43 protein-coding genes and 6 pseudogenes (2 of these 49 running past the window's edge) are annotated in these 57,671 nt (G+C 58.4%); 20 read left to right on the forward strand and 29 right to left on the reverse strand.

All coding sequences use genetic code 11. From position 1 onward, the window contains the following. Window positions 1-302, forward strand: partial view of a zinc-dependent alcohol dehydrogenase family protein gene (locus tag C4J89_RS13275; RefSeq protein WP_124416022.1) — the 3' portion only. The gene continues 673 nt to the left of window position 1, outside the view; only the last 302 of its 975 coding nucleotides appear in the window; its start codon lies off the left edge, out of view; its stop codon occupies window positions 300-302. 42 nt (window positions 303-344) lie between these two features. Then, complete coding sequence (locus C4J89_RS13280) at window positions 345-638, forward strand: antibiotic biosynthesis monooxygenase (protein ID WP_124404142.1); 294 nt, start codon at window positions 345-347, stop codon at window positions 636-638. Between the two features lie 46 nt (window positions 639-684). On the opposite strand, the gene C4J89_RS13285 is transcribed toward C4J89_RS13280, so the two are convergent. Further along, window positions 685-2,544 (reverse strand): ABC transporter ATP-binding protein, encoded by a 1,860-nt coding sequence (locus tag C4J89_RS13285; protein ID WP_124414665.1) that lies wholly within the window; start codon window positions 2,542-2,544, stop codon window positions 685-687. A gap of 144 nt (window positions 2,545-2,688) precedes the next feature. Here C4J89_RS13285 and C4J89_RS27175 point away from each other — a divergent pair. The 3 genes and pseudogenes from C4J89_RS27175 to C4J89_RS13300 all read left to right on the forward strand — a co-directional run bounded on the left by C4J89_RS27175 (window position 2,689) and on the right by C4J89_RS13300 (window position 4,344). After that, window positions 2,689-2,965: pseudogene (locus C4J89_RS27175) on the forward strand (hypothetical protein). Between the two features lie 3 nt (window positions 2,966-2,968). Continuing rightward, window positions 2,969-3,166, forward strand: a pseudogene (locus C4J89_RS27455) (hypothetical protein); the annotation flags it as partial. 269 nt (window positions 3,167-3,435) lie between these two features. After that, window positions 3,436-4,344: a LysR family transcriptional regulator gene (locus C4J89_RS13300; protein ID WP_124414666.1), complete on the forward strand. Its 909-nt coding sequence runs from the start codon at window positions 3,436-3,438 to the stop codon at window positions 4,342-4,344. A gap of 38 nt (window positions 4,345-4,382) precedes the next feature. Here C4J89_RS13300 and C4J89_RS13305 read toward each other — a convergent pair whose 3' ends face one another. Both C4J89_RS13305 and C4J89_RS13310 read right to left on the reverse strand, forming a co-directional pair. Then, window positions 4,383-5,471: an alkene reductase gene (locus tag C4J89_RS13305; protein WP_124414667.1), complete on the reverse strand. Its 1,089-nt coding sequence runs from the start codon at window positions 5,469-5,471 to the stop codon at window positions 4,383-4,385. 34 nt (window positions 5,472-5,505) lie between these two features. Then, on the reverse strand, window positions 5,506-6,264 hold the full coding sequence (locus C4J89_RS13310) for an SDR family oxidoreductase (RefSeq protein WP_124414668.1): 759 nt from the start codon (window positions 6,262-6,264) through the stop codon (window positions 5,506-5,508). Between the two features lie 101 nt (window positions 6,265-6,365). Here C4J89_RS13310 and C4J89_RS13315 point away from each other — a divergent pair, with 101 nt between their 5' ends. Further along, entirely contained in the window at window positions 6,366-7,319 is a 954-nt protein-coding gene (locus C4J89_RS13315; RefSeq protein ID WP_124414669.1) for a LysR family transcriptional regulator, read from the forward strand. Between the two features lie 21 nt (window positions 7,320-7,340). Here the strand turns inward: C4J89_RS13315 and C4J89_RS13320 are convergent, their stop codons facing one another. From C4J89_RS13320 to C4J89_RS13380, 12 genes are all read right to left on the reverse strand, one after another. Next, window positions 7,341-7,907 (reverse strand): thioredoxin domain-containing protein, encoded by a 567-nt coding sequence (locus C4J89_RS13320; protein ID WP_164487533.1) that lies wholly within the window; start codon window positions 7,905-7,907, stop codon window positions 7,341-7,343. A gap of 69 nt (window positions 7,908-7,976) precedes the next feature. Then, on the reverse strand, window positions 7,977-8,624 hold the full coding sequence (locus C4J89_RS13325) for a hypothetical protein (protein ID WP_124414670.1): 648 nt from the start codon (window positions 8,622-8,624) through the stop codon (window positions 7,977-7,979). Between the two features lie 97 nt (window positions 8,625-8,721). Next, complete coding sequence (locus C4J89_RS13330) at window positions 8,722-10,143, reverse strand: mechanosensitive ion channel family protein (RefSeq protein WP_256681800.1); 1,422 nt, start codon at window positions 10,141-10,143, stop codon at window positions 8,722-8,724. A gap of 60 nt (window positions 10,144-10,203) precedes the next feature. Further along, the gene (locus C4J89_RS13335) at window positions 10,204-11,052 is read right to left on the reverse strand and encodes an alpha/beta fold hydrolase (protein ID WP_164484538.1); all 849 of its coding nucleotides are present in this window, start codon (window positions 11,050-11,052) and stop codon (window positions 10,204-10,206) included. A 117-nt stretch (window positions 11,053-11,169) separates the two neighbouring features. Then, complete coding sequence (locus C4J89_RS13340; RefSeq protein ID WP_124362804.1) at window positions 11,170-12,186, reverse strand: alpha/beta hydrolase; 1,017 nt, start codon at window positions 12,184-12,186, stop codon at window positions 11,170-11,172. Between the two features lie 244 nt (window positions 12,187-12,430). Continuing rightward, window positions 12,431-13,183: an SDR family oxidoreductase gene (locus C4J89_RS13350; protein WP_124362805.1), complete on the reverse strand. Its 753-nt coding sequence runs from the start codon at window positions 13,181-13,183 to the stop codon at window positions 12,431-12,433. 53 nt (window positions 13,184-13,236) lie between these two features. Continuing rightward, a complete protein-coding gene (locus C4J89_RS13355; protein WP_124362806.1) occupies window positions 13,237-13,767 on the reverse strand; it encodes a DJ-1/PfpI family protein in 531 nt (176 codons plus the stop codon). Between the two features lie 885 nt (window positions 13,768-14,652). Then, window positions 14,653-16,266 (reverse strand): ABC transporter ATP-binding protein, encoded by a 1,614-nt coding sequence (locus C4J89_RS13360; RefSeq protein WP_124414671.1) that lies wholly within the window; start codon window positions 16,264-16,266, stop codon window positions 14,653-14,655. Continuing rightward, on the reverse strand, window positions 16,263-17,147 hold the full coding sequence (locus C4J89_RS13365; protein WP_124414672.1) for an ABC transporter permease: 885 nt from the start codon (window positions 17,145-17,147) through the stop codon (window positions 16,263-16,265). The genes C4J89_RS13360 and C4J89_RS13365 overlap by 4 nt, the downstream gene beginning before the upstream one ends. Before the next feature lie 3 nt (window positions 17,148-17,150). Then, window positions 17,151-18,101: an ABC transporter permease gene (locus tag C4J89_RS13370; protein ID WP_124362809.1), complete on the reverse strand. Its 951-nt coding sequence runs from the start codon at window positions 18,099-18,101 to the stop codon at window positions 17,151-17,153. Further along, window positions 18,098-19,711 carry an ABC transporter substrate-binding protein gene (locus C4J89_RS13375; RefSeq protein ID WP_124416024.1) on the reverse strand — a complete coding sequence of 538 codons (1,614 nt, stop codon included), beginning with the start codon at window positions 19,709-19,711 and terminating at the stop codon, window positions 18,098-18,100. Before C4J89_RS13375 ends, C4J89_RS13370 begins: the two co-directional genes overlap by 4 nt. 45 nt (window positions 19,712-19,756) lie before the next feature. Next, window positions 19,757-22,177, reverse strand: a complete 2,421-nt coding sequence (locus tag C4J89_RS13380) for a TonB-dependent siderophore receptor (protein WP_124414673.1) — start codon at window positions 22,175-22,177, stop codon at window positions 19,757-19,759. 247 nt (window positions 22,178-22,424) lie between these two features. On the opposite strand from C4J89_RS13380, the gene C4J89_RS13385 reads away from it, so the two are divergent. The 5 genes and pseudogenes from C4J89_RS13385 to C4J89_RS27470 form a co-directional block, all read left to right on the forward strand. Continuing rightward, window positions 22,425-24,233 carry an ABC transporter ATP-binding protein gene (locus C4J89_RS13385; protein WP_124416025.1) on the forward strand — a complete coding sequence of 603 codons (1,809 nt, stop codon included), beginning with the start codon at window positions 22,425-22,427 and terminating at the stop codon, window positions 24,231-24,233. Between the two features lie 277 nt (window positions 24,234-24,510). Next, window positions 24,511-25,608, forward strand: a complete 1,098-nt coding sequence (locus C4J89_RS13390; protein WP_124414674.1) for an ABC transporter substrate-binding protein — start codon at window positions 24,511-24,513, stop codon at window positions 25,606-25,608. Window positions 25,609-27,010: 1,402 nt separating this feature from the next. Next, window positions 27,011-27,904 (forward strand): annotated as a pseudogene (locus C4J89_RS27460) (sensor histidine kinase); the annotation flags it as partial. Window positions 27,905-28,198: 294 nt separating this feature from the next. Continuing rightward, a pseudogene (locus C4J89_RS27465) lies at window positions 28,199-28,487 on the forward strand (response regulator transcription factor); the annotation flags it as partial. A gap of 566 nt (window positions 28,488-29,053) precedes the next feature. Then, window positions 29,054-29,344 (forward strand): annotated as a pseudogene (locus C4J89_RS27470) (ATP-binding protein); the annotation flags it as partial. A 155-nt stretch (window positions 29,345-29,499) separates the two neighbouring features. Here the strand turns inward: C4J89_RS27470 and C4J89_RS13400 are convergent. The 5 genes from C4J89_RS13400 to C4J89_RS13420 form a co-directional block, all read right to left on the reverse strand. Further along, entirely contained in the window at window positions 29,500-30,960 is a 1,461-nt protein-coding gene (locus C4J89_RS13400) for an FAD/NAD(P)-binding protein (protein ID WP_124414676.1), read from the reverse strand. 27 nt (window positions 30,961-30,987) lie between these two features. After that, on the reverse strand, window positions 30,988-31,527 hold the full coding sequence (gene cysC, locus C4J89_RS13405) for an adenylyl-sulfate kinase (RefSeq protein WP_256681692.1): 540 nt from the start codon (window positions 31,525-31,527) through the stop codon (window positions 30,988-30,990). Window positions 31,528-31,647: 120 nt separating this feature from the next. Next, window positions 31,648-32,655: an NAD(P)-dependent alcohol dehydrogenase gene (locus tag C4J89_RS13410; protein WP_164487596.1), complete on the reverse strand. Its 1,008-nt coding sequence runs from the start codon at window positions 32,653-32,655 to the stop codon at window positions 31,648-31,650. Next, window positions 32,652-36,728 (reverse strand): SDR family oxidoreductase, encoded by a 4,077-nt coding sequence (locus tag C4J89_RS13415; protein ID WP_124414678.1) that lies wholly within the window; start codon window positions 36,726-36,728, stop codon window positions 32,652-32,654. The genes C4J89_RS13410 and C4J89_RS13415 overlap by 4 nt, the downstream gene beginning before the upstream one ends. A gap of 37 nt (window positions 36,729-36,765) precedes the next feature. Further along, complete coding sequence (locus C4J89_RS13420; protein ID WP_124414679.1) at window positions 36,766-37,701, reverse strand: DMT family transporter; 936 nt, start codon at window positions 37,699-37,701, stop codon at window positions 36,766-36,768. A 91-nt stretch (window positions 37,702-37,792) separates the two neighbouring features. Here C4J89_RS13420 and C4J89_RS13425 point away from each other — a divergent pair, with 91 nt between their 5' ends. Beyond that, entirely contained in the window at window positions 37,793-38,698 is a 906-nt protein-coding gene (locus C4J89_RS13425) for a LysR substrate-binding domain-containing protein (protein ID WP_124362818.1), read from the forward strand. Here C4J89_RS13425 and C4J89_RS13430 read toward each other — a convergent pair. The 9 genes from C4J89_RS13430 to C4J89_RS13470 all read right to left on the reverse strand — a co-directional run bounded on the left by C4J89_RS13430 (window position 38,681) and on the right by C4J89_RS13470 (window position 49,398). Continuing rightward, complete coding sequence (locus C4J89_RS13430; RefSeq protein ID WP_124414680.1) at window positions 38,681-39,841, reverse strand: aromatic ring-hydroxylating dioxygenase subunit alpha; 1,161 nt, start codon at window positions 39,839-39,841, stop codon at window positions 38,681-38,683. The two genes, C4J89_RS13425 and C4J89_RS13430, sit on opposite strands and share 18 nt — an antisense overlap. A 36-nt stretch (window positions 39,842-39,877) precedes the next feature. Beyond that, window positions 39,878-40,981: a mandelate racemase/muconate lactonizing enzyme family protein gene (locus tag C4J89_RS13435; protein ID WP_124414681.1), complete on the reverse strand. Its 1,104-nt coding sequence runs from the start codon at window positions 40,979-40,981 to the stop codon at window positions 39,878-39,880. Then, on the reverse strand, window positions 40,978-42,345 hold the full coding sequence (locus C4J89_RS13440) for an NAD(P)-dependent oxidoreductase (RefSeq protein ID WP_124414682.1): 1,368 nt from the start codon (window positions 42,343-42,345) through the stop codon (window positions 40,978-40,980). The genes C4J89_RS13435 and C4J89_RS13440 overlap by 4 nt, the downstream gene beginning before the upstream one ends. A 23-nt stretch (window positions 42,346-42,368) precedes the next feature. Then, on the reverse strand, window positions 42,369-43,298 hold the full coding sequence (locus tag C4J89_RS13445) for a 2-oxoglutarate and iron-dependent oxygenase domain-containing protein (protein ID WP_177413010.1): 930 nt from the start codon (window positions 43,296-43,298) through the stop codon (window positions 42,369-42,371). Between the two features lie 12 nt (window positions 43,299-43,310). After that, the gene (locus tag C4J89_RS13450; RefSeq protein WP_124414683.1) at window positions 43,311-44,000 is read right to left on the reverse strand and encodes a class I SAM-dependent methyltransferase; all 690 of its coding nucleotides are present in this window, start codon (window positions 43,998-44,000) and stop codon (window positions 43,311-43,313) included. 233 nt (window positions 44,001-44,233) lie between these two features. Continuing rightward, window positions 44,234-45,379, reverse strand: coding sequence for an MFS transporter (locus tag C4J89_RS13455; protein WP_124414684.1), 1,146 nt, complete (start codon window positions 45,377-45,379; stop codon window positions 44,234-44,236). Window positions 45,380-45,519: 140 nt separating this feature from the next. After that, a complete protein-coding gene (locus tag C4J89_RS13460) occupies window positions 45,520-46,755 on the reverse strand; it encodes an aromatic ring-hydroxylating dioxygenase subunit alpha (protein ID WP_124414685.1) in 1,236 nt (411 codons plus the stop codon). A 193-nt stretch (window positions 46,756-46,948) separates the two neighbouring features. Beyond that, window positions 46,949-48,310: an MmgE/PrpD family protein gene (locus C4J89_RS13465; protein ID WP_124414686.1), complete on the reverse strand. Its 1,362-nt coding sequence runs from the start codon at window positions 48,308-48,310 to the stop codon at window positions 46,949-46,951. Between the two features lie 131 nt (window positions 48,311-48,441). After that, window positions 48,442-49,398 carry a LysR substrate-binding domain-containing protein gene (locus tag C4J89_RS13470; protein WP_003181858.1) on the reverse strand — a complete coding sequence of 319 codons (957 nt, stop codon included), beginning with the start codon at window positions 49,396-49,398 and terminating at the stop codon, window positions 48,442-48,444. Between the two features lie 365 nt (window positions 49,399-49,763). On the opposite strand from C4J89_RS13470, the gene C4J89_RS13475 reads away from it, so the two are divergent. From C4J89_RS13475 to C4J89_RS13510, 8 genes and pseudogenes are all read left to right on the forward strand, one after another. Further along, a complete protein-coding gene (locus tag C4J89_RS13475; RefSeq protein ID WP_124414687.1) occupies window positions 49,764-50,798 on the forward strand; it encodes a glycine betaine/L-proline ABC transporter ATP-binding protein in 1,035 nt (344 codons plus the stop codon). A gap of 46 nt (window positions 50,799-50,844) precedes the next feature. Beyond that, window positions 50,845-51,798 (forward strand): glycine betaine/L-proline ABC transporter permease ProW, encoded by a 954-nt coding sequence (proW, locus tag C4J89_RS13480; RefSeq protein WP_027616458.1) that lies wholly within the window; start codon window positions 50,845-50,847, stop codon window positions 51,796-51,798. Between the two features lie 41 nt (window positions 51,799-51,839). After that, a complete protein-coding gene (proX, locus tag C4J89_RS13485) occupies window positions 51,840-52,865 on the forward strand; it encodes a glycine betaine/L-proline ABC transporter substrate-binding protein ProX (protein WP_164484540.1) in 1,026 nt (341 codons plus the stop codon). A gap of 98 nt (window positions 52,866-52,963) precedes the next feature. Continuing rightward, window positions 52,964-54,034: a GlxA family transcriptional regulator gene (locus tag C4J89_RS13490; RefSeq protein ID WP_124414688.1), complete on the forward strand. Its 1,071-nt coding sequence runs from the start codon at window positions 52,964-52,966 to the stop codon at window positions 54,032-54,034. A gap of 103 nt (window positions 54,035-54,137) precedes the next feature. Beyond that, entirely contained in the window at window positions 54,138-55,457 is a 1,320-nt protein-coding gene (locus C4J89_RS13495) for an FAD-binding oxidoreductase (RefSeq protein ID WP_124414689.1), read from the forward strand. After that, a pseudogene (locus tag C4J89_RS13500) lies at window positions 55,458-55,700 on the forward strand (MFS transporter); the annotation flags it as partial. A gap of 41 nt (window positions 55,701-55,741) precedes the next feature. Next, window positions 55,742-56,644: a dihydrodipicolinate synthase family protein gene (locus C4J89_RS13505; RefSeq protein WP_124414690.1), complete on the forward strand. Its 903-nt coding sequence runs from the start codon at window positions 55,742-55,744 to the stop codon at window positions 56,642-56,644. Between the two features lies 1 nt (window position 56,645). Continuing rightward, window positions 56,646-57,671 carry the 5' portion of an aldehyde dehydrogenase gene (locus C4J89_RS13510; protein ID WP_124414691.1) on the forward strand. Its footprint extends 465 nt past the window's final position, so only the first 1,026 of its 1,491 coding nucleotides appear in the window; the start codon lies at window positions 56,646-56,648; the stop codon falls past the right edge of the window.

Raw genomic sequence — 57,671 nt, forward strand, 5'->3', positions numbered from 1 at the left:
CGCGCAGCCCGGATGCGCTGGCTCAACTGGGCCGCGTGGTCTCGATTGTCGACATCGCGCAGCCGCAAAACTTCGTTCAGGCCTGGGGCAAGAACGCCAGTTATCACTTCGTCTTCACCCGACAAAACCGCGGCAAGCTTGATGAGCTGAGCACGTTGGTGGCTCGCGGTCAGTTGCGCCCACACGTTGGCGCGGTCTATTCGCTGGCCGATATCGGCCTGGCCCATGCTCGGTTGGAAAGTCCAGAGAACGGCCTTCAAGGCAAAATTGCGATTGCAGTTGAGCCATCGCTTATTTCCTGAGCGCCTATTTTCAGCCGTCTAAGTCGTATCAGAGGAAATGCCATGATTTATGAAATTGCTCTGCTTCCCGTACACAAAGAACGCATTGAACAATTCAAAAGTGCCTTCGCCGAGGTCGCGCCGTTGCTCACCCGCGCGAAGGGTTACGGCGGCCACTTGCTCGCGCAAGGAATCGAAACCCCCGAGCATTTCAACCTGATAGTGCGCTGGGCTTCACTTGAAGATCACTCGCCGGGCTTCGAGGCGAGTGATGACCATCAGATGTTCATGCTGGGCCTGGAGGACTATTTTTCTGAAGAACCGAAGGTCCACCATATCGAAGGAGCAGTTTTCTAACTGGATCGATGCTCAGTGGACGGCATCGCTCGCCGCACTCCACCGTTCACACCTGATCCAACGCGTCAATCACACCTTTGTCCTCGCCCAGAAAACCACCGCTCTGGTGCTGCCAAAGCCGCGCATAAACGCCATTCTTTGCCAGCAGTTCACTGTGGGTTCCCTGTTCGATAATGCGCCCGTCATCCATCACGATGAGCCGGTCCATGGCGGCAATCGTCGACAGTCGATGGGCGATGGCGATTACGGTTTTGCCTTGCATCATCTCATCGAGGCTTTCCTGGATTGCGACTTCGACTTCCGAGTCCAGCGCGCTGGTGGCTTCGTCGAGCAGCAGGATCGGGGCGTTTTTGAGCATGACCCGGGCAATTGCCACGCGCTGGCGTTGGCCGCCCGACAACTTGATGCCGCGCTCACCGACCAAGGTGTCGTAGCCGCTATGACCTTGGCGGTCGCTGAGTTGGCTGATGAACTCGTCGGCCTGCGCATTGGCGGCGGCGCTGCGGATTTGTTCGTCGGTCGCGTCGGGTCGGCCATAGGCAATGTTGTCGCGGATCGAACGGTGCAGCAGGGATGTATCCTGCGTGACCATGCCGATTGAGGCGCGCAGGCTGTCTTGCGTCACTTTTGCGATGTTTTGGCCGTCGATGCAAATCTCGCCGCTGTCGACATCATAGAAACGCAGCAGCAGGTTGATCAGCGTGGATTTACCCGCACCGGAGCGTCCGACCAGGCCGATTTTTTCGCCAGGACGGATGTTCAGGTTGAGGCCGCTGAGTACTTGGCGCTCACCGTTGTAGTTGAAGCTGACATTGTTGAAAGTCACCGCGCCGCCGGTGGTTTGCAGCGCGCCCGCATCCGGCGCGTCCTGCACTTTGGTGCCGAGGGTCAGCGTCGCCATGCCATCCTGGGCGGTGCCGATGCTTTCGAACAGCGAAGTCATTTGCCACATGATCCAGTTCGACATGCCATTGATCCGCAACGCCATCGCAGTGATCGCCGCCACGGCACCCGCGCCGACCGCGCCGTCATGCCAGAGCCACAACGCATAACCGCCCGCCGACATGATCAACGCCACTACCAGTGCCTGATTGACGATCTCGAACTGGCTGACCAGGCGCATCTGGCGGAAACCGGTTTGCTTGAAATCCTCCATCGCCGCACGCGCGAAATGCGCTTCGCGATTGGAGTGGGAAAACAGTTTCACCGTGGTGATGTTGGTGTAAGCGTCCGAAATTCGCCCGGTCATCATCGACCGTGCGTTGGCCTGCTCCTGGCCGACTTTGCCCAGACGCGGCACGAAATACCACATGGCCAAGCCGAACAACACGAACCAGGCCATGAAGGGCAGGATCAGCTTCAGCGCGAAGCCGCCGGCCAGCGCGATGATCGCGATGAAATACACGCCGATCCCCGGCAGGATCTCGATCATTGTGAACAGCACGTCGCGCACGGCCAGCGCAGTCTGCATGACTTTGGTGGTGACGCGGCCGGAGAATTCATCGGAAAAAAACGAGAGGCTTTGTCGCAGCATCAGGCGATGGAAATCCCAGCGCAGCCGCAACGGCAAGTTGATCGCCAATACCTGGTGCTGCAACATCGTGCGCAACGCCACCAGCCCGACGCTGGTCACCATGACAATGCCCATGCCCCACAACACGCGGCTTTCCTGCGCCGCCGCTTCACCGCCGGCCTGCCAGGTCGAGAGCAGGTCGACGATTTGCCCCAGAAACGAAAACAGCCACGCTTCGTAGATCGATACACCGGCACTCAACAGCGCCAGCGCCAGGATGTAACCGCGAGCGCCGCGCGTGCAGGCCCATAGGAACCGGGCCAGGCCCGCGGGCGGCGGTGGCACTTCGTCAGGCGGGAAGGGGTCGAGTCTTCGTTCAAATACACGAAGCATGCTGGTCTCCAAAACGATCAAGTTGAGGGGATTCTGCCATCGAACGGATGCTTTGAGGGTTTTGCGAACGTTGGGGGCGGCGATGAGGCGAGGTATGCGATATCTCGCCGACCTCAAAATCGGCTCATATTCATGGAGGAAAAAATGCGGATGTGCATCACAGGTGCCTCGTGTGCGGGCGTCACTACGCTGGGGCAAAACCTCGCAACGCTGCTCGGTGTACGGCATGTCAATGTCGATGATTTTTCTGGATGCCGACGCACGACCATCCCGACTTTTCAGGACGCAATCGAGTTTGGCACGAGGCTTGGGTATCCGGCAGAAGGCGCCGGTGTTGCGTGTTGATGGGGTGGAGAGTGCTGAGACGATAGTTGCGGGCGTGGCTCAAGAGGTGCGGATGCGACACGGAGCGATTCTGTAAACACAATGCCTGGTCGAACAAGCGGTGAATGCCGCGCTGACCGAAGCGTTTGACGCGGCGCGGGCATTGCTGATTGATAGCTTACACCGTCTGCGGCGGGCAGGACCGGTGACCAAGCCCATTTGTGCCACCGCGGCATGTCTGAAATTCCATCTGATCGCATTTCCCTGGCTCCCCGAAACCCCTAATTTAGACGCCTAAGCATGTGGCTGAAGGATGAGAGTTATTCTTCAATTAGCGCTCGACCACTGTTGATCAACCCTGCAAAGCGCTTGGCGTCCAGAGGTGGAATGCGCGTTCAGGCTGTGACGACTTAGTACGCAGCCTCGGGTATGCGGTTAATGCACATGAATTGATTCAGGGGAATGATCAAAAAATTATGCCGCACGTGGAATGCCTATTTTTGTTCTGCCGTCTTATATGGACTTTTAACTAAATGTCTATGGGTTTCATATTAAGAGAGCGCAGTAATGATCAGATTTAATGACCTAGCCATTTTTGTACGTGTGGCAACCGTTGACAGTTTCTCCGTCGTGGCCAGGGAAATGGATCTCTTTCCTGCTCAAATCAGCGCCGCTATCAAGCGCTTGGAGTGTGAACTTGATACGCGCCTGTTTGCGAGATCAACACGAAGTCTGCGCCTGACAGCCGAAGGCGAACGTTATCTGCCTTACGCTCGGGAGGTTTTGAATACGCTCAGTGAGGGGCGAGCCGGGTTACAACAGGACGATCGTAAACTCCATGGCGTCTTGCAGATCGCCAGTGCCTCAGATTTCGGGAGAAATGTGTTGCTTCCCTGGCTGATCGATTTTCGACGAGACAACCCGGGTCTGGTGCTTCGGGTGATGTTGTCCGATAGCGTCTCGGACATCTTTCGCGATCCGATAGACGTAGCCGTCAGGTATGGCACGGTACAAAATGCCGACTTTATCTCTTTGCCTTTAGTGCCTGGCAATCGCCGTGTACTGGCTGCATCGCCGGCTTATATAGCGCTGCACGGGCGGCCCAAGTCCGTGGAAGATCTTAAGACTCATGCGTGTCTTCGTTTCCATATGAATGGAAAACTCTACGACAGATGGATATTTCCCAAGTTGCCGGAGAGCGACTTCGTTATTGTAAACGGCCCTGTTCTAAGCGATGACGCAGACGTCATTCGACGATGCGCCATCGCGGGAGAGGGCATTTTGTACAAATCATGGATGGACGTGTGTGAAGATGTCAGTGCCGGTCACTTGGAAGTATTACTACCTGAGGTTCCAGGTGAGCTTTACCCTTTGAGTTTCGTTTGCCCGCACAGGAAACAGTTTACCCCGGCGATTCGTTTGCTTTACGCGTACTTGAAAGATAAGTGTGAATCGCTGTTAGTGACGCACGCCTAGGCGTGCGGCAGACGTTATTGTGCCAACACCTGGCTGCTTCAACCTGGCTGGACAGAAAGCCCGGGATAGTCGGTGTAGCCTTCCTTCCCTTGGCTGAACCACGTCGAACGATCCTCCTGCCTCAATGGCAAGCGACGGCGAAGTACCTCTGGCAGCTGGGGATTGGCGATAAATGGACGTCCGAACGCCACGGCATCGGCAATACCCGCTTCCACAACGGCCTCGGCCCGAGCCGAATCGTAATCTGAGTTAAGGATAAGCGTGCCTTTGAAGGCATTACGAATAATGGCTGCGCTTGGAGGGTATTCCGAGACGCCAAAACTCCCATCAGCCGGCGGCTCGCGAAGCTCGAGATGGGCGACACCGATCTCGGATAACACGTCAGCGGCGTGGGTAAATAAAGGCACAGGATTACTGTCCCTCACGCCCTGGTCATGACTGCTGGGGGTTAACCGAACACCCGTCCGATCTGCTCCAACGACTCCCGCGACCGCTTGCGTCACTTCCTTGAGCAGCCTGACCCTGTTCTCAATTGAGCCTCCATAGGCGTCGGTTCGAAAGTTGCCGCTGTCGCGTAAAAACTGATCGATCAGGTATCCGTTGGCGGCGTGAATCTGGACGCCATCAAACCCCGCCAGCAATGCATTCCTGCCTGCCTGGGCGAAATCGGCAATCAGTTGCGGGATCTCCTCGAGCGGCAGCGCTCGAGCCTGGGAGTAGGGTTGTTTCCCAGCGTAGGTATGGGCCAGTCCAGGTGCTGTCGTCACCGAGGGACCTATGGGCTGTGCGCCATCAAGGAAGCTGGGATGTACCACCCGGCCCATGTGCCACAGTTGAGCGATTATTCGACCACCGCCAGCGTGCACGGCGTCGGTAATCAATCGCCAGCCGGCAATTTGCTCAGCGGACCAGATACCGGTTGCATAGGCCCATCCCAAGCCTTGCTGGCTGATGCCGATCGCCTCGCTGATGATAAGCCCCGCCGTCGCACGTTGAGCATAGTAGTCAACCATGATGGGGGTAGGGACGTGGTTCTGCGTTCCCCTGGCCCGAGTCATTGGGGCCATGATGATGCGGTTGGGTAATGTCATGGCGCCCAGACGCAGAGACTCGAACAGTGTGGCCATGTGGATCTCCTTTGTGTTGACGAAATTGTCAGGTTTAAACCAGGCGTGCGCCGCCATCGACGTTGATCGTGGCGCCGTTCATGAAACCGTTGCTCATCAGGAAAACCACTGCCGCGGCCGCTTCGTCGGCAGTGCCCAGACGGTGCAGAGGCAAGGTTTTCTCCAGTGCAGCGACAAAGCCATCGCGCGCATCGCCCATGGCTTTCGCGAGGATCGGCGTATCGATAGGGCCTGGAGACAGGGTGTTGACCCGAATAGGCGCCAATTCGAGGGCCAGGCCGCGGGCGAATGCCTCCATGGCAGCTGATGCAGCGGCGAGCACCGCCGTGCCGTGCGCATTGGGTCTATCTGCGAGCGCACCGGAAATAAAGGTGACGGAGCCGTCTTTGGCAAGGCGATTACCAAGCGCTCTCAAGGCATATACCGAGGCCCAGATTCGCTCGTCGAAAGCGCGTTGCAAATACGCCACATCCGCTTCGAGCACTTTGCTGGCGACGAACGTACCGGCCAGCAGCACCAGGTGATCAACCTTTGGGATATCGGCCAGAGCGGCCTCGATTTGTTCGGGCTTAGTGACATCAGCGGCACGCCAGCCATCCAGCTCGTGGGTATTGGCGGCTTGCTGTGCCCGGTCCGGATTGGAGCCGATCACGAAGACCTTTGCACCAGACGCCTTGGCCTGAATTGCAGTTGAAAGGCCGATTCCCGATGTGCCGCCCACGACTACCACGGTTTGACCCAGAAGGGGGGGTGGGCGTACGTTGCTATGGCCTGGGTTGGAAATATCGATCATCGCTGTTGGCTCCTCTAGGGCATCGAATTGATGCTGCGAGGACAGCCTATGGGGTAACCTTCAAAGTTGATAATAGGGGTTCAGGTGGTTACTATTATTCCATGAAAGCACAAATTGGATTGGACCGCCTGACAGGCCTTATTGCGTTTGCTCGCACGGCCTCGCTGGGCAGCTATACAGCCGCTGCACGGGATCTCTCCGTGTCACCCTCGGCCGTCAGCAAAAGCGTTCAGCGCCTGGAAGAGCATTTAGGTCTGCGCCTCTTCAGTCGCACCACCCGCTCGCTGACCCTGACTCCCGAGGGACGTGAACTGTACGAGCGTGCATTGCGGGTGATCCGGGAAATCGAGGACATTGAGCAGACTGCGGTAGCGTCGAGAGGCGAGCCGTCAGGCACTCTGAAAGTAACCGCACCGCTTCCCATCGGCGTCAACATTCTTGCTCCTGCGCTCCCGGCATTCCGTGAGCGTTACCCGAAACTGGCGGTGGACTTGCGGCTTGGCGATCAATTCGCCGACATTATCGAGCAGGGGATAGATGTCGCCATCAGGGTCGGCAACCTGGCTGACTCCAGGCTGGTTTCCAAGCCTCTCGGCCCACACCGAATTTGCACCTTCGCATCGCCCGGCTATCTCGCCAGAAAGGGCAAACCGCGCAACATCGATGATCTGGTCAATCATGATTGCATCAATTTCCGTTATCAGAGTTCGGGACAGGCGCTACGCTGGCCCTTCCAGGTGGGGGAGCGCGTTGTCGAGATCACTCCCGACGCCACCATGACCATTGATGTGAGCGACGCGGTCGCGATGACGCTCGCCGCAGGCGGCGGTATTGGTATCTCTCCGACTTATGTTGCCGCGCCTTATGTGCTGAGGGGTGAGTTGGTACCGGTGTTTCCCGAATATGCGGTAGACAGATTCGTCATCACCGCTCTCTGGCCCGAAAGCCGCAGAGGCAATCCAAACGTGAAGGTATTTGTAGACTTCCTACAAGAAGTGTTCCCGGTACCGGCCCCTTGGGATGTGATAGTCGAATCGGCGGGTAATAATCCCTAAGGACGTACGACAGCGTAGCGCTCAGTTGAGTTGCTCGATCCAGGAGGACACCGGGTCACCACTGCTCATGTTCGGCCGGATAATCCCGTTGATCATGAACGTGGGCGAAACGTGGACGCCGTTCTGTCGAGCATACTTGGACTGCCATTTGATGGCCTGATCCAGGGTTGGAGTTGCGAAAGCCTCTGCCAGTTTGACGCCACTATAACGCTCGAGGCGCTCAATGATGTCTCTGGGCGTTACGTCCAGATTGGGGCCTTCAGCGTGATTGTCGAATTCGAATTCCCTCCGGTGCGCTGCGACAGCGGCCATGACGCCCTTGGCATTTTTTTTGCCGCCCTCAAGCGTCGCCGCGGCAAGGATGCACCGGATGATGACGCCTGAAAACATATGCCAGGGCTGGGACTGCAGGCGAATGATCAACGTGATCCGGTCTTCGCCGGCCTCTGCGAGGAGCGCATCGAATTTGAGGAACGCCTTGACGGAATAGGGGCAGGTGGGCTCAAGAAAAACTTCAAACAGGTGAGGGCCATGGCCCCACGAAAGCGTGTCCACTTTCACTGGCTGGTCGTTTTCAGGTTTTTGCATAAAGGTACCTTTCAATGAATCAGATCGAAGTGGGGGGCCCCTGTGGGAGACAAAATAGCCTGAGTGCACTCAGGCATAGAGCACATCCCAGAGCCGTTTTAACTTGAGTGTCATATTGGTTTCAGACACGCTCTGAAGTGTTATGGCTTCTTTGAAATATTTGGCGTAAATCGCTTCAGTTACGTGTCGGACCTCGCCGTTTTCATCCAGTTCGACATCGGAAAATCGAAGGATACCTACAGGCTCGAACCCCGCACGCTCAGTGAACTGTTGCATGGCTTTCGACTTCATCGTGACGTATGAAAAAGCCATTGCGATACCCATCGCTTGAGCCAGGGCATCCACAATATAAGCCGCAAAAAGAGTAGCGCCCGTGCCCCGTTGCGCCGGAGCGCACACACCATAGCGGCTATGGAGCGTCAGCGCGTCTCGATCCACTTCCAGGCACAAGGCGCAGACAATTTCCTCGCCGTGTCGACCGATGTAGACGATAACGTCCTTCGTCTCTTCACCCGAAAAGTAAACCTTCGCCTCATAGAATCGTGGGTCAATATACTTTTTGCCAGATCCGACACTGATGTCCGGATACCACGATTTGATAAGCGCGCATAGAAGGTCAATATCGTTACGTTCCAATTGCTCGTAGTTATATTCAGTCGGAGTGATGGTGTTTTTGGGCAGCTCCGTGAGTAGCGGCCAGGATGCGTGTTTTATCATGTCGATCTCTTGGTGCGTTAAAGTTCAGGCGTGATGCTGCTGACGATTTGAAAGCAGTTGTTTGCCCGGAGTTATGGATTTTCAGGCTTGAAGCCGGTCAGTGGTGCCTTAGCCATTTCAGAAACCCTCCAGGTACCGCCGTCGGCGCTTTCTGCATAAGAATGGAGCGGGCATGTTGCTGGCGGAGCATTTGGAGGCGGGTGAGGGACGTGCGTAATTGCGACCTTTCACCCATACACCGACGTACTTCATCCCGATGCAGTTGAAGTACTTTCACGGCGGAAAGCGCAATGAATTGCGCGCCGTTTGGCTTGTTATCCATGACGCCTTCTTCGCCTAGTACTTCCCCTGGCCCCATCCGCGCGACTTCGACCCAATGGGCTCCATCGTTCAACTGGACGGACACCACTCCACTGCCGATAACCAACAAGTATTCGCTGATTGCGTTGGCTTTCAACACAAAGTCGCCAGTTGCCAGCCAGGTTGATAGCAGGTTCATGGCAAGACGGTCTTTATCCTCTGAAGTGAAACTTGCGAAAATGCGCACGTCGTCCAGCACAAAGCGAGTGATACCGGCCACCGGGATTTCAGCGGAATTGGCGATATCAACGCCGGATGCGCGTAGATGCCTGTAAGCAATGTCGTAAAGGCGATTACGTGCTGCAATTTTTTCGGCAGGCGTGCCGACAAAACCGATGACCTCATACTCCAATAAGCCTTCCGTTATGTTTTTGAGGATGACCTTGGGCGCAGGAACTGGCAGTAGCGCTGAATAACCCAGCAGCGCCTGCTCGAGTATTTCCTGGACGCGTTCGGGTCGAAATCGCAGAGGCAGGTGCAGGCATATCGTCACCCCGTGTTGATCTTGGGGCCTGCTCATGTTTTGTATTTTGGTTTTCGCCGCCACCGAATTGGGTATGACGACGGTGCTGCCTTGCGAGGTCAGCAACAGTGTGGCGCGCCAATCGATGTCGGTGACCCTGCCTTCCATGCCATCGATTTGAATCCAGTCGCCCACTTGATAAGGGCGAGTGGCATTCAGGACAATCCCGCTGAATACATCGCTGAGTGTGCTTTGCAAAGCCAGGCCGACGATAATGGCCAACGCGCCAGAAGTGGCGAGCAATCCTTTGACGGGAAGTTCCAGTACGTAGGCTGCCGCTGCGACGGTGGCGACCAGAAAAATCAGAGCGCCGAGCACTTCCCTGAGCAAGCGACCGCCTCCCTCAGTTCTGGATATCAGGATTGCGCCGAGCAACTCCGTCAGCATCCGCGCGCTTAAAAACCACCAGACGAGTACCAGCAGTGTTGCAGCCAACTGCCAGGAACCAGAGTCAGGATCGCGCACGGGTTGCAAGGGGGAGTTGCCGGACAGAAAGATGGCAGCGCTGTAACAGGCGTAGAGACAAATATTAATGCCCACGCGCAACCCCTGCAGCCTTCGGGGAACAACCCACCAACCAATAATATCGGCGATTAATATCGCCCCGAGGAGGGCGCACAGCCATTCAAGTGTCACGATGTGGCCCTCCCGGAGTCTGGTGCATTCGTGCTTTCCCACAAGCGGCGGAACAGGCGATCAAATGGCGACGCCACGCCAGAACTGGTGGAGTTCAGCACTGATGAATTCAGGCTTTTCCTCAAATACCCAATGTCCGCACTGCGCGATGACACCACCTTTTGCCGACAGCGCGATGTGTTTTGCCGAGGTAAAACAATGGTCGCCAAATGACACTTCGCCACCCCAGGCCAACACTGGGATCTTTAGCTTCCCCTTGGTCAGTTGCGCGGTCTGCTCCGCCATTTGCGGGATAGAGCCATAGTGATTCAGGCTGGCACGCAGGTTGCCCGGTTGGCGCATCTGCATGACGTAATAGTCGATGTCTTTCTCGGGCATTGCCGTCGGGTTGTAGGCAAAATCTCTGAAGAAGTGCCGCAGGTACATATCCTCCCGACCTTCAATAAGGGCACGGCTGATGTCCATGTTCATGTGCATGCTCAGATGCCAGTAGGGCACCCGCGGATCGACATAACCTGGAAAATCCAGGCCAAAAAAAGGTGTTTCGATAGTGGCCAACGACAAAGCGCGTTCAGCCGCCAGGTAGGCCAGGGCAACCGAAGGCGGACCTCCCAGGTCATGGCTGAGGATGTGGAATGTATGAGCCTGTTCAACCTCCAGCAGACCGAGCATGTCTTTAGCGATATTGATGGGGTCGTAACCTTGATACGGCTTATCGCTGTCGGCGAAGCCGCGGAGGTCGGGGGCGATGAACGTGTAATGTTCTGCGAGCCTGTCGATGACCGGCATGAACTCTCGATGATTTTGTGGCCAGCCGTGCATACAGAGGACCACGGGGCCTTTCCCGGCAACCACGTAGTTGAGTCGAACACCGTTAACGGTGGCGCGTTTGTGCGTCAGGTTGGTCATGGCGAGTGCCTTTTTTGTCCCGTCTGACCCGGGCCTTTCGAGCCCGGGAGCGTAAGGCGGGTGTGCAATGTGATGCATGCCGGACCCGGCCGGGTGAACGGCATGCGCAAGGCTTGCTTAGTTAAGGTGAGCCTTGAGTTCTGTGCCCGCCTGCCTCATGGCCGCCTTGACTTCCGGTACCTGGCTCAACGGGTTCAGCAGGCCATAGTCATGGATCATGCCGTTGTAGCGAACCGCCGTGACATTGACCCCGGCCGCGTCCAGCTTCTGCGCGTAGGCTTCGCCTTCATCGCGCAACACGTCCAGCCCCGCAGTCTGTACGAGGGCAGGTGGAAGTCCTTTTAACTGATCGATGCTGGCCTTGAGCGGGGAGGCATGAATTTCCGTCCTGGCTTTCAGGTCGGTTGTGTAACTGTCCCAGAACCAGGTCATCATGTTCCTGGTCAGGAAGTGGCCTTCAGCGAACTGCTTGTAGGTGTCCGTCTCGAAGTTGGAGTCCGTGACCGGCCAGAGGAGCAGCTGAAATCGAATTTTCGGAGTGGCTTTTTCTTTAGCCATCAGGCTCACGACAGCGGCCATGTTGCCGCCGACACTGTTACCGGCCACCGCCAGGCGCTTGCCATCCACGTTGATCTGTTTGCCGTTTTCCGCCACCCACTTGGTGGCCGCGTAAGCCTGGTTAATGGCGGTGGGATAATGGGCCTCAGGGGATGGTGTGTAATCGACGTACACCGCGACCGCACCGGAGGAGACGACAAGGTCGCGGATCAGGCGCGCATGGGTGGGATAATCCCCCAGGACCCAGCCGCCACCATGAAAGAACATAAAGACAGGAAGCTCGCCTTTGGCTTTTTCAGGCCGAACCACCGTCAGCTTGATCGTCTTGCCATTGGCGGTAATGGTCTTGTCACTCACCTCAACGCCCGATAGATCAACCTTTACCGAGTTTTGCGCGCCCGTCAGCACCGCGCGGGCTTCTGTTGGACTCAATTGCTCGAGCGGCTTGCCGCCACCCGCCGCCAGCGCATTCAGAAAGGCTTGGGTTTGATGTTCCGGTATTGGATTGCCTGCGGCCATTGCGGACCCGACCGATAGGGCGATCATCGCCGGCACTGCTTTCACGACGTGTTTCATGTTGCCTCCTGAAGCCATTGGTTTGTATGAAGCGTGTAAGAACGAGGGCGACTATCGGTGTCATCCGGCCAGCCTCGTATGGGGGGTTATTGGGCGAGATAACCGTTGCGGGCGAATGCGAAGCAGGCGGCTCGACCAATCCCGGTTAATGCTCCGGTCACAAGAACGACGTTGCTCATCATGGTTTCCCTTCTAATAAGACATGGCCACGTCAGGACGACGCAGCGCGTGAGCTGTCTCGACGTCAAACCAGTCGCGAACCTCCATCGATATTGATCGTGGCGCCGTTCATGAAGCCGTTGCTCATCAGAAACACCACGGCTGCACCCGCTTCGTCCGCCGTGCCGAGGCGATGCAGCGGCAGGGTTTGCTCCAGCGCGGCGACATAGCCATCGCGCGCATCGCCCAAGGCTTTCGCAAGGATCGGCGTGTTGATGGGCCCTGGAGAAAGGGTGTTGACCCGGATAGGTGCAAGTTCCAGAGCAAGGCCACGGGCCAATGCCTCCATGGCAGCCGATGCAGCGGCGAGCACCGCGGTGCCGTAAGCGTTTGGCCGATCTGCCAACGCACCTGAAATCAAAGTCACCGAGCCCTTTTTGGAAAGGCGATCGCCGAGAGCCCGCAAGGCATGTACCGACGCCCAGATCCGCTCATCAAAAGCGCGCTGCAAGTACGGGATGTCCGCTTCGAGGACTTTGCCGGCGACGAAGGTCCCTGCCAACAGCACCAAATGGTCAACCTGCTGTATGTCTGCCATTGCGGCATGGATCTGTTCGGGCCTGGTGATATCGGCCGCACGCCAGCCGTCCAGCTCATGGGTCTTGGCGGCCTGCTCTGCGCGTTGCGGATCTGAACCCAGAACAATGACCTTTGCACCCCGGCCCTTGGCCTGAATCGCGACAGCCAGGCCAATTCCGGAGGTCCCCCCAAAGACAACAATGTTTTTGCCTGCTAAATCACCGGTTAAGGCGTCCTGCGCGGAAGTAATAGAGTTCATGTCTTAATCCTCATACTGATAGCGGTGGTGTATTTTTGAAGTCTTGTCCGACGCTACTTGATGGTCTGCCGGAGGGACGTTCGGAGCCAGTTCGATACGGCCTGTGCAAAGGCTTCAACGTCTTTTCCATTGCCAGTGATGATCCACTTCAAGGCCACAACATCGTCGGGCATAAATATCGCGCCATAACTACTCAACTGGATCACCAATTCGACGGAGTTATTGATGGTTGCTTTTTTTCCAACCAAGATGCCTGCCTGGGCAAGCACTATTGCGCCAAGTCCAATTCCCGCAACCAACTTTCGGGCTTTATCGAATTCTTGTAGTTGAGCGATAACATTGATGTTATTCCACAAATACTCTTTAGTCCCCGCTCCCCCCATCACAGCGATGGCATCGAAACATTCACTGTACAGCTCTTCCAGATCTTGAGTCTTGATGTGTTCAAAAGTCATTCCGTGCGTAGTGCGTGCATCGACGGAGAAAATTTTCAGGTTATATTCTTTGCGCCATACACCCAGGCACGATAAGAGCATCGGTGCGTCTATACGTCTCGGCGGGATAATGATGGCTAAGCTTTTCATAGATGTATCCTGACGACCCAGCTAATTAAAGGTGCCGTATAAAAGTGCATATAGGCTATCGCCGTTATCTGTAGCCGCTGCACCGATTGCAGCTCTGGAGTGAGCATCACCCTGTCGCATTTAAAAATACAGGTGCGCTACGGATTAACACCTAAACTCTTGCGATGTAAATGCGTGCAGTCCAGAGTTTTAAAGGCGTAGCGGCATTAGCACTAAATTCATTTAAGTCCTAAATGCTGGCGTGCGTTCTCTTCTTCGCTGTTTGGAAATATGATCCAACTGCAAAGGGTTTACTCGTTGATCAATCTGCACGGTGACCCTTCCAAGGCGGCATGTCGTCAATTGAACATGTTAAGGAAATCCGTGAGGTGTTGAATGAGCGAGCCATCGGAAAAGCTGCAGGTGTTCGTAAGCTATAATCAAATCCGGGTGCAGTTCCATGCCTGTCCACCTCGGCCTTGGCCTGAACTACAAGATGCCCTCGATCGCCTCGCATCGTTGCCTGGGTGCGTTAATTACGCATTAAGCTATTGGACACATAGTGCATTCCAATGGTCGATTATGGGTGTATGGACTGACGAGGAAGACCGTGATCGTCATTACTGTAGTGAACAGATTCAAGTTCTTTTCAATTGCCTTATTCAGCAACATGCCGCATTGATCTGTTGCAGCGAGGGGCAGATTTGAGCTTTGTGGCGGGGAACGTCTGAGCGTCCTACATGCGGGAGAATAAAAGTAATGAGCTTCGAAAAGCGTTATCAACCTTATCGCGGCCCCGCAGCAGGATGGGGAGCTCTTTTGTCCGTTGCGAAATATTGGATGCGAAGTGGTAATGCAATGAAAAATGTCCGCGCGCTTCGACTGTGCTGCCGAATAAAGCGCCGCTCAGGCGGCGCTCGCGCTAGCGCGTTGGCCCGGGATGGCGCCAATCAGCTCACGGGTGTAATCGCTGGTCGGGCGGTTGAAGATGCGCTCCACCGAACCCTGTTCGATCACCCGGCCATTGCGTAACACCAGCACCTCATGGGCGAAGTTGGCGACCACCGACAAGTCGTGGGACACCAGCACGTAGGCGATACCCATGTCCCGTTGCAGCTCTTGCAGCAGTTCAAGGATGTGCGCCTGCACGGACACGTCGAGGGCGCTGACCGGTTCATCCAATAGCAATAGATCCGGTTTCAGCGCCAGGGCGCGGGCGATGGCGACACGTTGGCACTGGCCGCCGGAAAGCTCGCGCGGCAGGCGATCGAGGAAATTCACCGGCATATGCACGCGACTGATCAGCTCGCGCGCGGCCTGTTCCAGGGCCGGGCCCTTGAGCAAGCCGAACGACACCAGCGGTTCGACGATGCTGTCGAACACGGTGAAGCGTGGGTCCAGCGCCGCAAACGGGTTTTGTTGCACCAGTTGCAGGCGCTGGCGCAGCGGGCGGAAGTCGCGCCAGCTGAGGTCGGTGACGTCCTGTTGCTCGAACCACACCCGCCCGCGGCTGGGTTTTTCCAGGCCGAGGGCGATGCGCAGCGCGGTGCTTTTGCCCGAGCCGGACTCGCCGACAATCGCCAGAGTCTGCCCGGGGTAGACCTGCAGGCTCAGGTCCTCCAGCGCCACAAAGGTCGCGTCTTCGCCCTTGACCTTGGGCAGCGCGAACGTCTTGCCAACGTTCTGCAGTTGCAGGATCGGCGGCTGCGTCGGGTTCGGTCGGGCCAGTGGCGGGCGGCGCTTGGCGAACGCCGGCGCGGCGGCGATCAAGGCGCGGGTGTAGTCATGCAGCGGCGCGCCGAGAATCTGCCGGGGTGCCCCTTGCTCCACCACTTGCCCCTGTTGCATCACCAGGACGCGGTCGGCGCGATCCAGCGCCACGCCAAGGTCATGGGTGATGATCAGCAACGAAATCCCGCGCTCACTGACCAGCCGTTGCAGGTGGTCGAGGATCTTGCGCTGCACGGTGACGTCCAGAGCACTGGTCGGCTCGTCGGCGATGATCAAGCGTGGGTTGCCGGCCAGGGCAATGGCGATCAGCACGCGCTGGCGCATGCCGCCGGAGAGTTCATGCGGGTACTGGCGCGCGCGCAGTACCGGCTTTTCGATACCGACCTGTTGCAGCAGCTCGACGATATCGGCATCGACGCCGGGGTAGCGCTTGCCCTTGGCCAGGATCAGCGCCTCGGCAATCTGCTGGCCAATGCGCAGGGTCGGGTTGAGGCTGACCATCGGGTCCTGAGGCACCAGGCCGATGGTGCGCCCGCGCAGGCCGCGTCTCTGGCGTTCGCCGGCGTGGGTGAGGTTGTTGCCGTTCACCCACAGCTCGCCGGCGCTGATGGTTGCGCTGTCCGGCAACAGGCCGAGAATCGCGTTGGCCAGGGTGGTTTTACCCGAGCCGGACTCGCCGACAATCGCCAGCGTCTCGCCTTGGGCGATGGTCAGTGACAGCTGGTTTACCGCCAGGTTGCCGTGCCGGTAGCTGACACTAAGCTGGCGAACATCCACTAAAGCATTCATCGCTGAACCTCCTCGAACGTGCGGGCAATGTGGTTGAGGCTGAACACCACCGCGACCAGGAACAGGCCGGGCAGCAACGACACCCAGGGGGCGGTGATCAGAAAGTGCCGACCGTTGGCGATCAACGTGCCCCATTCGGCGGCTGGAGGCGCGGCGCCGAAACCGAGAAAACTCAGGCCGGCGGTGGCGAGGATGGCTGCACCGAAATCCAGGGTCGCCAGTACCGCCACTGGGCCCCACGCGTTGGGCAGGATGTGCCGCAGCAAGGTGCGGCCCCAGCTGGCGCCGCCCAGGCGTGCGGCTTCCACGTACGGCAGGGTCTTGACCCGCAGCACTTCGGCGCGGGTGGTGCGGGCGAATCCGGGGATAATCCCGACGCCCACGGCGATAGCCACCGGCACCGTGCCGAAGCCGATGGCGGTGACAATCGCCAGGGCCAGCAGCAAGCCGGGCAGGGCGAGCAACACGTCGACAAACCGCATGATCACCGCATCGATACACCCACCGGCAAAGCCGGACAAAATGCCCAGCCCGAGCCCGCCCAACAAGGCGATCCCCACCGCCAGCAAGGCCGCCAGCACTGACAGCCTGGCGCCGTAGACCACTCGGGTGTACAGGTCGCGGCCCAGCTCGTCGGTGCCGAACCAATGGCTCAAGTTCGGCGCTGTGAGTTTGACCGCAGGTGCGGTGGCATAGGGGTCGAAGCTGGTCAACCACTGCGGCGCCACGGCGGCCAGCAATGAAAACACCACAATCAACACCGCCAGGCTGAAACCCGGTCGCCGCAGCAAGGGCATTACCGCCGCCGTGGCACGTTGTCGGCGGGTGCGGCGTTGCCAGAGTGGGGGCGCAAGGCCGAGGTTTTGCTCAAGGATAGTCATGGTCTAGGACACCTTTGGCGTGTGGGAGATGCGCGGATCGAGCCACGGGTACAGCAAGTCCACCAGCAGATTGACCAGCACAAAGGCTGCCGCCGACACCGTGACAATCGCCAGCACCACCGGGATGTCCTGGCGCAGCACGGCCTCCTGGGCCAGGCGGCCGATGCCGGAGCGGGCGAAGATGGTTTCCACCAGCACCGCACCGGACACCGTGTTGCCCACCTGCAGGCCGATCAGCGTAAGAATCGGCAGCGCCGCGTTGCGAAACCCATGGCGCGCCTGCACCTGGCCACGGCTCAGGCCCTTGGCGTAGGCGGTGACGATATACGACTCCTGCCACACGCCCTGGAAGCTGCGCTGCAGCACTTGGGCATACACCGCCGCACTTGGAATCGCCAGGGTGATCGCCGGCAGTACCAGGCTTTCAAAGCCCCGGCTGCCGGTGGCGGGGAGCCAGCCGAGGCCGAAGGCGAACACCTGGATCAGCAACAGGCCCATCCAGAACACTGGCACCGAAAACCCCAGGGAAGGCAGGCGCGCCAGGGCTTTTTTCAGCGGTTGCCAGCGGATATAGGCGGTCAGGTAGGCCAGGCCGACACCGCCGACCAGCGACAACACAATCGCCAGGCCGGCCAGGGACAGGGTTTGTGGCAGGCGCTCGGCGAGCAACTCGGCGACCGGGCGGTTCAGCGACAGGGACTGGCCGAAATCTCCGTGCAAGGTGCCCAGTAGCAGGTCGACATATTGCTCGAAGAGGCCCTTGTCCAGGCCGTAATAGGCGCGTGCCTTGGCCAGGTCGGCCACCGACAGCGAATCGGCCTCCATGCCCGAGGCACTGAGCATGATCGACAGCGTGTCGCCCGGCAGCAGATAGAGGATGAAGTAGGTGATGCTATAGGCCCCCCACAGCACCAGCAGGGCCTGGCCGACGCGGCCGATCAGGTAGCGGCTCATGGCGTGCCGATCTCGATATCACCCAGCAGCGCGAAGCCCTCGGCGGTCCAGCGAAAGTTCTTCACCTTGGGCGACGTTGCGGCCTGCCACACGCGCTCGTACACCGGGAACGCCGAGCTTTCGTCGATCAGCAGGTCCTGCAGGTCGCCATAGGCGGCGGCGCGTTGTGCGCCTTGGGTGGCTGTAATGCCGGCATCGAACAAGCCCTTGGCTTTTTCCAGGGTGGCCGGTTCGTAGGTGTTAGTGGCCACGGTGGAGCTATTGGCGCTGCGCGGGTCGAGGATGGTTTGCAGGATGATCGGGTCGGCGCGGGTCATGTAGTTGATGGTCAGGTCGTAGTTGCCGGCGGAGTTGTTGGCCACCCATTCGGCGCGGGTCACCACGCTGAGTTTCAACTCGATGCCGACCTTGCGCAGTTGGTCCTGGATCAGTACGTCACCCGCGGTTTCGGCCGGGCTGATGTTGTAGCTCAGGCTCAGGCGCTTGCCGTTTTTGCTGCGGTAACCGTCCGCGCCCTTGGCCCAGCCGGCTTGATCCAACAGTTTTTCGGCAACTGCCGGGTCGTAGCCGAGCTTGCTGCCCTGGCTTTTGAAGTAAGGCGTGGTCACGTCGAAGATGCCGTCCACCACCGGGAACTCGGCGTTATACACGGTGCTGGCGTAGCTCTTGCGGTCGATGGACTTCTGCACGGCCAGGCGCACTTGTTGATCGGCGAGAATGCGTTCGCCACGCGTGTTGGGGTACAGGTTCAGCGCCGGGCCCGGCAGCGAGCGGCTCTGGATGGTCGCGCCCTTGGACTGGAACAGCTTCAGGTCGACTTCCGAAAACGGGTTGCGTGGCCACAGGATGTCGGCCTTGCCCTGCAGGAACAGGCCGTTGCGCACGCTCTCTTCGGGGATGTAGCTGATGTCGACGGCGTCCAGGTGTGCCTCACCCGGGTTCTTCATATTCGCCGATGGCCACGCATAACCCTTGCGTTTGGTCAGGTGCGCGCCGACTTCCGGGGTATAGCTGGCCAGCATAAACGGCCCGGTGCCGATGATCTTGCCCAGCGAGCGCTCCTTGACCGTGAGTGCATAGGACGCGGGCGCGAGAATTGCCAGGTTGGTGGTCGAGGTGGCTTGTAAAAAGCCCGCGTTGGGTTTGGCCAGTACCAGCTTGACGGTGAAGTCGTCGACCACTTCGGCGTGGTCATAACCCGCCAGGTAGGTGGCGCCGAAGGTCGCCGGAAGCTCGGTGGCCAGGGCCTTGTCGCTGTCGAACGCGGTTTTCACCGCTTTTGCGTCGAAGCGCTCGCCGTTGCTGAACGTCACGTTGTCGCGCAGGTGAAAGGTGTAGGTCAGCGCGTCGTCACTGATCTCCCAGCTCTTGGCCAGCCAGGGGATGATCTTGCCGGTGGCCGGGTCCTGGTCGGTGAGCGACTCGGCGACATTGCGCAGCAGCACGCGGTGTTCCAGCCAGTAGACCTGGAACGGGTCGAGGCTGACCAGGGTGGTGTTGTCGCCAAAAAATGCAATATTCAGGGTTTTGTTCGCTTGCGCCTGGTCACCCGAAGGTGAGCAGGCGGCCAGGCTGATCGCCAGGGCGCAGGGGGCCAGCAGACGGCTCATCAAGTTGGAGGTGTTCAATGGGGTGCCCTCGTTTGGCGATGTGAATCAGAAGTCGTAGGCCAGCTTTGTGTACCAGTAGCCGCCGCCCGGATAGAACGGCGGGTTGCCGTAAGGCGCCAGGCCCAGGTTGCTGTAGACGGCGTGCCGGTCGGGGCGCACGTCGAAGATGTTGGTGCCGCCGATGCTGACGGTGATGCTGTCGACGAAGGTGTAGCTGACGTCGAGGTCGGTGATCCATTTGGCGCCGAAGCTGCGATCCCCGGTGGGGTTGACCGCCAGGGTCTTGACCGCGCCGTAGCGGGCGGTTTGCAGGTTGACCGCGAGGTCCTCGACCTTCCAGTTCGCGCCGAGGATCCACTTGGTCTTGGGCGATGCCTGCGTGAGGTCACCCTCGCGGTCGCGGCCCACCAGGGTCACGCCGGAACCGTTCAGTGCGGCCGGGGTGTCACGGGCGCCTTCGATGGTGGTCTTGTTCCAGTTGAACCCGAGGCTCCAGCGCACGTCGCCCCAGGCATCCAGCGGCGTGGTGTGGTCGGCCACCACATCCAGGCCACGGGTGCGGGTGTCGAAGGCGTTGGTGTAATAGTTGACCCAGGTGCCGGTGGGCACCCCTTGGGCGGCGAGGATCGCGTTGACTGCGCCATTGCCCTGGTCATAGATATTGCTGGTCAGGGCGATGCGGTCGTCGATATCGATCAGGTAGGCGTCGGCGGTGATGCTGGTGCGCGGCGCGGGTTGCCAGGTGAGGCCCAGGCCGAGGTTGCGCGACTTCTCCGGTTTCAGGTCGTCGCCACCCAGCGCCTTGGCCAGGTTGCTGCCCGACGGGGTCAGGCGGGTGACTGCCGGAACCACGTTGCCGTTGACGTCGGTGGCCACGCGGTTGTCCGCCACGGTGTAGCCGATCTGGGTCAGCGACGGCGCACGGAAACCAGTGCCGACGGTGCCGCGCACCGCCACGCTGTCGGTCAGCTCGTAGCGCGAGTTCACCTTGAGGCCGAAGGTGTTACCCGAGTCATCGTCGTAATGTTCGACCCGCCCGGCCACATCGAGGAACCAGCGCTCGGTGAGGTCAAAGCCCAGGTCCAGGTAGCCGGCGTAGTTGTTGCGGATCAGGCTGACCTCATCTTCGGGGCGAATGGTCACCGCCGCCTGTGCGCCCGATGCCGCCGGGTAGGTGCCGGTGATGTAGGCCTCGGGGTCGCCGGCGAAGGTGCTGAAATGCTCCCAGCGATGCTCCAGGCCGGCCGACACCTGCACCGGCGACGTGAGGTTGAACAGGCTGTCGTAACGGCGGGTGAAGTCGAGGTTGTTGACCCATTGCTCGAAGCGGAAGGTCGCCAGGTTGTCGAATTGGGTCGGCGAGGCGGTGCCCAGCGACGGGTTGATATTCAGGTCGCTGGAGTGGTGCACATTGTTGCGCCCGTAGGTGGTGCTCAGGTCCCAGTTCCACTCGGCCACTTGGCCCTTGCCGCCAAACAGCAACTGGTAGTCGCGATCCTTGATGTTGTTCAGCGGAAAGTAACCGTCGGGGAACACCTCAGGCACCGCAGCGCGGCCGGTGGGCAGGCGCAAATAGTTGGCCGCTTCGGCGTCGCGCTCGCCGTAGGTGGAGAACGAATAAAGGGTCAGGTCTTGCAGCGCCAGCTCGGCGTTGTAGGCCAGGTTGAAGGCCTTGAGGTCGGGGTCGCCGTTCTTGATTGCCACTCGGTCCCAGGCCGCTTCCTTGGCCGGATCGTTGAACGCACGTACGCTGCTGTCGGCCTTGTCGTTCCAGGAGGCTTCGCCGCGCTTGCGCGCATCGGCCGAGAGGTGGAAGAAGCCGCCATCGCCGAGCTTGAAACCCTGGTCGCCGGCGACCTTGATGGTTTCGCCCTGGCCGGAATACAACTGGCCATAGCTGGTCTCCAGGTGCCCGCCGTTGTTGGTGGACTTGAGGATGATGTTGATCACCCCAGCCACCGCATCCGAGCCGTACTGGGCCGCGGCGCTGTCCTTGAGTACTTCGATATGGTCGACCGAGCTGACCGGGATCAGGTCGATGTCCACGGCATTCGCGCCGCTGTTGTCGATCGAGCCGCGCTGGCCGGTGGCACCGTTGTGGCGCCGTTTGCCGTTGACCAGCACCAGGGTGTAGGCCGGGCCGAGGCTGCGGTTGCTCAGCGGGCGGGTCACCGAGTTGTAGCCAGCGATATTGGTGCCGAAGTTAAAGGAGGGCAGCAGCTTGGCAATCGCCTCGGACAACTCGGCGCGGCCGGTCTTGAGCAACTGCTCGTTGTTGATCACATCAATGGGTGCCGGGCTGTCGGCCACGGTGCGCTCCTGGCCGCGCAAACCGGTGGAAATCACGGTTACCGTGCCGAGCTTGGCGTCCTCGGCGCAGACGGGCACCGCCGCCAGCAGCAGCGAGCTGGTTAACAGCGACAGGCGGAATTTTTTCAGCGGGGCGGGGAGAGAAATATCTGGCATATCGAGAGAGATCCATGTCAGGAGTACGTCCTCCGCCAGGCATGGGGTCGGTCTGTGAGGTGAAGATATCTCTATAAAAAACGGCGGGGAAAGTCTTTTTTGGAATAAGCTAATTATTAGATAATGTTATCTTTCGTCTTAATAAAATCATCTATTTTTATTATCTGGCCCTTGGATGTGCGCAACGTCATCGCCTGTCATAATCCACCCGTCTCACCCCAGCCCCCACACGGAGTCCATTCCATTGATGGTGCTGTTCAATCGATTGAGCGCGTTTTCCATCCAGGCGCGCAGGGCGCTGAAGCTGGTGTGGGGGACGTCGCGGCCCTTATTCATAGGCCTGCTGCTGGCAACCATCGTTGCCGGTCTGTTGCCTGCGCTGGCGGCCTGGATCGGCCAGCGTATTGTCGATGGCGTGGTGCACGCGATGCAAATTCACGCAGCCGGCAGCCAGGCGCCCGTGTGGCCAGTGATGCAATACGTGCTGGCCGAGGCGGGCGTGTTGGCGCTGCTGGCCGCCGCCCAGCGCGCGTTGTCAATGCAGCAATCGTTGCTGCGGGTGCAGTTGGGGGTGAAGGTCAACCTGATGATTCTGGAGAAAGCCCAGACCCTCTCACTCCTGCAATTTGAAGACGCCGAGTTCCACGACAAACTGGTGCGCGTGCGCCAGGGCGCGTCGACACGGCCGCTGAGCCTGGTCACCAAGGGCCTGGGGCTGGTGCAGAACCTGATCTCGCTGATCAGCTTTGCCGTGCTGTTAGTGCACTTTTCGCCGTGGGCGCTGGTGATTCTGGTGGTCGGTGCCTTACCGGTGTTCTTCGCCGAGACGCATTTTTCGGGCAATGCGTTTCGCCTGTTCCACCGGCGCGCGCCCGAGACCCGTCAGCAGAATTACCTGGAATCGCTGCTGTCCCACGAGACCCATGCCAAAGAGGTCAAGCTGTTCGGCCTGGCGCCGCTGTTCCTCAAGCGCTACCGCGACAACGCCCGGCGCTTGTACACCGAAGACCGCCAGTTGACGGTGCGCCGGGATGCCTGGGGCTTTGCCCTGGGCCTGCTGGGCACCGCGGCGTTTTATGTGGCTTACGCCTGGGTGGTGCTGGACACTGTGCGCGGCCAGACCAGCCTGGGACAGATGACCATGTACATCGTGCTGTTCAAGCAGGGGCAAAGCGCGATCACCGCCAGCCTCAGCGCGATTGCCGGCCTGTATGACGACAGTCTGTTTCTGTCGGACCTTTATGAGTACCTGCTAACCCCGGTGGTCGTGCCAAGTGGCCGGCTTACCCAGGGCGCGCGTCCTGGCGACGGTCTGCGCTGCGAGCACGTGGGGTTCAGTTACCCAGGCGCTGAGCGGCCGGCATTGACTGATATCAACCTGCACCTGGCGCCGGGGCAAAGCCTGGCCCTGGTGGGCGAGAATGGCTCGGGCAAAACCAGCCTGATCAAACTGCTCACGCGCCTTTACACCCCGCACGAGGGGCGCATTCTGCTGGATGGCAGCGACTTGCAAGACTGGGATGAACAGACACTGCGCCAGCGCACTGGGGTGATTTTCCAGGATTACATCCGCTACCAGATGACCGTCGGCGAGAACCTTGGAGTGGGTGACGTCGATGCGCTGAACGACCAGGCGCGCTGGCGCACTGCCGCAACCCAGGGGGTGGCCGCCGAATTCATCGAGCGCCTGAGCAAAACCTACGGCACACAGTTAGGGCGCTGGCTTGGCGGCCAGGAGTTGTCGGGTGGGCAATGGCAGAAAGTCGCCTTGTCACGCGCGTATATGCGCCAGGAGGCGGACCTGCTGATTCTTGACGAGCCCACGGCCGCGCTGGACGCCGGCGCCGAGGCGGCGGTGTTCGAGCACTTTCGCGAACACGCCAAGGGCCGCATGACGTTGTTGATTTCCCATCGATTCTCCAGCGTGCGCAATGCCGACCACATCATCGTGCTGGACGGCGGGCGAATCCTGGAGGAGGGCAGCCATCACCAGCTGATGGCGGCGGGTGGGCGCTATGCCGAGTTGTTCGATGTTCAGGCGCGGGGGTATCGCTAGGTCCCCGAGCGCCCGTCCAGTCCATGGGGGCAGTCAGCTCGATTTCGCGCGCAGCAGGTCTGTTGAGACTATGCTCACCCCCACCTCAGGCCATGTACTGGCTTCAGTTGTCGTCCGCCAAGGAAAGGAGTCTGTACATGTCTGGTTCTTCCTACCCGGTTCTATTGTTGCACTGGCCGAACGAGCAGTCCGGCCTACTGAAATGGCTTCATCGACAGGCTGTCGGCAGGTGTAGAGGGATGACTGTGGGTCAATCCCGGGCGCGATGGAGGACGGCATGAAGGCTCAACCGATCCACACAATCATGTGGCGCTTCGCCGGCTGCCTGGGTGGGCTAATGATGATTGCCGCCAATCCGGTCCAGGCCGCTGACGGTGGTGTCGCCGGCGGCCCTACCGCAAGCTATGACATTGCCTTCAGCAACTCCTATGCGGGCAGTGATTTTCGCAAGGTGATGGTGCGCAACTGGCAGGAGATTGCGCTCCAGGCGCAAAAAGAGGGTTTGATCGGTGAGGCTCCGGTGGTCAGCGCCAATAACTCGGCCTCGGAACAAGCGGCCCATATTCAGGAGATGATCGTCAACGGCGTCAACGCCATCGTCATCCTGGCCGCGTCCGACACGGCCCTCAACGGGGTGATCCGCGATGCCTGCAACGCCGGCATCGTGGTGGTGGTCATGGCCAGCCTGGTCACCGAACCCTGTGTCTATACGGTGGACTACAACTGGTCCGCCATGGGGCGCGTGGAAGTGGATTACATTGCCGAGCGCCTCAAGGGCAAAGGGACACTGTTGGAAATCCGTGGCATTGCCGGCGATGCCACCGATAAAAATATCAGCGACGGCATTCGCAAGGCCGCCAGTGACTATCCGGGCCTGAAGTTCGCCAAGACCGTGTACGGCAACTGGACGGAGTCTGTCGCACGCAAGGAGGTGGCGCTGGCGTTGCCATCGCTGCCCGACATTGATGCCGTTGCTACTCAGGGAGGCGACGGTTATGGCGCGGCCATGGCGTTCAAGGCGGCGGGGCGCCCTTTGCCGATCATCGTGATGGGGAATCGTCAGGACGAACTCACCCTGTGGCAACAGGAGCGCGATGCCAACGGCTACGAGACCGTCTCCGTTTCCGCTTCTCCAAGTGTCTCCCAGGTGGGGTTCTGGGTGGCCCAGCAGGTGCTGGCGGGCAAGCAGGTGCCGAAGTTCGTCGAAGTACCGTTGGTGCGTATCGATGCGAAAGACCTCGACGCCTGGCTCGCCAGCATGCCGGTGGGCGGCGCCGCCAATCCGCTCTACAGCCAGGCTTCCGTTGCGGCGATGATCGACGCGGCCGCCAACCATACGGCGCCGCCGGCGCCTTTGCCGGAAGTTGCGAAGTAGTGGCGGGCGGGGGGCGCGGCTGCGGGGCGCCATGTTGATATTCAAACCCGTCAGTGATCGGCCCATTGCCGTCAAAATTGGCTTGGCGGTCGCCGCCCTGGTGTTCCTGATGTTGACGGTGTCTCTGGTGAACCTCTACGGCCTGCGAGGCATGGTTCGCGCGGTGGACTCGGCCAGTCATTCCGCAGAAATTCTGGCGTCGGTCAACGCGGCCACCGGGCGGGTGGAAAACTTCATTGCCACCCGCGATCAGGAAAGCTTGTCCCAGGCCGAGGGCAGGGTGGCGACGGCTATCGCTGGCCTCACCGCCATTCCGGTGGCCGAGGCGGAATCGCTCAAGGGCAGTCTGGAGCGGCTCGCCGCCGCGATCGCCGCCTTGCGCACGGCGAGCCTGACCATGGATGGCGAAACGGAGAACATGACCGCCCATTACGGCCGGATGCGAGAGGCGACGACTCTCGTCGAACAGGGCATCGCCGCTGGGTTGAAGGCGGTCGACGCTCGCGCCGTTGAGCACCAGGCGCGGGTGAGCAACATCGAAAGTGCCCACCGCATCCTCGATGTCCTGCGCAACGGCGAACGGCTCATCACCGCCAACGTGGCCAGGATGCTGGTGACCGGTGACGGGGCCGCCGCCACTGCGGTGCGTAATGCCTGCGCGGCACTCCGGCCCGTGGTCGAACAGTTGCGCGAGGTGATGGGGACGCCGCAGGAGAGCGAGGTCCTCGACCAGTTGGCCGCGGCGCTCGCGGCTGCCAGTGTGGCGATAGAGCGTCTTGGCGAGGCACCCAGGCTGCGCGCAGAGGAAGTTTTGCGGCATCTCTCCGCCGTGGGGGATGTGGCCGGGCGCCTCGAGGCGCTGTTGGGTAATGTGGAAGGGGACGTTACCCATGACGCCAGCGACATTCAGGCAGCCACCGGTTTGCTGCACAATGCAGCGGCGTTATCCAAGCGTTTCGCCGAGCGTGTGGCGACCCTGGAAGCGCAGACCCTGTCGTTTCGTCTGTCACCGTCGGCCGAGATCGCCGGCGCCGTCGGCACCCTCCTGGACGAGCTACTCCGTCTCTCTCGGGTGCTTCCTTCCTCCGTGGGGCTGCAAGGCACGGCTACGCCGCTGACTGTCAACGAGCAGATTGCCGGCTACCGGGCGGCATTCGCCAGGTTCCATCAGGCGAGCAACGCCTTGAGCGACGCGCGTGACCAGGTTCGCAACGAGGCCCGCAGCGCCGGCCTGTTGGTTGCGCGCTTCGCGGGTCAAGCGCGCTCCGACGCCCTGGTCCACAATGACCGCGGCATGCTTGCGACGATCATTGCGGTTACCGTCGCCATCCTGCTGGCCGGCGCCATTGCCTGGAGCACCTCGCGATTTGTCGCGCAGCCCATCGTGGCTCTGGCCTCGGTCATGCGTCGGCTTGCGGCCGGCGACCTGCATGCCGAGATCGCCAGCGTCGGACGCGGCGATGAGATTGGTATCATGACCCGCGCCGTTCGGGTGTTCCAGGAGAATGCCCTGCGCATCCGGGTGCTGGAGGCCGAGGCCGAAACCGAGCGACAGCAAGTCCAGGCCTCTTTGGAGAGAATGGTCGCCGAACGGACCGATACGCTGCACCAACAGACCGAAGTGCTGGAAGCGCAAGCCGTCGAACTTATCCACGCGCGCAACCAGGCCGAGACGGCCAACCAGGCGAAGAGCGATTTCGTGGCCACGGTCAGCCACGAATTGCGCACCCCCCTGACCCTCATTCTCGCGCCCCTGGAGCAGCTCTCTGCGGCGGCCACCCCGCCCGTGGACTGGCGCGTGCAGATCGAGCGCGCCCAACGCAATGCGCTGCGCCTGATGAACCGGGTGAACGATATCCTCGATTTCTCCAAGGCTGAAGCGGGCAAGTTTGAGTTGTGTCCAACGTCGGTTGATTTGAATAAAACGGTGGGGGTGTTGGCCGAGGATGCCGCCATGGTGGCCGAGGGCAAGGGCTGCACCTTGACCTGCAGCATCGACCCCGCGCTCGGCAGCGTGTTTCTGGACCCCCGACATTTCGAGAAGATCCTGCTCAACCTGGTGAGCAATGCCATCAAGTTCACGCCCGCTGGCGGCACGGTGCACCTGGCCGTGACGCCGATCGATGGCGAGCGATTTGAACTGGCGGTGCACGACTCGGGGATTGGCATCGCGCCCGACAAACTGGCGCTGCTGTTCCAGCGCTTTTCCCAGATCGATAATTCCGCCACGCGCCACTACAGCGGCACAGGCATCGGCCTGGCCCTGGTCAAGGACCTGGTCGAATTGATGGGCGGCGAAGTCGGCGTCAACAGCGAGCCCGGACGGGGCTCGTGTTTCTTTGTTCGACTTCCACTGGGGGCTGAGCAAGACAGGGTAGCGACCGAAGGCGGCCCTCTGTACGAGCAGCCGTCACTGAGCACAACAAGCTCAACCGAGCAGCGCCACCTGCGTTTTGACGACGGCCACCAGGGCGCTCCAACGCCAGACGCAGGCGAGGAGCAGCACCCGGAACACGCCTCGCGGTCCAGAGTGCTGGTGGTAGATGACAGCCCGGAAATGCTCAGCTATCTCACCGAGCTTTTGCACGACGACTACAGTGTCGCCACCGCTACGGATGGAGAGCAGGCCTGGGCGCTCCTGCAGCGTCGACCGATCGATGTCGTCGTTTCGGATGTGATGATGCCGCTGCTCGACGGCTTCGGCCTGACCGCCAGAATCAAGGCCAGCACCGGTTTTGCCCATTTGCCCGTAATCCTGGTGACCGCCCGCGGCGGCGGTGACGCCTGCGTTTCAGGGCTGGAAAGTGGCGCCGATGACTACATCGCCAAACCCTTCTCGCCGCTGGAGCTCAAGGCTCGCGTTCGCGCGGCGCTGCGCATGAGCCAGGTGCAAAGCGAACTGCATGCCAAATCGCGCCAGGCGGGCATGGCCGAAATCGCCACGGCTGTGCTGCACAACGTCGGCAACGTCCTCAACAGCGTGAACGTCTCGGCAGACCTGGTCAGCAATCAGTTGCGCGCATCCAAAGTCCATGGCCTGGGCAAGGTCGCTCAATTGATGAACGAACACGTCAACGACCTGAGCGATTTTCTTACCCAAGACCCCAAAGGCAAGATGCTGCCCGACTACCTGCTCAAGCTGGCGCAGGTGGTGACGGCAGAGCAAAAAGGCATTGTCGAAGAGCTCGGGCAACTCACCAAGGGCATTGACCACATCAAAACCATTGTCGCTGCCCAGCAGTCCTATGCCGTTGCTGTCAGTGTCGTGGAGACAGTGTCGGTCACCGCGTTAATCGATGATGCCTTGCGCATGAGCGCCGGCTCGCTGGAGCGCCAGGGGGTGACGGTGGTCAAGGAAATTGCCGATGTGCCTCTACTCGCGCTGGACCGTCACCGTGTGCTGCTGATTCTGGTGAACCTGATCAGCAATGCCAAGCACGCATTGGAAGGCGTGGCCGTTCGCAGCCCATGCGTCACGCTCGATGCCGCCCTCGTTGACTCATCAGGGCTGCGTATTTCGGTGACCGACAACGGCAGCGGGATTACGCCAGAGCACCTGGCGCGGATCTTTTCGCATGGCTTCACCACACGCAAGGAGGGCCACGGCTTCGGCCTGCACAGCTGTGCACTGGCTGCGCAGGAAATGGGTGGCCGCTTGACTGTACACAGCGACGGCGCCGGACAAGGCGCCACGTTTACCCTGGATATCCCCATTGATGCTTCGCTGAGTCAGTGATGAACAGTGGAAAAATGGATTACGCGCTGTGCCAGCCTGCCCAGAGAAGGAAAATTTTGCCCCCATGGGCTCTGGAATCCAGTGGAACTGGACGGACGGGGCTGAACTAAATTTAGCCATAACTTTATGTTAATAAAGGTTTTTTGGACTTTTGTTCACCCAGCAGCATGCGGAGTGCGTTTCAGGTCAGCGGCAACACCTGGCTCGCCTTGAGGCGTCACACGCAACCTGGAATTCTGCCCACCGCCAGCCGGTGCATCTGTCAGCAGGGTGGTCATGCGCGTGGCTAACTTGAACGAAAAGCGCCGAAGCTCAGGGACGGCGGTGGCTTCCCAATACTGCGCCTTGAGCATGGGCCCCACGTAGCTAAGCCAAGGGATCGGCTGATGCTGCTGATCCAACACGCGCAATTGGTCGTCCACAAGTATCCCGAAGCCACAAGGGGCAGCGCTGAGAAGCCCTTGCTCCAGCAAGTTGTTGACCAGGGAGGTATCGACTCGCTGGATGTCAAGGTTGGGCCCGGTGCAATTGATGATGTTGCTGACCCTGAGCGATACAGTTGCCTGGTCGCTGCGCCGTTTAAAGCCCACAATCAAGCCTTTGCCCAGCAGCGCCACATTGGTCAACCTGCCGGCATGAATGGCCAGCTGTCCACTTTCCAGATGATCTCGAAAGTGTTCGAAAGTGGCAGGCGCCAAACGATGACGATGGACGTCCCACCAAGGTTGGACATGCCGTAGAAATTGTCGCTGCTGCGTGGTATCCATCGCGCACCAGAGTTTTTGTACCCACGGACGCAAGCTGTCGATCACGGCTCGCCAATCGCCTCCTCGGCGCTGATGTTCCTTGACCCGCTTGCGCAGTGTCGCCATCAGCTGTCGAGGTGAGCCGCGCCCCAGGTGCACAGGGGCGCAAAGGGGGGCAATAACCTCCGTTGAGTGTCCAAGGGGCAAGAGCCCGCGCCGAGAGAGTAAATGGATTGGGCCGCGATGGCCTTTTTGAAGCAGTTGCAGTGCCATGTCGACCGCTGTCAAGCCGGAGCCGATCAACAGCACTGCGGCGTCTGGATCGGACGCCAGACATAGAGGAGGACTCCAGGGATCATGCGCGTAGGTCTGCGGACGTAGGGTCTTGTTCAAATTGCAGCAGTCGGCGGGAGGGAAGTTGCCAAAGGCGAGGATCACATGATCCGCCTCGAGGGTACATCCATCCGACAGCTTGAGCCGGGCGCCGTCACCGCAGGGTTGCACCTGTATGACTTCCGCGACAATCCGTGACAACTGCGCGCCAGGGTTTAAGCGTTCAGCGCCGTCGAGCACATCGTTCAAGTAGTCGCCATAAAGGTTGCGAGTGACGTACGAAGTAGACTCAGCGTTGAGGTGCCGGCTTCTGCAGAACCTCAAAAAATCTTCTGGTTCATCATCCAGCGCACTCATTTTCCCCACGTTGGCGTTCAATAGGTGGAGGGGGCTGCTGGTGCCGTAGGCCAGCCCTCGTGCCATGGCCCGCGTACGATTGACCAGTATTATGCGCAGTTTGGTGCCTGCGCTACGCAGGATCTGTGCCGCAGTGACCACACCGCTGAAGCCAGCACCGACGATAACGAGCGTCTTCATAATGGTTGCCCCATATGAATGTAACGGTTAGTTCCAGCACCGACGGTTGTGCAGGAATGCTTCGATGGTGCGCGCGGCCTGCTCGACAGAGGTCGTTGCGCTATCGATCAAGATGTCGGGGGATAGGGGCCGTTCATAGGGAGAGTCGATACCGGTGAAATTCTTGATCAGGCCCCTACGCGCCTTGGCGTACAGCCCTTTGGGGTCGCGTCGCTCCAGGACTGCCAGCGGCGCATCAATGAATATCTCGATGAAATCGTCGGGGGCGAAGAGAGCTCTGGCCATGCGACGCTCTTGTTCGAACGGTGAGATCAGGCACACCAAGGTGATCACGCCCGCATCCACCATCAGTTTGCCCACCTCGGCGGTACGCCTGATGTTTTCCTTGCGATCGTCATCGACAAAGCCCAGGTCGGCGGTCAGGCCCTGACGAAGCCGGTCACCGTCCAGCAGGCACGTGTGCAGCTGGTGCTCGTGCAGGTTGGCCTGGACCCGGTTGGCGATGCACGACTTGCCCGCGCCGGACATGCCGGTGAACCACAACAGGAGCGAACGGTGGCCCTTCAGATCGGAATGTTCCTGACGCCCGATCTCGAAGGGGTGCGGGACCAGGTCCGAGTGCACTGGGAGGGTTGGCGGTAGTGCCAGCGAAGAAGACATGAGGTATCTCCGTGGAATTTGTGTGGGTCAGAACTCAACGACGGCGCGATAACGCACCTGATTGTTGCGCAGTGCATCCAAGGCCTGATTGATTCCTGTCGCCGGAAATGTTTCGACCAGGGGCCAGACGTGGTGCTCGCTGGCAAACGCCAACATTTGCAGCATGTCGTGACGCCCGCCAACATTGGCAGTGGAAACCGTCAGGGTTTTGTACATCATGGCTGCGATGTCCAAGGTGACCGGGTTGGGCATACCTGCAAAGCATAGGGTGCCGCGCGGCCGCAGCAAGGCGATGGCGCTCGCCCAGTCCTGATCGTTGGAGGCCGTCACCAACAGGAAATCCAGGGTGTTTTCCTGGGCTTTCAGCGTGTGCGGGTCCAGGGTGCAGAAGTGGCTGGCACCCAATTCCATGGCTTGGGATTTCTTGTCCTCAGAGCTCGACAGCGCGGTCACGGTGCACCCGAACTTGGCGGCGAACTGGATGGCCAGGTGACCCAACCCGCCGATCCCTAGCACGCCGACCCGCATGTCCGGACGGGTGCCACGCAGCAGTGCGGTAAACACCGTCTGTCCCGCGCAAAACAACGGCGCCGCCATGGCTGAGGGCAGGGCATCGGGAATGGCGAATACGAACTTTGCGTCACAGGTCAAAAAGTCCGCGAAGCCACCTCGCTGCCCATTGCTGCACGTAGGCACTACCTTTGGACAATGCTGCTCTTCACCCTTCAGGCACCACTCGCACGCAAGGCATGCCCCCTTGTACCAGCCGACGCCGACACGTTGCCCCGCGGCGAGCCCCGTTACCGAGGACCCGCTGCGGACTACTTTTCCGACCACCTCATGACCACACACTTGCGGGTATTGGGAGGCTTCGCCCCAGTTTCCTTCGATCAAATGCAGGTCGCTCGTGCAGGCGCCGCAATGGGTGACCCGGATCTCGACTTCATTGGGACCCGGGTCCAGGCGGGGGTACGTAAAGGGCTCCAATGGCGAGCCTGGGCTATGGGCCGCCCATCCGGTGGTAGTCTGTGTCATGGGGTCTCTCCTGTGTCCAGGTTGAGTGCGGTGAGGTACTGCTGCGTCCATTCGGCATCGATCACCGGGCATTCCAGCTGCGCGACTTGCAACGGGGCCGGGTGGCTGAAGTGTTTGAAGTCTTCGATGATCATTGGAAGGATCAGCAACGTGCGCTGTAGCACGGCGTTGCCAGGTGCCTGGGCTTCGAGTCTGACGCGCCATTGAGCGAGGGGGAGTGCCGTGAACCGGTCCGCCCCCAAGAGCGTCTGGATCCAACTGCAGATCTGTTCCCAGCGGGTGTTTTCTGGGTTGTAAAGGTGATGGATTGACGTCGATTGCGTCATCGATCCGCCGAGGGCACAGTGCACGAAGATCCGTGCGACATGATCCACCGGCGTGAGATTCAGCGACCAGTCGCTTTGCGCCGGCCAGGCCTTGAGAGCAACACAGCTACGAATCATCAGTCCGACATAGTCGTCGGGGTTGATGCGGTCGCAGGCATTGGCCTCAAGGGGAGCGCTGATGTCCCCGCATCTCAGGATGTGCAGATCTATGCCGGTCTGTTCACGGAACCTTATCGCTACGCTTTCGGCAACCAGCTTGGCTCGGTTGTAGCCGGTGGTCGGAACCGTTTCGGGCAAGGTCGAGGCGATGACAACGCCGGCACCGCCAAGGGCAGCCAGATGCAGCACTTCCAGAACGCCGCCTACGTTAGTCTCGGCCAGGCGTTCATAACGCTTGAGCCAGTTGACCTCGGCACCACAATGAATGATGCAGTCGACCTCCGAAGACAATCGACGGTAATCCTCGGGTGACAGGCCTAGCCGGGGTTGGCCCAAGTCCGCAACTACAGCCTCCACTGACCCAAGATCCGCAACCCGCTGCTGTGCGTGAGCCGGGTTTTCGGCCCGCACCAGGCATAGAATGCGTTCCACTCCCACGGCCTGTTGCAGGTGGCGCACGATCATTCGCCCCAGGTACCCCGTGGCCCCTGTAACCAGTATCGTGCGCCGTGCCTCGCGTTGAGGCACATGCGTAACAGGCGCTTGCAGCCTGGCCAGGTAAAGCTCGGTTTCGGCTTCGACAGAGAAGGGGGCCTCCTTGACGGGCTCGCCTTGAAGCTCAAGCGCGATCAGCTGCGTAATGCCCGCCAGGGTAGCGTCGCGGGTGATGTCGGCAACGGAGAGATCGAAACGGAAAGTCCGGTTGATCAGGTTTATCAATTCCAACAGCAACAGGCTGCCACCCATGTCGAGGAAGTCACTGTCGGGGCCCAGGGTCACACCCTGAAGGTTCAGGCAGTCGCCCCATAAGGCAGCAACCCGGGATTGCAGGGGCGTGAGCGGCGGTTCGTCATCTGGCAGAGGGACCAGTGGCAGTTGCAGCAGTATGTGCGAACCCAGGCGCTTCTGACTGGCACCGGCCGGGATCGATGGGGTCAGGAAGTAGGCCACCGGAACGCTGAAGGCCGGCAAGTGTTGACTCGCCCATTGCCGCAGCGTGCTGGCATGGGGCGGGTGTTCGGCATCCGCTGGGGCGATAAAGGCCACCAGTTGCAGGTCAAGCCCGTCGCCGCGCGTGGTGACCAAGGCCGTGCGTACTTCGGGATGAGCAATCAGGATGCGTTCCACATCGGTGCAGAATACCTTGAACCCGCGCAATTTCAGATGCGTGCTGCTGCGGCCCAGCAGGTGGATATTTCCGCTTTCGGTGAGTTGCACCCTATCACCGGTGCGCAGCAGCCGCCGGGCCAGGTCCGGGTGGGTTGGCGCCAGCGGATTGGATACGAAGGCCGCCTGGTCGGCCGTATCGTCCTTCAGATAACCCAGCGTGAGTCCCTGGGTGTGCACGTAGAGTTCGCCAGGGCTGCCCAGGCGAACGCATTCAAGTGTCGAGTCCAGCACGAAGGCTTCGGTGCCGGGGGTGAAGTGCAAGCGGCCTTGCGGGCCGACCAGGGCCACGTCCCCGGCTTCGTTCGAGCCATACAGATCGAGCACCTTACAGTGGGGCAGCCAACGCGTGAGTTGTTCGCGAATCGCGTCGGGTAGCGGCTCGCCGCTCAGCCACAGAGTATGCACACTGGCAAACGCCTGCTGGAATGCCTGTTCGTTTTGCAGCAGGCCGGCCACGAGACTGGGGGTGATCATCAATTGAGAGAGACGACTGCTTTGGATAAAACCTGTGAGAGCGTGGGGATCCAGCATCATGGCGTCCGGAATCAGGCAGGCCACCGCGCCGCTGAAGATGGGGTAGTAGACATAGCCGGTCATCCACGCATTGAGGCCGATGCGATCCCCGGGACGCAAATGCTGACGCCAGAAGGCGAGTGAATCGAGGCGAGCGTGTTCGCCAATTGTGACGACCTTTGCCATACCCGTCGTACCAGAGGTCAGCAAGCCATAGGCCACATCACCGAATGGCTGCGGTCGAACCTCTGGCGCAGCGTCGCAGCGCTCCGGCAGGCGGTCCAGCAGCAGCGTGCGATAACGGCCTGCCAGGGACTGGAGAGTCAGTGTATCGCCCACCACGACCACTGGATCGAGTTTCGCCAGGACGTTCGCAGTGGCGTCGGGGCCGTACCATTGCGGGATGTCCAGGTAGGGCCAGCGCAGCAGGCTGCAGGCGGTCATGGTCACCAGCGTGCGCAGGTCTTTGTCCAGGCGGATAGCCACCCAGCCGCCGTGGGGGCAACTGTGCAAAAGTCGCTCAGCCAGCTTGCGGGCCTGGTCACTCAGATCGCGGGCGCTCAGGCTTCGTTGGGGGCTGGCGGCGACCGTGCTGTCTGGGGCATCGCGCAGCAACTGACGCAGATGCGTGTGCCAGGAGGGCGTTGTTGCATCGGCCGGGGCGTTGAGACGCTGGGTCGTGATCTGCTGCTCGCGACTGTGTTGAGCTGCCGCCCGCTGGTACTGAGAAATCTGTGGGCTGACTTCATTCATCGCCGGGTTATCTCGATCGACAATGATCAGCTTGACCCCGGTGTGGCGTGCATATGGGCTGTCGGGGCAGATCAGGCACAGCTGGCGATGACTCAGACGGCCTACGAACTCGAGCGACACCGGGTCTTCAGAGGTCGTCAGCGTCACCAGAGGCAGGTCCTGCAACTGCTCAATCTCGCGGATGATTGCGTCGAAATGGCAGGCTGTGGGGCTGCTCCATAGCCAAACGGCATAGTCGCCAGGCAATTGCGCTGCCCATTGCAACGCACGCAGAAGCTGCTGCCTCGTCGATGCCAGCAACAACACGCGCAGATGTGCCTGCGCCGGTTCATGAAGGCAGGCAAGGTGATCCTTCGTGGGGGGCACGCGCTGCCAGGCAGCTGCCAGATGGAAAAACCTGTAGAGGGGTTGCTTGTCCCGTGCCGTGGATTCGACGGCATCCGGAAACGTGATTTCGGGGTGCGCGACTTGGGCGAAACCGCACGAGCGCTCGGCATCGTCATGCCAGCCTTGGAAAAATTGCCACTGTTCGACCTTTTCCGGTGCCCAGCTCAACAAGCGAGGCGAAAAGTCGATACCGGCGAAATCACAAAAGCGCGCCAGCGTGCCTCGCGTATCACCCATCAGGTCCTCATCACTGTCCAGGTACAGCACCTGACTGGCATCACACTGTTCGAGCACCCGCTCATGGATACGAGCCAGCTCATCGAAGCCGGATTCATCCGCATCGAAATAGGTGGTGCTACCGCTCTGGCTGACGCGATACAGCGAACGCATCACATCCTGCGGCTGGCGGACCAGAAACACATGCCTGAATTGCGCCAGCCACGTGCTATCGATCGAGTCGAAGTCGACGAAGTAAGCGATCTCCTTGGAGAATTGCAAGCGGTGCGGTGGTGCTGGACGTTCGCCGAGCAACGCCATCGCCTCGGCGTAACCGGTAATGCCGGGCGGTCCGTTATTGGTCCGGCGGGTGTGCTCAATCAGTGCATGTTTTTCGGGAAAGTGCTTGGCCAGAAAGGGTTCGGAGAGCCTTTCGTGCAACACCCTGACGCCCGGATGCTGCATCACGGCCCGCTCGAAAGCGGTAGAGCGGCTGCGGGAAACCGCCCACAAAATCACATTGGGCAAGGAATCAAATGACGTCAGCATAAACAGCTCCTTGTTAAGGCCTGTGCATGTGAAGCGTTCAGCGCGTAGCAGTGGGCTTGTTCAGCAGGATGAAGCCTGAAATCAGGATAAGGGCCAGACCGGCCGCGGTCCGGCCATTGAGCACTTCATTGAACAGCAACGCCCCCCAGGCAATCGCGAAAATCAGGTAGGTGTAATCGAATGCGCCGATGATCGAGGTCTCGCCGATTTGATAGGCCCGGGCGATGCCGGTACTGACCAGTACCATCAGAATCGCCAGCACCACCATCACGCCCCAGTCGCCGATCGCCATGGGCGACCAGTCGCCCACCAGAAATCGCAGGCCCTCGTTGGCCGGCAGGAGAGGGCCAGTCTGTGCGACGACAATGCTGCCGACCATTCCCATCAACAACAGGACGATATTCAGCGCCAGGGCCAGGTGCATGGGCGCCTCATTGGCGCACTTGCCCTTGGTCACGACCGCTGCGAGGGCATATAAAATCGCAGCGAGCACGGGCAGCAGTGTCCATAGGTTGAAGTCAGCCTGACTCGGTGCGAGTGTGACCAGCACCCCGGCGAACCCCACCAGAATGGCCACCCATTTGCGCGGTGTGACATGCTCGTCCAGGGTGACTGCCGAGAACAAAGCGATAAACAAAGGTGTCGTATAGATTGCCAATGCGGCTATGGTCAGGCTGATGAAGGGCAGTGCGCTGTAAAAGGCAATCCACATCAGGGCAAGCAGCAGGCTTCTTGCACCTATCCACAAAGGGGAAAGCGGCCTTTGCTGCGTTGTGCCGCGGCGGTACATCAGCAAGGCGACGAGCATGCCAATGGCCAGTACCGAACGAATCACGTAGAGCTGCCACATCGATGTCTCGGCGCTGGTGGCCTTGATAAGAGCATCTGAAACTGACAACAGGAACACCGAACCTACGACGATGAGTATGCTTTGTCGGTTTTCAGCGGCGGTAACGGTTGTGGTTGCAGACATGATGGGTCCTGATGTGATCGACCTGGAGGATTTTGGTTGAGCTCGTATTGCATTTAAAGTGACTTATGGTTACGCAGGAGGAATGAAAATTATGGATAACTTCAAACGCTCACTGCCCCCACTTTCCAGCCTGGTTCCCTTTGAAGCCGCGGCGCGTCTGGAAAGTTTTTCCAAAGCCTCGGATGAGTTGCATCTCACCCAGGCTGCAATCAGTAAACAGATACGATCCCTGGAAGAATTCCTTGGCGTCGCGTTATTTACGCGTAGAAATCGCGCCGTATTTCTAACCGAGGCGGGCGCAGAGTTTCGCGACGCGGTGCGCACAGCGTTCTTGGGCATTGCTTCACGCGCCGAAGACTTGAAGTCAGGGCGAGATAACAGTGAAATCGTCCTAGAGGTTCAATTGTGCGAAGCCTTTTACTGGTTGATGCCAAATATCACGCATTTGCACAGGAAGTACCCTGACCTGGAAGTTCGCCTTAATGCATCCATCCAACCTATTACCGAAACCGCGGAAAAATTCGATATAGCCATCCAAACCTCGGGTCGCCCATCCGGTGATCACACCCGGCTGTTGACCTTGAGTGATGACGTGTTTCCGGTGTGCAGTCCCGGCTACCTGGCCTCGTTGGGCGATCACCCTCTGACCTTGCGAACCTTGGTGGATCTGCCTTTGCTGCATCACGTCGCTACGCCTCAGTACTGGAGCACCTGGAGCGACTGGCTGGGGGAGTTTCATATCAGGCCCGGAGAACTCAAGGGCAAGTTCTATGACAGTTATCCGGTCATGATGCAGGCGTGTGTCGAAGGCCTGGGTTTTGCCCTTGGGTGGCGTCGAACCAGTGAAAAGATGCTCGCCAGTGGTGATCTGGTAAGGCCTTTTTCCGAATCCATACACCTCCCTGAAGCCCTGAGCGTGTACAGATGGCGTAATGAAACCCTGAACCTGTCGGCTCGCCAGGTGCTGGAATGGTTGAGTTCATCGTTCGCAGACTGACGACTGGTGGTCCGTGTGCAGCAGTCCCAGCGCGGTGAGCGTTTTTTTCTGAATATCGTGCACGGCATGCTCGCTGTTGGCCCCAAGTGCCGGGTCAACGATAAAGCGACCTTGCTGGTAGCCGTCGCTGTTCAGGCCGCGCTGCACACTGGCGCACAGGGGGATATCTTCTTCACGGATCACGGCGACGAAGTCGATGACCTCCTGCTCTTCCCGGGAGGGCGTTGCTGCCGTGCAAAACCATTCAACCACCTGCAGGGTCTTGTCCACGCTGACCGGCAGATGATGCAACACATTCATGTACCCTCCTGGATAGACCTCCAGGCAAAAGTTCGGCCACAGGTACCAGGCGCCAAATTCGCGCGATCGGGCCGAGCCTTGCTTCATCGTATAGCCCTGGTTGGCGCCACTGTCGCTGCTGATATGGGCGTGATAATGCTCGTGGATCGCCAGGTGATAACTTTTCAGGTCAAGGGTCGCTGTCGAGAGAGTGGGATGGCACATCGGGCAGTGGTAACACTCTGAGTAATTTTCCACAGAGACCTTCCAGTTGGACTGCACGCTGTATTCCTTGGAGTAGGCGTGGAACAGCTTTTCCGGGGCTGGCGAGAAGGTTCGGATCGATGCCTCGAGCCCAGGCAGCAGGGCCTGCATGGGCCGCGCATCCCAGTCGAAGTTGATGAAAATGAAACCGCAGAACACCTCCAGGCGTACCGGCTTGAGTTGAACCTGATCCGTGCTGAAGTCCTTGAGGTGCTCGGATTTACGCGCGCTGATCAACTGTCCACGGGTGTTGTAGGCCCAGGCATGATACGGGCAGGTCAATAACCCAGGCACATGGCCGCTGCCCTCGACCAATCGATGCGCGCGATGCTGGCAAACATTATGAAAGGCCTGCAGCGTACCGTCCTTGTCCCGGACCACCAGGGCACTTCGCCGACCGAGGTCACGCACTCGGTAGTCACCCGCATTGGGAAGCGCGGAGACGTGGCAGACGTATTGCCAGGTACGCGCAAACACCGCTTCCATTTCCCGGTCGAACAGCTGGCTGTCGATGTAATGTTCGCTGGGCAAGGTAAAAGACGCAAAAGGGTCGATGTCGAACCCGCGAGCCAGGTGCAACGGAGCAGGGGCGCTGGTCATGGAACCTCCATGGATCAGTTGGAAGGACAGTGAAATTTATCCGTATTGGGCGACGGGGTGCTCGAACTGCCGGGAGTCAAGCGTCAGCCCCAGGCCTGGGCGGTCACGCAGGTAGGCACGGCCTTGGCTGATTTCAAAATCCACCTCGGCCACACGCATCTCATGGTGTCGGCAGCAATTCCAGCTGGCACGATGCAGGCGGCCAGGGGTCGAGGCCGCTAGATGCATCACGGCGCTGTCACTGACCTGGGTGCCGCCAACGTCTTCAATATTCATCCGGATGCCGTGGTAGATGCAGAAGTCCCGAAGCTGTCGGGCTTTGGTCAGGCCTCCGACGCGGCCAATCTTTAACCCGATCAGTTGGGCGATGTTCTGGCGCTGGCCTTGTACCAGGTCGCCAAGGGTCACAATGGACTCATCCAGAATGATCGGGTTGCGTGTCAGTTCCCGCACCGCTCGACATTGCTCCAAGGATTCGCAGGGCTGTTCAAAGCACACTGTGGGGTCTTCCACGCTGTTCATCACAGCGACGGCCTCCGAAACCGTCCAGGCACGATTGACATCGAAAGTGATGACCTCCCCGGGCAGGCGCTGATCGAGCAGGCGCCGGATTTGAGCCACATCCTCCTCCACCCCGATGCCGACCTTGCAGGAGTGGGTGCGATAACCTTCGCTGCGGGCGAGGGCCAAGTGGGTCGTCATCTGCTCTGTATCATCGGTGGGGATGCTGCTTTGCAAGGCGATCGACGCCTGGAACCGTCCACCAAGCAATGTATATACCGGCAGCTGGCAGTGTTTGCCGAGGATGTCCCAGCATGCCAGGTCGATTGCAGCTTTCACATAGGGGTGACCCGGTAGCATCACGTCCATGCGTGCATTGATCTGATCCAGGTGCAGTGGATTTTCACCCAGCAGGTGCGGCGCTAATTCCTCGATGCCGGCCCGCACGCCTTTAGCGTAGGCCGGCAAGTAAGTGGCGCCCCATGGGCAACTCTCGCCGACGCCCACCAAGCCGCTGTCCGTGAAGACCAGGACGATGGTGGAGTCGAGTGAGTCATAGTGCAGTCGTCCGCCGCTGAGGCTGTATTTATTCTTGAGCGGTATATCCAGTTGATAGACCTTGATAGAAGTAATTTTCATGGTGCGACCGTTCCCTGTCGCAATGCCGGCCCGACTGCGCGGGCAGGGGAGGGAAAGCCCAGAATCGACTGGTGAAAAATTTGCTCGATGACGGGCAGTCGCAGCGCCTGCTGGAGCTCGCCAACCGCTGCGATACTGTCCAGGCACGGTTCATAGCTATCCAGGTGTTCGGCAACCCAACTGGGGCCGCAACTCCAGTTCACCACCTGCTCGATCAGCGCGTCCGCAAGACCGATTGCGCGGCCGATTTGCCAGGCCTCGTCGAGGATGACCTTGTTGATGCAGGCCAAGAACTCCACTAGGTGCGAGGCCAGCTTGATCTTGCTATTGTCGGTGAATACCAGGCCTGAATGAAACTTCGGTGTGAGGGCTGGTGTGATACGGCCCATGGGGTCCTCAATCACTTCGCCGCTGTGGCAATAGTCGCGGTTGGCGCCATAGGGCGAAGGTGCATGAAAATCGGGCAGGGTGAGGGATAGATCGTTTTCCCGCTCACTCAAGGCCACCACTTTTACATGATTGTCCTGGCTGTCGAACAGCGTTCCCGCCTGGTGATAGCGCTGGGCGACGATGCGTCCCAGCGGCATTGCCACCCCCAGTTCATCGGCCAGTGCCTCAGTGAGACTCGTGTCCTTGACGGTGATCTCCAACGTACAGGAATGATCGTAGCTAGCGTCGAATATGAACGGGGTCAACTGGTTGCTGACAAAGCAGTTTCCCCGCGAGACTTTCACGTAGTCCCAGAGCCAGTGCAGCGGAATATCGTGGGCCCTGGCCATGACCAGTAACTCGGCCCATACCACGGTGGCGGTGTAGAACAGCAGGTTGGTGAGCAACTTGACCGATTGGCCGGCGCCGATCTCTCCAACGTAGAAAGACTTGCGGCCCATGGTGTCGAGCGTGGTCTGGCTCAATCGATAGCCGCGCTCATCCCCGCCGATGTAGAAGCACACGTTGGCGAAATCCACGCCCATATGTGACAGGTTGCTGACGGGCGCTTCCAGGCTGAATATATTTTTTTGCCAGGCTAATTCAGCGATATGACGGGTGTTGTGGTAATCGGTGGTGGATGTGTCGATCCACACCGTACCTTCCGCCATGCCTGCCAGGGCTCCGTGCTCGCCGGTCATGTTTTCCAGTACATGGTGCGGTAGCGGCAGGCAGGTCACCACGATCTGGCATGTGTAGGCGCACAGCGCAGGCGTGTCTTTCCACACGGCGCCCAACTCGATCACCGGGCCCGCACGTGCGGGGTCGATATCATGCACCTGGACCTCGTACCCCGCGTTCAGCAGGCGCTCTATCAATGGACGGCCCATATTACCGGTACCGATAAAGCCGACTTTCGGCTTGGCAGCTTGCATATCGATTCCTCTTGAGGGTGTAATCATGCGAGTTCGCGGGCCCTGCCGGCACCCTGGCCGGTTACCCAGATTGAGTTGAAGTTTTCAAGCATGACTTGCTGGCACGACAAGACCTGGTCGCTGCCCAGAGGGTTGAACCTGGCGTCCACATTCGGGTACACAAAAAACGGCAGCGATACACGGGCGTTGTCCGCACGGTGAATGACTTGGTGCGGTGTACTGGTAAACAGGCCGTTACTCCACTTCATCAGCATGTCCCCCAGGTTGATCACCACTTCGTGTCCCCGAGGCGGTACGTCGATCCAACGTCCTCGGGAAAAAGCGCGTAGCGCGCAGGCATCACCGGCCTCTTGGAAAAGCAAGGTGAATATGCCGTTGTCCGTGTGTTTGCCCGCGCCACTGCGCTGGGGTGGGTAGTACAGGGCGCGCTGGATCAGCACCGGATCAGAAAAGAAGGGCTCGAAAAATAGCTTGTTCAACCCCAGTGCAAGCGCCAGCCCGTGTAATAATCCAGGCACCACGCGGTGCATGACTTGATCCTGCAGGGCCAACATTGCCTTGGCAAACGCGGGAGCTGTTTGCTCGTCTGGGAGCAGGTTCGGACCGGTGAAGGGTTTTTCACACAGGGCGGCCTCCCTTCCCATGTCGAAGTGCTGTTTACAATCGGGGCCCGTAGGCGCGTGCAACGTTTCGCCAAAGGTATGTACATAACCCCGACAAGTTTTGGGGCTGACCTGTTGGTGGTCTTGGGAGAACTGATTCTTGATCTCCAGCGGCAGTTCGAAGAATTGTCGCGCCGCAGTAAATGCCTGATCGATAAACGACGGACTTATACCGTGATCGGTTAAATAAAAAAAACCGTCCTTAATACAGGTTTCACGTAGACGGCGTACTTCGCGCGGCGTATCAATAGACTCAAGCATTTCAAGTGAAATGCGATTTAAGGCTTCCATGCTGCAGTCTCCTTATCGGGCAATTCTAAATGCCAGGTAGTGAGCATGTACCTCATCTAAATAAGGAGCGTTCATAAGTGACGGTAGAGAGGATAGTTTTTTGGCCGCGACTAAACTGTCCAACAGGTCCGCGAAGTTTTCTGCTGCATAAAACGTGCAGCGCGTGCTAAACAATAAAAGTCCGCCGGGGGAGGTCATGCGAATAAGTTCGTGAATGGCTTCTATGGGCAGGTGGCCTTCGATGAACGCACCGCAGCACAAGGTTACGTCATACCTGTTGTCCGCAATCAACGTGTTGTGTTCGGTCAGATCCACGCCGCCGTAGAGCGCCCCATACGCCTGAGTCTGACGCGCCAACTGTGTCATCGCCGGTGATAGGTCGCATCCTTCTATGTTGCTAAAACCTCGCTGGGTCAGTTCTTTCCCCACCAATCCGGTCCCGCAACAGGCATCCATGATGCGCAAAGCGCTACGAGGTTGTTTGTTGTTTGTGTCTGCGTTGCCAAGCAGCGATGTCAGCAGGTCGCTGATCACGAGTGGGCCACAATAGTTCTCTTCTGACACATCGTTGTCGTAATCAGTAGACCATGTCTCATAGTAATCCCTGAGGCGAAAGTAGTCGCGATTGAAGTTCAGGGCGCGATTGACCGATGTCGCACAATAGGCGTCGGAAGTTCTCGTGGCGTTATTTTCGCTGGCCATACTGTATTCTCCGGAAAATTATTTTTCAGGTTGAATGAATCAGGGTGGTGGCGTGAGTGAGTGTTCATTCTTATTCGCCAGTTGGTGCACTGTAAAGACCAAATAGACGACTTATCCTTCGTCTTTTTCCTACATTGGTAACCAGGTGTTATACATTCCGGCTGTCTATGGGGGACGCAAGACAGGGGCTATCGGAGTATTTCTACTTCAACGTTCAGTTGGTTGATGATGGATCACACGCGCAGACAGTGCGCGGCAGCGCTCACAAATAGTAGAAGAAACACCAGGCCCCCTAACGCAAATGAAAGACTGCTCATATGGGCAACGAAACCGATCACCGCCGGGCCTATCAAAATTCCTGCATAGCCCATGGAGATAACCGCCGGTATGGCGACTCTTTGGGGCATGCGGTCCTGTTTTCCGGTTGCGGTAAACAGCACGGGAACAATGTTCGAGCATCCTGCGCCGAGCAATGCATATCCCAGTAACGAGGCGGGCCAGCCCTCGAATCCAAGCGATACGAGCATGCCGGTGGCAGCAATCATTGCGCCATAAGCCACCACGAGCACGCCGCCGAATCTGCGTACGAGGGCATCCCCTGTCAGCCGTCCCAGGGTCATCGCCGCCGCAAAACTGGCATAACCCAAGCCGGCCAAGGTGGGCTCCATGTTCCGGCTGGATACGAGAAAGACAGCACCCCAGTCCAGTACTGCGCCTTCGGTTAAAAAAACGATGAAGCACAGCGCGCCCAGTAAAAAGACAATGCCTTTTGGGATTGCAAAGATCGGGCCGTCTTTTTCGGTTCCATAGGTCAATAAACTTGGAATCGCTTTATACAGGCACCCCATTACCACGATGACGACGCACAGCACAGAAAACACCGGTTCTAATCCCATGCTCAACAATGCAGTCAACGCGCCGGCACCCAGAATGCCTCCGACGCTGTACAGGCCATGGAACCCCGACTGAAGTGCCTCGCCACTGTTTTTTTCCACAATGATGGACTGAATGTTCATCGCGCAATCCAGCATGCCCATAGCCGCGCCAAACAGCACTACGGCCAATGCCAGGCCCGGCAGCCAACTGAGGCTGCTCAACAGTACAAGCAATACACATAAAGTCGCAGTGGAACACACAATGACTGGGCGGCAGCCGTAACGTGCGGTGAGGTGCCCGGCAAACGGCATGGCAACAATCGACCCCACGCCCAGGCCCAACAGCAAAAGCCCCAACCCGCTTTCGTCCAACCCCGTGCGCGCCTTGGCAAGCGGCACTAAGGGCGCCCATGCCGACATGACAAGCCCTGCGATCAGGAAAGCAATACGGGTTGACATCCGTTCGCCGTAATTGGCGTTGATCGCTAACGATGACGTAGTCATTTGAATCACCCAAACAGGCACACGAAGAAAGGCCTGGCAGCGACTGCGCTGAGGCATGGAAGGAGGAAGGGGCAAGTTGCTAAGGCGTAAGCCTTTCAATGCACGACTGTATTGAAAGGCTTACCCATCAGGCATCGTTCTTATCCGACAGACTTCAAGGGGATAGGCCCCTTGATCCTTTCCATCATGGTGGCGCAATACCAATCATCGAATTGGCAGACACCGGTCTCTGCGGTCTCGGAATACGGGCCTGGCTCATAAGAGGGTGAAGTCACACCACGCTGCGTGCCTTCTACCAGAGTGCGGTCCTGATCGTTGGTCGCGATCCATACCTTTGTCAGCCGATCAATGTCGTAGTCCACGCCTTCTACGGCAGTTTTGAGCACCAACCACTTGGTGGTCACCAAGGTTTCCGTCGCGCTGATGGGGAGCACGCGGAAGCTCAGAGCGTGGTCCCCCAGGAAGTGGTTCCACGTCGACGGATAGTTGAAGTACAGCAGTGCGCCGATATCCGCTTCGCCGGTGGTATCCAGGCGGCTGGTCACCGCGGGCTTGCCGTCCATGGTGTAGCTCACCGCGCCCTTGGACAATGGGATGCGGGTCATGCGGAACTGGCCTTTGATGTCCATCACCAAGCGGCTCGGCAAGCCGGCTTTTTCGCATTTGTTCCAGTAAGCGGAAAGCTCGGGGTCGTCGTCGCCGCTGGTGCCGCCCACGGAAAGGTTGTCCACGAACGATTGCAGCAGCTCGGGGTGAGATCCGTCGCAGTGGTAGCACTCACGGTTATTTTCGAAGACCAGTTTCCAATTGCCTTTCTCGACGATATTGGACTCAAAGGCCACTTTGCAGTCATCGAGGTTATGCGGGGCGACAAAAGGGGTCACGGCGGTACGGAAGTGTTCGAAATCCGGTGCTTTGCTCGCGACACACACATAAATAAAGGTGTTCACGATTTCGCAGTGAACGCTTTTGAGGTTGTATTCGGATTTGTCGAAATCCTGCCCCATGTTCCCGGCGAATAGCAGGTTGCCGTCCAGCTCGTAGGTCCACTTGTGGTAAGGGCACACCATTTTGGCGACTTTGCCATGGTCGGCTTCACAAATCTTGGCGCCACGGTGACGGCAAGCATTGTGAAATGCTCGCACCTGGCCGTCCTTGCCGCGTACCACGGCCACCGGGTAGTCACCCACTTGCAGCGTCAAGTACTGACCGGGCTTTTCCAGTTCAAACGTGTGTCCGGCGAAGATCCAGTCTTTGTGCCAAATTTGCTCAAGGTCCTGGCGATAGACGCTTTCGCTGCTATAGAGCTTTCCCGGGAGTGAGTGCCATGGTTTACGTTGGGCAATCAGGTCAAACACGGTTTCTTTATTATCCATCTTATCCTCCCAGGATAAATAACGTGAGCGCTCACCTTTAACGGTGACTTTTATAGTGCTCTAAAAGTTCGGCATCGGTTGCCTGCTTAATGGCGGTGCAATAACTTCACGGCCTTTTTAGATAGATGACAGCCTAGGGGGCTGTCGCGACGCCCGCAAACGACATTTCGTAGGGGCAATCAATAATTCCAGGTTATCGATCAGCCGCTTCCTCGGAATGCGTAACGCTTGAAAATATAGGCTCCAGCGTCGTAATGGCTGAGTGCGCCTGACCCAATGAATGAATCGCGTGCTTCACCGCAAGGCTTCGTTCAACTCCAAGATGGCTACTGAACAGGTCGAATTTTCCATCCAGCTCAGCGGCCGTCATCGCGGTGTGCGGATCACCTTTTGCCGCTGTCACAGGGCTGACGATGATCGTACCGTCTTTCAAGGTAAGGGTAAGTCTGGAAAGAATTTCATCCGGGAAACGCGCGGAAATATCCGCCGCTTCGACAATCTCGATGCGTGAACTCAGCGAGAGAATATCGGGGGCGGTGATTGAGCCCCCCGTGATTTCATCAGGCCCCAGCTTGCCTCGCACAATCAGCGCTGCCAGCGGAAACGCCAACGCGTATTGGGCTTCATCTGCGTTACGTGGGGTATGGCCCTGCAGGCACATCGATTCGAAGAACGTTTCCACGCGAATTGTTTCAAGGGTGCTCGCGCTCACTTCGGGATGCTGGCGCTGTAATTCAAGCATTGCCGTCAAGGCGGGTTGTGCCCATCGGCATACGGGCCATGGTTTGAAGTACTGGCTATCGATTTCCCAGCGGTTTCCTATATCCGCCCAGTGCGGCGCGACACTTGGGTCTTCCACGATATCCGCAGGGGCACCGGTCATGCCTGCCTGCGCCATCAACAGTGCATTCAAGCCAACGTAAGCGCCTGCTCCATGTGCATCGCGCAACATGGTCGGTGCCAGCACCACACGCATCATTGGGCAGCGTGCGCTGAAATACTCGGCAATGCCCAATGCGTGCCGAAAGGTCGGCTCATCGAACTCAAGCAATCGTGCGCCAGCACACACCACCCCCATGGCGGAAAAACCACCAGAAGCGTGGTAGGTGGGTGAGGTTGCCATCAATGCAGTGCCAGCGCGCAGCGCGGTTTCATAGCCAATGCACAGCACCGAAAGAAGTTCGTGCCCGCTGATCTCCTGGCCGTTGTGGTGCAATGCGTCGGCCAGGGCCAGCAACGCCGGAACCACCGTTGCGCCGGCGTGCCCTTTGGATTTGAAGTGCCCTTCGTGAGCGTCCAGGCTGTCTGCGGAAAATCCGCCAGCCCAGGCGGCTCCAAGCATACTGACGCGCTGGCCATCGAACATCAGTCGACTGGTGTACACACCACCGGGGTAGTGGAGGCGTGCATAGCTGCGCATTATCTCGCTGGTGTCATTGGATGCCGCACCGGCCATCACACCGACGATATCCAACAGGCTGTTTCTGAGTATCGCTTGCGTGTGGGCGGGTGCTTGTTGGAGATCGAAATCGCGACAAAATTCGAACAGTGACATCCCGGGCATTCCTTACGAAAATCATTATGGTGTCGCTGCACGATGATCCAGCGAGGGCTCACCGTTCCAGCAACATTTTCGTAGGGCAATCGATAACAAAAATGACGACTCTGCTTCTAAGGCATGCGGCGTCAGCGGGGGAACTTGGCCAGGAGCCACTCACGAAACCGGCGCAGCTCATCTTCGTTCTCGGCGTTTTCTCGACAGCTTAAGTAGTGCGAACTGTTGCGCAGCTGAACTTGCTGCTGGATCGGCCGCACCAACACCCCACGCTCTACCAGCCGGGTAACCAGGTGGTTCCAACCCAGGGCGATACCTTGGTGGGTCAGCACCATGCTGATCAGCAAGTTGTAGTCGTTGGCATTGAAAATCTGGGGGCTGTCTTGCGGGCGGTCATCAATGTCAATCGACTGAAAGGCAAACCAGACACCCCAGTCAACGTGCTCGGCTACCTGGGATCGTCCGTAGGGGCTCAGGTTCAGCAGGGCTGAGTCTCTCAGGCCTTCGATCGTCGAGATTTCCGGGTGTTGCTCCAAAAATTGCGGGCTGCAAACGGGATAGATCACGTCATGGCACAACGGGTAGCTTTTATAGTCGTCCCGGACACGGGCCATTTTGGTAATGAAGACGTCCGGCTGTACCCCGGGCTCCATGGTCAGGAAGTTCTGCGTCGTGACCAGGTTCAACTCAATGCCGGGGTTTTGTCTGATGAATTCAGGCAGGTGGTCTGACAGCCATAGGGCGGAAAAGGCGGGAGAGCAGCAGACGGTCAGCATTTTTTTGGAGGACTGGCTGCTGCGGATTCGCTCGGCTGCCTGGGCGATGTTTACAAATGACAGCTGCGCGGCATCAAAGAACACTGCCCCGGCAGAAGTCAGTTCGACAGCACGCCCTACGCGGTTGAAAAGCTGCGCACCCAGGTACTCCTCCAGCTCGCGAATCTGCCGGCTGATAGCCGCCTGCGAAACACAAAGCGCCTCGGCGCCGAGGGTGAAGCTCTCGTATTTGGCAGCCGCTACAAACGCTTTCACGGCCCTCAACGACGGCATTTTCAGCAGAATGCTGTCAGGGTCGACATGCTTTGACATCCTTACGTTCTCCTCATGCAGCCGCTCCCCAGCGAAGCGACGCGAGAGTAACTGAAGCCAGGCGGTAAAAACGGTGCGCAGGTCGTTTTTGAGACATTACGGGTCGTTCCTGTGCGCCGCAGCAAGAAAACTGTCCGCTTGAGACGATCTATAACCCGACGTTATCCAATTGTCCCTGTAAATGTAGTTGGAATTGACGGTGGGTTACTACTAAATTTGAAACATCCCTCTTTCCTAGGGGCCAAAAAATAATAAAAGGAAACCCGTCGTGAAACTCTCTATTCATTCCCGCTGCCGTTTAAAACTATTTTCGATCGTTTGCGCATCGCTTAAAGCGAATAGTGCTGAACACGAAGGGGCAAGGCATGACTGATTCCGACGAAATCATTTCCGTCAAAAATGTCTATAAGGTATTCGGCACTCAACCGGACCTTGCAATGAAGTTGCTGGCTGATGGGGCCTCTAAAGAAGAGGTCTTTAAAAAAACCGGGCAAGCTATTGGCGTCTTTGATGCGAACTTCTCCGTCCGCCGCGGCGAGATCTTTGTCATCATGGGGCTGTCGGGCTCCGGCAAGTCAACCATGGTCCGCTTGTTCAACCGCTTGATTGAACCCACCAGTGGCTCAATCTTTCTGAATGGTAAGGAAATCACCGGTCTGGCGGATAAAGACCTTCTGCAAGTGCGCAGGAAAGACATGGGCATGGTCTTTCAATCCTTTGCGCTGATGCCGCACATGAGCGTCATCGACAACATCAGCTTTGGTTTGGAGATCAGCGGCGTCGCCGAGAAAGAACGCTACTGCCGCGCCATGGGCGCGCTGGCCCAGGTTGGGCTTGCTGGTCAGGAGTTCAGCTTTCCCCATCAACTTTCCGGCGGCATGCAACAGCGCGTCGGCCTCGCCCGTGCCCTGGCCAATGACCCGGCGATCCTGTTGATGGACGAGGCGTTTTCGGCCCTCGACCCGATGATTCGTAGCGAGATGCAGGGCGAATTGATTAAGCTTCAGGCCGAGCAGAACCGCACCATCATCTTCATTTCCCACGACATTGAAGAGGCCGTACGGATCGGCCACCGCATCGCAATCATGGAAGGCGGTCGGGTGGTGCAAATTGGTACACCGCGCGAGTTACTGTGCCACCCCATCAATAAATACGTGCGCGATTTCTTTAATGGATTCGACACCAGTCGAATCCTGAAAGCGGGCGATATCGCTCAACAGGACACCAGCATCACCTATGAGCCTGGTCGTCACACCCCCCTAAAAGCAGAAGCTTCGCTCAGAGAGATTCTGCATATCGTCGCGGCCTCCGCAACGCCTATGCCGGTGGTGGATGAAGTTGGCCTGTATAAGGGCTCGATTTCCCAAGGCCATCTTCTGAGCTGCCTGAATAATAGTTAATTTGAATAATCAGAGCAGTCTCAAGTTCTGAGGGCGAGGAAGTATCATGTCGGACTTTAATTATTTAGACCCGTTCCAAAGTTTCACTGTTCCATTGGGCGCTTGGGTTGAAGCGACGCTGACTTATCTGGTACATAACTTTCGGGAAGTCTTTCGCTCGATTCGATGGCCGGTTGACCAAGTGCTTGATGGTGTTCAGTGGGGCCTGCTTTCCGTGCCCCCCACAGTATTCATTCTTATCGCCGGATTGATCAGTTGGCAGATCGGCGGTAAACGAATCGCAATTTTCAGTATCGCTACATTGACCGGACTAGGCTTGATCGGTGTATGGGCCGATGCCATGGTGACTCTCGCTTTGGTCCTGACTTCATTACTCTTCTGTGCGGTTATTGGTATTCCCCTGGGCATCCTCTGTGCCCGCAGCGACCGAATGGAAGTGATCGTGCGTCCGGTGTTGGACGCGATGCAGACATTGCCCGCTTTCGTTTACCTGGTGCCTGTGGTGATGTTGTTTGGCATCGGTAACGTTCCAGGCGTCATCGTGACGATTATTTTCTCGGTTGCGCCCTTGGTGCGCCTGACCAACTTGGGCATTCGCCAGGTACCCGCCGATAAGGTCGAAGCCGCACGTGCGTTTGGCTGCACCGCCACCCAGATGCTGTTGAAGGTCCAACTGCCCCTTGCGGCGCCGACCATGATGGCCGGATTGAACCAGACACTTATGCTTTCACTTTCGATGGTCGTCGTTGCTTCGATGATATCCGTTGGCGGGCTTGGGCTGATGGTATTGAGCGGCATCGGCCGCCTGGACATGGGGCTGGCCAGCGTCGGCGGTGCCGGCCTGGTACTCCTGGCTGTCTTCCTCGATCGTTTGACCCAAGCGATGGGTGAGCGCAGCAGTGATCTGGCAACCGGCCAGCGTTGGTACGAAACCGGGCCGGTTGGCCTAGTGATGAAATTCAAGAAGAAAAAGAACGTAGCACACCCAGTGACTAACTAAGCACACCTGCTCACCTACTATAAATTCAAGCGTGGTGAAATATGAAACTTGCAAATCTCAAGCAAACCGTCGTCGCGACGCTGATGGCGTCCATGTTGGGTGCAACTGCATGTTCGGCAGCGTATGCCGCTGATGCAAACAAACCGGGTGACGGTGTTTCCATCACGCCTATTTTCCCGACTATCGCTGAAGAGCGCTTTCGCGGTGAGGTGGCGATTGCAGGCTTGAAAGACCTTGGCTATGACGTGAAGGCCCCGAAGGAAGTTGATTATCCCGCGATGTTCCTGGCGCTCTCCTATGGCGATGCGGATTTCACCGTGCATGAGTGGGAGAACCTGCACGCTGCCTTTTATAAGAAAGGCGGCGGCGACGACACCATGGTGAAAGTTGGCCAGGTCATGAAGGGCGTGCTGCAGGGCTACATGATCGACAAGAAAACGGCCGACGCATACAACATCAAGGATCTCTCGGATTTGAAGAAGCCGGAGATCGCCAAGCTGTTCGACGCCAATGGCGATGGCAAGGCAGACATGACAGGCTGCAACCCCGGTTGGGGCTGCGAAGTGATGGTTGAATACCACATGAAAGCCTATGGCCTGAGCCCAACCGTCGTGGACAACCGGGGTTCTTACTTCGCGCTGATGGCAGACACTATCGCCAGGTTCCAGCAGGGCAAACCCGTGTTGTATTTCACCTGGGTGCCGCAATGGATCTCCAGCGTGCTGGTGGAAGGGCGCGACGTTGTATGGCTGCCGGTTCCGTTCACCTCGTTGCCTGATGGCAAAGACAGTAAAGACACCTTTTATCAGGGCAAAAATCTCGGTTTCCCGGTGGATACCGTTAACGCTGTGATGAACAAAGAGTTTGCCGAGAAGAACCCGGTGGCTCGCAAGTTTCTGTCGGAAGTCAGTATCACCACGGACGACGAAAGTGCCCAGAACCTGCGCATGCAAAAGGGTGAGAAATCACTCGCTGACATCAAGCGCCATGCGGCCGAATGGATCAAGGCTCACCAGGCGCAATACGATGGTTGGTTGAGTGACGCGCGCGCCGCAGCCAAGCAATAGAAAACAGCAAGGAAAGTGCTGCCAGCTCGATTGAGCTGGCCGTACGCGGGACCGGCTGCGTTTGTTTTACGTAATAAAGTGATCAGGTGGCGAAGATAATGGATACCTTCCAAAGCTCGTTGAAGTTCCAGAATATTGGGTTTCGGCAAACTACCGACTCGGTCGGTCATGAAAAAGTTGTACGGGTGGCATTCATTTTGCTCGACCACTTTTCATTAACCGCACTCTCAACAGCGATGGACGCGCTGGCGACCGGCAATCTGATCAACAGTAATACCGTCTACAAAGTATCGACGTATTCGCTCTTGGGCGGACTGGTTGAAAGTGATATCGGCATACCGTTGTCCTCGGAACGTTTGAACGTTGAAAAAATCAATCACGATGCACTTGTGGTTATCGGTGGCCAGCGGGTAAGGCTGTCCAGCAACCCCACCATTCGCCGCGCATTGAAAAAGGCGGCAGGGGGAAGGGGCATCGTCGCTGGTGTATGGAATGCTGCGTTTTACCTGGCCGATGCGGGCTTGCTCGATGACCAGGATTGCGCCTGTCATGCCGATAGTTGTGCGTTGATAAACGAGTATTACCCCCAAGTGAAAACGGGGGAGTCCGAATACACCTTTACCCAGCGGCGCGCGACGTGCGCTGGTGCTTCATCCGCGCTGGATATGATCCTGGCAATCATGCAGGACCTCAGCTCACTGCGCGATGCTGATCTGGTGGATGAAATCAAACGTGTACATCAACCCAAAAAGCCTCAATTCAATACTGTAACCCTAGGTGCTGTCAGCTTGGTTAAACCGGTACCTCGCCCTCTGAACGTTGCGGTCTCCCTGATGGAAAACCACATTGAAGAACCCATGGAAATCGATGAAATCGCCAGCCACGTGGGGGTTTCGCGTAGACAGCTTGAGCGCAGATTTGCGCGCTATTTAAACGCGGCGCCCAACCGCTATTACCTGGAACTGCGACTTACCCGCGCCCGCCAACTGATTATTCAAAGTAATCGCTCGTTGACGGACGTGGCACTCGCTACCGGTTTTGTCAGCTATCCGCACTTTTATAAGCGCTTCAAGGATTTGTTCGGCCTGCCGCCCATGACGTTCCGGGATAACTACTATTCCAGCGACTTTAGCAATTCGGAACGCTATGCAATTGCGGCAGGTTTTTGAAACGCGTTTTGCCGCTGTGTCGTCGGTTAGTTACTCAGTTTATTGCGTCCTGCGCATTGTGTTGTGTTGGACCCGGTAATGCATTCAACTTTACGGTCCTACTATTATGAAAGTTACCTCGTTACCCGCCGACGATAATAGCTGTGGCTGGTTTCATTTAAGCCGCCCGCGTAAGCCTAAGCCCGCCCACCAGGGACACAGTACTGCCCGTTGGGTGATTGTTGGTGCGGGCTTTACCGGGCTGGCGGCAGCCCGGCAACTGGCGATGAGTTTTCCGAATGACGAGATCGTACTGGTTGAGGCTCAGGAGGTTGGTCTCGGGCCCTCCGGCAGGAATGCCGGGTTCGCTATCGATCTGCCCCATGATATTGGGGCAGAGGATTACATCGGCGACATCACCCTTGCCAGGACCAGCCTGAAGCTCAATCTGGCGGGGCAATCCATTCTGCGCGACTTGGTCGATCAACATGGCATCGACTGTCAGATGAAGGCCTGCGGCAAGTATCAGGCGGCCGTGGAGGACCGCGGCATCGCGGTACTCGAAGCCTATCGGCGTGGGCTGGATAAGTTGGATCAGCCTTATCAAATGATTGAGCAAGATGAGCTGCCTCATCACCTGGGTACGCACTTCTACCGCAAAGCTTTATATACGCCAGGTGCCGTTCTGCTTCAGCCATCGGCACTGGTCAAGGGGCTCGCTGACCATCTGCCAGCCAACGTGACCTTGTATGAGCGTACGCCGATTCTCGAAGTTGAGTACGGTGCGAAAACCGTACTGAAACATGCCAATGGAAGTATCACCGCCGACAAGCTGATCCTCGCGAACAACTCATTTGGCATGCGCTTTGGTTTCCTCAGGGGCCGGATGCTACCCATCTATACCTACGGCAGTATTACGCGGCAATTGACGCCAGAAGAGCAGGCACAACTCGGTGGAAAACCGTATTGGGGCGCGATCCCAGCTGATCCATTTGGGACCACCGTCAGGCGTACACCGGATAACCGCTTACTGATCAGAAACAGTTTTAGCTTTAATCCCGACGGCCGCAGCGACAGTCGATATAACGAGCGATTCATACGCCGTCATAAAGCCTCGTTTGATAAACGCTTTCCCATGTTGCCCAACGTCAATTTCGAATACACCTGGGGCGGTGCATTGGCCATGACTCGAAACCACAACGGTTTCTTTGGTGAGTTGGCCCCCAACGTTTATGGGGCGTTGGGTTGCAATGGCCTAGGCGTGACCCGCGGCACAGTGACAGGGCAACTGCTTGCCGAGTGGCTCGCGGGCCAACGTGATGAACGGATCGACTTTCTATTGAACGCACCCGGGCCGAACAGTAACCCGCCGCAGCCGTTTCTCTCGTTGGGTGTCAACGCAAATCTTAAATGGGGGCAGTACCGCGCCGGTCGAGAAAGCTGAGTTTATCTCAATGAACTGTTTCCCACAGAAATTCGCGCATTTGCGGTCGGCGTAGGCACGTCGCTCTCACGCATCGGCGCCGCCGCGGGCACTTACTTGGTGCCGATTTCATTGAGCAAGTTAGGGATCGCCGAAACCATGTATGTCGCCGCCGCCATTTCGTTGGTGGGGCTGGTGTTGTCTTGGGTGCTGGCGCCTGAAACGCGGTCACTCAACCTGCAACAAGCCGCCTCGTTGAATTAGCAACCCCTGGATCAACCCTTGGAATTACTGGAGAAAACAGCATGAACTTTGACGGCATTTTTACCCCCGCGATAACTCCGCTCTCTTCGGATGGTCAAGTTGATTACTCGGCCTTTGATGAAGTGCTTGAATACCTGGTCGAGTCCAGGGTTCACGGCATCATTATCGGCGGCTCCACGGGCGAGTATTACGCTCATACGCCTGCTGAGCGTCTGGCGGTGGCTGAACGTGCGAAGAGTGTCCTGCAAGGTCGTCTGCCGCTGGTTGTCGGCACCGGCGGGATCAGAACCGAGGATTCGGTGTATTTCGCTGAGCAAGCGAAAGCGATCAAGGCAGATGCGATCCTGGTGGGTTCGCCGCCTTATGCCTTGCCCACCCAAAAAGAAATCGCCGCCCATGTGCTGGCGGTAGACAAGGCAGCAGGCCTGCCCATCATGCTCTACAACTACCCGGCGCGTATGGGGGTGGCCATGGGGGATGAGTTCTTCGAAGCGATTGCGCAGTGCAAGAACATTGAAGCGATCAAAGAAAGCTCCGGGGAAATGAATCGCCTGCATCGCCTGGCCTGCGCCCATCCTTCGATCCAGATCTCGTGCGGTTGGGATGATCAAGCCCTGGAGTTCTTCGCCTGGGGCGCTCGCAGCTGGGTATGCGCCAGCTCTAATTTCATTCCTCGCGAACACGTTGCGCTGTATGAGGCCTGCGTGATTGAAAAGAACTTCGATAAAGGCCGTCGCATCATGTCGGCCCTGCTGCCGTTGATGGACTTTCTTGAAGGCGGCAAGTTTGTGCAATCGATCAAACATGGCAGTGAGCTGATTGGCTTGCGTGCCGGTGGTGTCCGCGCGCCATTGCAAGCGTTGGAAGAATCCGAGAAGCAGGCGCTGAAGGCGGTGATCCAAACGCTTAAACAAAACGTTGCACACATTGTGGGAGGTGCTTGAAATGGCCGATTTGCTGAGTAAAGAAGCCTACCGCGAACTGGCCGGCAAGCTTGAGTTTCGCACTCAGGCGTTCATTGACGGCCAGTTTTGCAGCGCGAAATCAGGCCGTACGTTCACCACCACCAACCCGGCCACCGGTGACGTACTGGCCGAGATTTCGGCCTGTGATGCCGAGGACGTAGACGTGGCGGTGGCGGCAGCCAAGGCAGCGTTTGAAGATGCACGCTGGCAGGGTCTTTCACCTGCTGTACGTAAAAGCGTGCTACTGCGTTTTGCCCAGTTGTTGGAAGACAACTCGCACGAACTGGCGGTACTTGAAAGCCTGGACAGCGGCAAACCCATCCGCGAGTGCCAGAACGTTGATGTACCAGAGACAATCCACACGCTGCGTTGGCACGCCGAACTGATCGACAAAATCTACGACGCTACCGCGCCGGTGGGTTCGGGCGCTGTGACTATGGTGGTACGCGAGCCCATCGGCGTAGTGGGCCTGGTGCTGCCGTGGAATTTTCCGCTGCTGATGCTCGCCTGGAAAATCGGTCCGTCGTTGGCCGCAGGTTGCTCGATCGTGGTCAAGCCAGCAAAGGAAACCTCGCTGAGCGCGCTGCGTGTCGCTGAGCTGGCGTATCAGGCTGGTGTTCCCGCCGGTGTGTTCAATGTGGTGCCTGGTGGCGGCAAGGAGGCAGGTGAACCGTTGGGCCGGCATGGTGACGTGGCCATGGTCAGCTTTACCGGCTCGACCGATACGGGCCGGATTTTCCTAAAGTACTCCAGTGAATCCAACCTCAAGCGCATCGTGCTGGAATGTGGCGGCAAAAACCCAGCGGTGGTGATGAATGATGCCGAGGATATTGACCAAGTCGCGCAGCATGTGGTGAACGGTGCCTTTTGGAACATGGGCGAAAACTGCTCGGCGTCTTCGCGCCTGCTCGTTCATACCGATATCAAGGAAGCGTTGCTTGAGCGTATTCAGGTGCACCTCAAAGACTGGAAAATGGGCGACCCACTTGACCCGGACAACCGCTTG

It is taken from the genome of Pseudomonas sp. R4-35-07, from assembly GCF_003852235.1.
Lineage (GTDB): Bacteria > Pseudomonadota > Gammaproteobacteria > Pseudomonadales > Pseudomonadaceae > Aquipseudomonas.

Bases quoted from the DNA above. Each gene is read 5' to 3' on its own strand.
- C4J89_RS13370 (WP_124362809.1), bottom strand. From the start codon at position 18,101: ATGAGCCGCTACCTGATCGGCCGCGTCGGCCAGGCCCTGCTGGTGCTG.
- C4J89_RS13320 (WP_164487533.1), bottom strand. From the start codon at position 7,907: ATGCAAAAACCTGAAAACGACCAGCCAGTGAAAGTGGACACGCTTTCG.
- C4J89_RS13430 (WP_124414680.1), bottom strand. From the start codon at position 39,841: ATGACCAGCGCCCCTGCTCCGTTGCACCTGGCTCGCGGGTTCGACATC.
- C4J89_RS13355 (WP_124362806.1), bottom strand. From the start codon at position 13,767: ATGAAAAGCTTAGCCATCATTATCCCGCCGAGACGTATAGACGCACCG.
- C4J89_RS13310 (WP_124414668.1), bottom strand. From the start codon at position 6,264: ATGATCGATATTTCCAACCCAGGCCATAGCAACGTACGCCCACCCCCC.
- C4J89_RS13400 (WP_124414676.1), bottom strand. From the start codon at position 30,960: ATGAAGACGCTCGTTATCGTCGGTGCTGGCTTCAGCGGTGTGGTCACT.
- C4J89_RS13285 (WP_124414665.1), bottom strand. From the start codon at position 2,544: ATGCTTCGTGTATTTGAACGAAGACTCGACCCCTTCCCGCCTGACGAA.
- C4J89_RS13470 (WP_003181858.1), bottom strand. From the start codon at position 49,398: ATGTCAAAGCATGTCGACCCTGACAGCATTCTGCTGAAAATGCCGTCG.
- C4J89_RS13465 (WP_124414686.1), bottom strand. From the start codon at position 48,310: ATGTCACTGTTCGAATTTTGTCGCGATTTCGATCTCCAACAAGCACCC.
- C4J89_RS13445 (WP_177413010.1), bottom strand. From the start codon at position 43,298: ATGGAAGCCTTAAATCGCATTTCACTTGAAATGCTTGAGTCTATTGAT.
- C4J89_RS13475 (WP_124414687.1), top strand. From the start codon at position 49,764: ATGACTGATTCCGACGAAATCATTTCCGTCAAAAATGTCTATAAGGTA.
- C4J89_RS13410 (WP_164487596.1), bottom strand. From the start codon at position 32,655: ATGACACAGACTACCACCGGATGGGCGGCCCATAGCCCAGGCTCGCCA.
- C4J89_RS13460 (WP_124414685.1), bottom strand. From the start codon at position 46,755: ATGGATAATAAAGAAACCGTGTTTGACCTGATTGCCCAACGTAAACCA.
- C4J89_RS13340 (WP_124362804.1), bottom strand. From the start codon at position 12,186: ATGAAACACGTCGTGAAAGCAGTGCCGGCGATGATCGCCCTATCGGTC.
- C4J89_RS13335 (WP_164484538.1), bottom strand. From the start codon at position 11,052: ATGACCAACCTGACGCACAAACGCGCCACCGTTAACGGTGTTCGACTC.
- C4J89_RS13325 (WP_124414670.1), bottom strand. From the start codon at position 8,624: ATGATAAAACACGCATCCTGGCCGCTACTCACGGAGCTGCCCAAAAAC.
- C4J89_RS13415 (WP_124414678.1), bottom strand. From the start codon at position 36,728: ATGCTGACGTCATTTGATTCCTTGCCCAATGTGATTTTGTGGGCGGTT.
- C4J89_RS13305 (WP_124414667.1), bottom strand. From the start codon at position 5,471: ATGGCCACACTGTTCGAGTCTCTGCGTCTGGGCGCCATGACATTACCC.
- C4J89_RS13505 (WP_124414690.1), top strand. From the start codon at position 55,742: ATGAACTTTGACGGCATTTTTACCCCCGCGATAACTCCGCTCTCTTCG.
- C4J89_RS13300 (WP_124414666.1), top strand. From the start codon at position 3,436: ATGATCAGATTTAATGACCTAGCCATTTTTGTACGTGTGGCAACCGTT.
- C4J89_RS13385 (WP_124416025.1), top strand. From the start codon at position 22,425: ATGGTGCTGTTCAATCGATTGAGCGCGTTTTCCATCCAGGCGCGCAGG.
- C4J89_RS13425 (WP_124362818.1), top strand. From the start codon at position 37,793: ATGGATAACTTCAAACGCTCACTGCCCCCACTTTCCAGCCTGGTTCCC.
- C4J89_RS13435 (WP_124414681.1), bottom strand. From the start codon at position 40,981: ATGAAAATTACTTCTATCAAGGTCTATCAACTGGATATACCGCTCAAG.
- C4J89_RS13360 (WP_124414671.1), bottom strand. From the start codon at position 16,266: ATGAATGCTTTAGTGGATGTTCGCCAGCTTAGTGTCAGCTACCGGCAC.
- C4J89_RS13450 (WP_124414683.1), bottom strand. From the start codon at position 44,000: ATGGCCAGCGAAAATAACGCCACGAGAACTTCCGACGCCTATTGTGCG.
- C4J89_RS13380 (WP_124414673.1), bottom strand. From the start codon at position 22,177: ATGCCAGATATTTCTCTCCCCGCCCCGCTGAAAAAATTCCGCCTGTCG.
- proX (WP_164484540.1), top strand. From the start codon at position 51,840: ATGAAACTTGCAAATCTCAAGCAAACCGTCGTCGCGACGCTGATGGCG.
- C4J89_RS13350 (WP_124362805.1), bottom strand. From the start codon at position 13,183: ATGAACTCTATTACTTCCGCGCAGGACGCCTTAACCGGTGATTTAGCA.
- C4J89_RS13490 (WP_124414688.1), top strand. From the start codon at position 52,964: ATGGATACCTTCCAAAGCTCGTTGAAGTTCCAGAATATTGGGTTTCGG.
- C4J89_RS13455 (WP_124414684.1), bottom strand. From the start codon at position 45,379: ATGACTACGTCATCGTTAGCGATCAACGCCAATTACGGCGAACGGATG.
- C4J89_RS13315 (WP_124414669.1), top strand. From the start codon at position 6,366: ATGAAAGCACAAATTGGATTGGACCGCCTGACAGGCCTTATTGCGTTT.
- C4J89_RS13390 (WP_124414674.1), top strand. From the start codon at position 24,511: ATGAAGGCTCAACCGATCCACACAATCATGTGGCGCTTCGCCGGCTGC.
- C4J89_RS13440 (WP_124414682.1), bottom strand. From the start codon at position 42,345: ATGCAAGCTGCCAAGCCGAAAGTCGGCTTTATCGGTACCGGTAATATG.
- proW (WP_027616458.1), top strand. From the start codon at position 50,845: ATGTCGGACTTTAATTATTTAGACCCGTTCCAAAGTTTCACTGTTCCA.
- C4J89_RS13420 (WP_124414679.1), bottom strand. From the start codon at position 37,701: ATGTCTGCAACCACAACCGTTACCGCCGCTGAAAACCGACAAAGCATA.
- C4J89_RS13365 (WP_124414672.1), bottom strand. From the start codon at position 17,147: ATGACTATCCTTGAGCAAAACCTCGGCCTTGCGCCCCCACTCTGGCAA.
- C4J89_RS13280 (WP_124404142.1), top strand. From the start codon at position 345: ATGATTTATGAAATTGCTCTGCTTCCCGTACACAAAGAACGCATTGAA.
- C4J89_RS13375 (WP_124416024.1), bottom strand. From the start codon at position 19,711: ATGAGCCGTCTGCTGGCCCCCTGCGCCCTGGCGATCAGCCTGGCCGCC.